The sequence below is a fragment of the Streptomyces sp. MNU76 genome (assembly GCF_020982545.1).
GTDB lineage: Bacteria > Actinomycetota > Actinomycetes > Streptomycetales > Streptomycetaceae > Streptomyces.
In genome coordinates, this window is sequence record NZ_JAJKLK010000001.1 from 747280 (window position 1) to 804950 (window position 57671).

40 protein-coding genes, 3 tRNA genes and 13 pseudogenes (2 of these 56 only partly in view) are annotated in these 57671 nt (G+C 68.4%); 30 read left to right on the forward strand and 26 right to left on the reverse strand.

What is annotated here, in order from left to right:
• Window positions 1–461 (reverse strand): annotated as a pseudogene (locus tag E4N62_RS03215) (molybdopterin oxidoreductase family protein) (it extends 1868 nt beyond the left edge of the window).
• A 295-nt stretch (window positions 462–756) separates the two neighbouring features.
• Between E4N62_RS03215 and E4N62_RS03220 the strand changes: the two are divergent.
• Window positions 757–1242 carry a hypothetical protein gene (locus tag E4N62_RS03220; RefSeq protein ID WP_230212415.1) on the forward strand — a complete coding sequence of 162 codons (486 nt, stop codon included), beginning with the start codon at window positions 757–759 and terminating at the stop codon, window positions 1240–1242.
• Between the two features lie 52 nt (window positions 1243–1294).
• Here E4N62_RS03220 and E4N62_RS03225 read toward each other — a convergent pair whose 3' ends face one another.
• A complete protein-coding gene (locus E4N62_RS03225) occupies window positions 1295–1927 on the reverse strand; it encodes an ElyC/SanA/YdcF family protein (RefSeq protein ID WP_268269037.1) in 633 nt (210 codons plus the stop codon).
• Window positions 1928–2275: 348 nt separating this feature from the next.
• Between E4N62_RS03225 and E4N62_RS03230 the strand changes: the two are divergent.
• The 5 genes and pseudogenes from E4N62_RS03230 to E4N62_RS03250 all read left to right on the forward strand — a co-directional run bounded on the left by E4N62_RS03230 (window position 2276) and on the right by E4N62_RS03250 (window position 9597).
• Window positions 2276–3135, forward strand: a pseudogene (locus E4N62_RS03230) (sirohydrochlorin chelatase).
• A gap of 167 nt (window positions 3136–3302) precedes the next feature.
• Window positions 3303–4637: a deoxyguanosinetriphosphate triphosphohydrolase gene (locus E4N62_RS03235; RefSeq protein ID WP_308184849.1), complete on the forward strand. Its 1335-nt coding sequence runs from the start codon at window positions 3303–3305 to the stop codon at window positions 4635–4637.
• A 104-nt stretch (window positions 4638–4741) separates the two neighbouring features.
• Window positions 4742–6007 carry an FAD-dependent oxidoreductase gene (locus E4N62_RS03240; RefSeq protein WP_230211834.1) on the forward strand — a complete coding sequence of 422 codons (1266 nt, stop codon included), beginning with the start codon at window positions 4742–4744 and terminating at the stop codon, window positions 6005–6007.
• A gap of 139 nt (window positions 6008–6146) precedes the next feature.
• A complete protein-coding gene (gene dnaG / locus E4N62_RS03245; protein ID WP_230211835.1) occupies window positions 6147–8048 on the forward strand; it encodes a DNA primase in 1902 nt (633 codons plus the stop codon).
• Window positions 8049–8262: 214 nt separating this feature from the next.
• Entirely contained in the window at window positions 8263–9597 is a 1335-nt protein-coding gene (locus E4N62_RS03250) for an RNA polymerase sigma factor (protein WP_230211836.1), read from the forward strand.
• Window positions 9598–9710: 113 nt separating this feature from the next.
• Here the strand turns inward: E4N62_RS03250 and E4N62_RS03255 are convergent.
• The 4 genes and pseudogenes from E4N62_RS03255 to E4N62_RS03270 form a co-directional block, all read right to left on the reverse strand.
• Window positions 9711–11644 (reverse strand): annotated as a pseudogene (locus E4N62_RS03255) (ABC transporter ATP-binding protein).
• Window positions 11644–13377 (reverse strand): ABC transporter ATP-binding protein, encoded by a 1734-nt coding sequence (locus E4N62_RS03260; protein WP_230211837.1) that lies wholly within the window; start codon window positions 13375–13377, stop codon window positions 11644–11646. Before E4N62_RS03260 ends, E4N62_RS03255 begins: the two are co-directional and overlap by 1 nt.
• A 116-nt stretch (window positions 13378–13493) precedes the next feature.
• Window positions 13494–14948, reverse strand: coding sequence for an FGGY family carbohydrate kinase (locus tag E4N62_RS03265; protein WP_230211838.1), 1455 nt, complete (start codon window positions 14946–14948; stop codon window positions 13494–13496).
• Between the two features lie 69 nt (window positions 14949–15017).
• The gene (locus E4N62_RS03270) at window positions 15018–15323 is read right to left on the reverse strand and encodes a hypothetical protein (protein WP_045557412.1); all 306 of its coding nucleotides are present in this window, start codon (window positions 15321–15323) and stop codon (window positions 15018–15020) included.
• 174 nt (window positions 15324–15497) lie between these two features.
• On the opposite strand from E4N62_RS03270, the gene E4N62_RS03275 reads away from it, so the two are divergent.
• The 3 genes from E4N62_RS03275 (at window position 15498) to E4N62_RS03285 (ending at window position 15898) form a co-directional block, all read left to right on the forward strand.
• Window positions 15498–15570, forward strand: a tRNA-Asn gene (locus E4N62_RS03275).
• 6 nt (window positions 15571–15576) lie between these two features.
• Window positions 15577–15649: transfer RNA gene (locus E4N62_RS03280), tRNA-Asn, on the forward strand.
• Window positions 15650–15824: 175 nt separating this feature from the next.
• Window positions 15825–15898: transfer RNA gene (locus E4N62_RS03285), tRNA-Ile, on the forward strand.
• A gap of 578 nt (window positions 15899–16476) precedes the next feature.
• On the opposite strand, the gene E4N62_RS03290 is transcribed toward E4N62_RS03285, so the two are convergent.
• Together E4N62_RS03290 and E4N62_RS03295 are read right to left on the reverse strand one after the other, a co-directional pair.
• Window positions 16477–17724, reverse strand: a complete 1248-nt coding sequence (locus E4N62_RS03290) for a glycoside hydrolase family 3 C-terminal domain-containing protein (protein WP_230212417.1) — start codon at window positions 17722–17724, stop codon at window positions 16477–16479.
• Window positions 17724–18368 carry a glycoside hydrolase family 3 C-terminal domain-containing protein gene (locus E4N62_RS03295; RefSeq protein WP_230211839.1) on the reverse strand — a complete coding sequence of 215 codons (645 nt, stop codon included), beginning with the start codon at window positions 18366–18368 and terminating at the stop codon, window positions 17724–17726. Before E4N62_RS03295 ends, E4N62_RS03290 begins: the two co-directional genes overlap by 1 nt.
• Before the next feature lie 62 nt (window positions 18369–18430).
• Here E4N62_RS03295 and E4N62_RS03300 point away from each other — a divergent pair, with 62 nt between their 5' ends.
• From E4N62_RS03300 to E4N62_RS03310, 3 genes are all read left to right on the forward strand, one after another.
• Complete coding sequence (locus E4N62_RS03300) at window positions 18431–19486, forward strand: branched-chain amino acid ABC transporter permease (protein ID WP_230211840.1); 1056 nt, start codon at window positions 18431–18433, stop codon at window positions 19484–19486.
• A gap of 680 nt (window positions 19487–20166) precedes the next feature.
• Window positions 20167–22434 carry an RNA polymerase sigma factor gene (locus E4N62_RS03305; protein WP_230211841.1) on the forward strand — a complete coding sequence of 756 codons (2268 nt, stop codon included), beginning with the start codon at window positions 20167–20169 and terminating at the stop codon, window positions 22432–22434.
• Between the two features lie 272 nt (window positions 22435–22706).
• Window positions 22707–23129, forward strand: a complete 423-nt coding sequence (locus E4N62_RS03310; RefSeq protein WP_230211842.1) for a hypothetical protein — start codon at window positions 22707–22709, stop codon at window positions 23127–23129.
• A gap of 300 nt (window positions 23130–23429) precedes the next feature.
• On the opposite strand, the pseudogene E4N62_RS03315 reads toward E4N62_RS03310, so the two are convergent.
• Window positions 23430–23817: pseudogene (locus tag E4N62_RS03315) on the reverse strand (hypothetical protein).
• A gap of 653 nt (window positions 23818–24470) precedes the next feature.
• Between E4N62_RS03315 and E4N62_RS03325 the strand changes: the two are divergent.
• The 7 genes from E4N62_RS03325 to E4N62_RS03355 all read left to right on the forward strand — a co-directional run bounded on the left by E4N62_RS03325 (window position 24471) and on the right by E4N62_RS03355 (window position 32308).
• Window positions 24471–25448 carry an ABC transporter substrate-binding protein gene (locus E4N62_RS03325; RefSeq protein WP_230211843.1) on the forward strand — a complete coding sequence of 326 codons (978 nt, stop codon included), beginning with the start codon at window positions 24471–24473 and terminating at the stop codon, window positions 25446–25448.
• Window positions 25445–26317 (forward strand): ABC transporter permease, encoded by an 873-nt coding sequence (locus E4N62_RS03330; protein WP_230211844.1) that lies wholly within the window; start codon window positions 25445–25447, stop codon window positions 26315–26317. Before E4N62_RS03325 ends, E4N62_RS03330 begins: the two co-directional genes overlap by 4 nt.
• A 4-nt stretch (window positions 26318–26321) precedes the next feature.
• On the forward strand, window positions 26322–27113 hold the full coding sequence (locus E4N62_RS03335) for an ABC transporter permease (RefSeq protein ID WP_230211845.1): 792 nt from the start codon (window positions 26322–26324) through the stop codon (window positions 27111–27113).
• A gap of 13 nt (window positions 27114–27126) precedes the next feature.
• Window positions 27127–27960, forward strand: a complete 834-nt coding sequence (locus E4N62_RS03340; RefSeq protein WP_230211846.1) for an ABC transporter ATP-binding protein — start codon at window positions 27127–27129, stop codon at window positions 27958–27960.
• A gap of 141 nt (window positions 27961–28101) precedes the next feature.
• Complete coding sequence (locus E4N62_RS03345; protein WP_230211847.1) at window positions 28102–28995, forward strand: alpha/beta hydrolase; 894 nt, start codon at window positions 28102–28104, stop codon at window positions 28993–28995.
• Window positions 28996–29261: 266 nt separating this feature from the next.
• Window positions 29262–30902: an IclR family transcriptional regulator C-terminal domain-containing protein gene (locus E4N62_RS03350; protein ID WP_230211848.1), complete on the forward strand. Its 1641-nt coding sequence runs from the start codon at window positions 29262–29264 to the stop codon at window positions 30900–30902.
• Between the two features lie 335 nt (window positions 30903–31237).
• A complete protein-coding gene (locus E4N62_RS03355; RefSeq protein WP_230211849.1) occupies window positions 31238–32308 on the forward strand; it encodes an alpha/beta hydrolase in 1071 nt (356 codons plus the stop codon).
• A gap of 57 nt (window positions 32309–32365) precedes the next feature.
• On the opposite strand, the pseudogene E4N62_RS03360 reads toward E4N62_RS03355, so the two are convergent.
• From E4N62_RS03360 to E4N62_RS03375, 4 genes and pseudogenes are all read right to left on the reverse strand, one after another.
• A pseudogene (locus E4N62_RS03360) lies at window positions 32366–32566 on the reverse strand (transposase); the annotation flags it as partial.
• Window positions 32567–32800: 234 nt separating this feature from the next.
• Window positions 32801–33139: a hypothetical protein gene (locus E4N62_RS03365; RefSeq protein WP_230211851.1), complete on the reverse strand. Its 339-nt coding sequence runs from the start codon at window positions 33137–33139 to the stop codon at window positions 32801–32803.
• A gap of 727 nt (window positions 33140–33866) precedes the next feature.
• A complete protein-coding gene (locus tag E4N62_RS03370) occupies window positions 33867–34031 on the reverse strand; it encodes a hypothetical protein (RefSeq protein ID WP_230211852.1) in 165 nt (54 codons plus the stop codon).
• Between the two features lie 425 nt (window positions 34032–34456).
• Window positions 34457–34642: pseudogene (locus E4N62_RS03375) on the reverse strand (twin-arginine translocase TatA/TatE family subunit); the annotation flags it as partial.
• Window positions 34643–34834: 192 nt separating this feature from the next.
• On the opposite strand from E4N62_RS03375, the pseudogene E4N62_RS03380 reads away from it, so the two are divergent.
• Window positions 34835–35698: pseudogene (locus E4N62_RS03380) on the forward strand (transporter associated domain-containing protein); the annotation flags it as partial.
• Between the two features lie 60 nt (window positions 35699–35758).
• Here E4N62_RS03380 and E4N62_RS03385 read toward each other — a convergent pair.
• Together E4N62_RS03385 and E4N62_RS03390 are read right to left on the reverse strand one after the other, a co-directional pair.
• Complete coding sequence (locus E4N62_RS03385; protein ID WP_230211853.1) at window positions 35759–36343, reverse strand: class F sortase; 585 nt, start codon at window positions 36341–36343, stop codon at window positions 35759–35761.
• Window positions 36344–36506: 163 nt separating this feature from the next.
• On the reverse strand, window positions 36507–37013 hold the full coding sequence (locus E4N62_RS03390) for a sortase (RefSeq protein ID WP_230211854.1): 507 nt from the start codon (window positions 37011–37013) through the stop codon (window positions 36507–36509).
• A 452-nt stretch (window positions 37014–37465) separates the two neighbouring features.
• Here E4N62_RS03390 and E4N62_RS03395 point away from each other — a divergent pair.
• The 5 genes and pseudogenes from E4N62_RS03395 to E4N62_RS03415 form a co-directional block, all read left to right on the forward strand.
• Window positions 37466–37776, forward strand: a pseudogene (locus tag E4N62_RS03395) (transposase); the annotation flags it as partial.
• Between the two features lie 779 nt (window positions 37777–38555).
• A pseudogene (locus tag E4N62_RS03400) lies at window positions 38556–39243 on the forward strand (IS5 family transposase); the annotation flags it as partial.
• Window positions 39244–39837: 594 nt separating this feature from the next.
• Entirely contained in the window at window positions 39838–41289 is a 1452-nt protein-coding gene (gene ltrA / locus E4N62_RS03405; protein WP_230211855.1) for a group II intron reverse transcriptase/maturase, read from the forward strand.
• A gap of 665 nt (window positions 41290–41954) precedes the next feature.
• Window positions 41955–43736: a reverse transcriptase/maturase family protein gene (locus E4N62_RS03410; RefSeq protein WP_268269040.1), complete on the forward strand. Its 1782-nt coding sequence runs from the start codon at window positions 41955–41957 to the stop codon at window positions 43734–43736.
• 220 nt (window positions 43737–43956) lie between these two features.
• Window positions 43957–45232: pseudogene (locus tag E4N62_RS03415) on the forward strand (IS701 family transposase).
• Window positions 45233–45348: 116 nt separating this feature from the next.
• On the opposite strand, the gene E4N62_RS03420 reads toward E4N62_RS03415, so the two are convergent.
• From E4N62_RS03420 to E4N62_RS49225, 5 genes and pseudogenes are all read right to left on the reverse strand, one after another.
• Window positions 45349–46035, reverse strand: a complete 687-nt coding sequence (locus E4N62_RS03420; RefSeq protein ID WP_268269041.1) for an IS630 family transposase — start codon at window positions 46033–46035, stop codon at window positions 45349–45351.
• A gap of 73 nt (window positions 46036–46108) precedes the next feature.
• Window positions 46109–46492, reverse strand: a pseudogene (locus E4N62_RS03425) (helix-turn-helix domain-containing protein); the annotation flags it as partial.
• A gap of 314 nt (window positions 46493–46806) precedes the next feature.
• A pseudogene (locus tag E4N62_RS03430) lies at window positions 46807–47463 on the reverse strand (transposase); the annotation flags it as partial.
• 27 nt (window positions 47464–47490) lie between these two features.
• Window positions 47491–48093: a transposase gene (locus E4N62_RS03435; protein ID WP_308184830.1), complete on the reverse strand. Its 603-nt coding sequence runs from the start codon at window positions 48091–48093 to the stop codon at window positions 47491–47493.
• Window positions 48018–48488, reverse strand: coding sequence for a winged helix-turn-helix domain-containing protein (locus tag E4N62_RS49225; protein ID WP_374116916.1), 471 nt, complete (start codon window positions 48486–48488; stop codon window positions 48018–48020). The genes E4N62_RS03435 and E4N62_RS49225 overlap by 76 nt, the downstream gene beginning before the upstream one ends.
• Between E4N62_RS49225 and E4N62_RS03440 the strand changes: the two genes are divergently transcribed.
• Window positions 48379–48678 carry a transposase gene (locus E4N62_RS03440; protein ID WP_230211858.1) on the forward strand — a complete coding sequence of 100 codons (300 nt, stop codon included), beginning with the start codon at window positions 48379–48381 and terminating at the stop codon, window positions 48676–48678. The genes E4N62_RS49225 and E4N62_RS03440 overlap by 110 nt on opposite strands.
• Complete coding sequence (locus tag E4N62_RS03445; protein WP_230211859.1) at window positions 48675–49562, forward strand: IS3 family transposase; 888 nt, start codon at window positions 48675–48677, stop codon at window positions 49560–49562. The genes E4N62_RS03440 and E4N62_RS03445 overlap by 4 nt, the downstream gene beginning before the upstream one ends.
• Here E4N62_RS03445 and E4N62_RS03450 read toward each other — a convergent pair.
• The 6 genes and pseudogenes from E4N62_RS03450 to E4N62_RS03475 all read right to left on the reverse strand — a co-directional run bounded on the left by E4N62_RS03450 (window position 49513) and on the right by E4N62_RS03475 (window position 54948).
• Entirely contained in the window at window positions 49513–49848 is a 336-nt protein-coding gene (locus E4N62_RS03450) for a helix-turn-helix domain-containing protein (protein WP_230211860.1), read from the reverse strand. The genes E4N62_RS03445 and E4N62_RS03450 overlap by 50 nt on opposite strands.
• Before the next feature lie 66 nt (window positions 49849–49914).
• A pseudogene (locus E4N62_RS03455) lies at window positions 49915–50400 on the reverse strand (helix-turn-helix domain-containing protein); the annotation flags it as partial.
• A gap of 16 nt (window positions 50401–50416) precedes the next feature.
• The gene (locus E4N62_RS03460) at window positions 50417–50971 is read right to left on the reverse strand and encodes a hypothetical protein (protein ID WP_230211862.1); all 555 of its coding nucleotides are present in this window, start codon (window positions 50969–50971) and stop codon (window positions 50417–50419) included.
• Window positions 50972–51894: 923 nt separating this feature from the next.
• Entirely contained in the window at window positions 51895–52218 is a 324-nt protein-coding gene (locus E4N62_RS03465; RefSeq protein WP_230211863.1) for a hypothetical protein, read from the reverse strand.
• Between the two features lie 211 nt (window positions 52219–52429).
• Window positions 52430–53416: a GDP-L-fucose synthase gene (locus E4N62_RS03470; RefSeq protein ID WP_230211864.1), complete on the reverse strand. Its 987-nt coding sequence runs from the start codon at window positions 53414–53416 to the stop codon at window positions 52430–52432.
• The gene (locus E4N62_RS03475; protein WP_230211865.1) at window positions 53413–54948 is read right to left on the reverse strand and encodes a polysaccharide biosynthesis tyrosine autokinase; all 1536 of its coding nucleotides are present in this window, start codon (window positions 54946–54948) and stop codon (window positions 53413–53415) included. The genes E4N62_RS03470 and E4N62_RS03475 overlap by 4 nt, the downstream gene beginning before the upstream one ends.
• 188 nt (window positions 54949–55136) lie before the next feature.
• Here E4N62_RS03475 and gmd point away from each other — a divergent pair, with 188 nt between their 5' ends.
• From gmd to E4N62_RS03490, 3 genes are all read left to right on the forward strand, one after another.
• A complete protein-coding gene (gene gmd / locus E4N62_RS03480) occupies window positions 55137–56228 on the forward strand; it encodes a GDP-mannose 4,6-dehydratase (RefSeq protein WP_230211866.1) in 1092 nt (363 codons plus the stop codon).
• A 41-nt stretch (window positions 56229–56269) separates the two neighbouring features.
• A complete protein-coding gene (locus E4N62_RS03485; protein WP_230211867.1) occupies window positions 56270–56950 on the forward strand; it encodes a cyclopropane-fatty-acyl-phospholipid synthase family protein in 681 nt (226 codons plus the stop codon).
• A gap of 69 nt (window positions 56951–57019) precedes the next feature.
• Window positions 57020–57671, forward strand: partial view of a hypothetical protein gene (locus E4N62_RS03490; protein ID WP_220649043.1) — the 5' portion only. It continues 104 nt past the right edge of the window; only the first 652 of its 756 coding nucleotides appear in the window; its start codon is at window positions 57020–57022; its stop codon lies beyond the right edge, outside the window.

Genomic DNA, 57671 nt, shown 5'->3' on the forward strand with positions numbered 1-57671 from the left:
TCCAGGCCGAAAGCCTTCGTCCCGGCGGCCGCGGCCGAGGACATGCAGAAGCGGCCGTTGTAGTCGATCTGCGAGGTGCCGAGGACGATCCGCGCGAACTTGCCGAGCAGATAAGCCTTCTCGTTCGTCAGCCCGCCGCCGCCGAACACTCCGCACGCGTCCGGGCCATGTTCCGCACGCGTGCGGGTGAGTCCCTCGGCGATCCGGTCGAGTGCCTCGTCCCAGGAGGCGGGTTCCAGGTTGCCCGCCCTTCTGACCAAGGGACTGGTCAGCCTGACCCGGGACGAGAGCACAGCCGGGGCCGTACGACCCTTGCCGCACAGTGCTCCCCGGTTCACCGGGAAGTCCGCGCGCTCCGTGACCACTACGACCCCTTCGGTCCCGTCCGCACCGGGCGTCAGGTTCATCCCGCACTGCAGGGCGCAGTACGGGCAGTGGGTGGGCGTCGCGGAGTTCGGCATACCGCTCAGCGTGCGTCGCACGTGTTACGCGCCGGGACGCCCCTCGTTACGCGACCGGCACGGGGACCTCCCGGCGGCATCGGGCCCGGCGTGAGGAAGGGCGCCGCCGGATGCCGCGATTCCGTCACTGTATGTGGTCGCCTCGCCGCTTTCCGTCCATCTGTTCGGGCCCCGCGTGCTAAGAACTACGGGCGCCACAGACACGGGGGTCGTGCCGCGAGCCCCGTGTGGCGCACGACCTGTCACCCGGCCCGCGCGCGGGCCACAGGGGGAAGAGGACAACCACGTGAACCGTATGCGCACCACCGCCGCCGTCCTGGGTACCGTCGGTGCCCTGACCGCCACTCAGCTCGGCCTCGCCGGAGCCGCCTCCGCCGCGCCCCGGGCCGCCGGCTGCCCGATCGAACTCCGTTCGCCCAAGAGCTTCACCCTGGACGCGAAGAACCGGGTGCAGGGCGGCCTCTACTTCGCTCTCAGGAACAAGAGCAAGACCGCGAGCTTCAAGGACGTCAGCCTGACCGTCAGCAAGCCCGTCAACCTGACCTTCACCTACGCCACGCCCACCAAGGGCAGCAAGATCACCAAGCGCACCTCGAAGGTCGCCACCGTCCACACCAGGACACTGAAGAAGAAGGACACCACCGGTCTGCGCATCAGCGCCTACATGACCAACAGCAAGAAGCCCTACGAGGTTCGCTTCACCGTTCGCGGCAAGACCGCCGCCGGCAAGCAGTGGGGCTGCGCGGTGGATCAGGGCTGGTGGGGCAGTATCAAGCACTGAGGGTGCGCCAGGGGAGGCTTCGACGGCCCGCACACGGCCCTCTTCGCACCCTCTACTGCCCCGCCGAGGGCCCCCGCCCCGCCGACGCGAGCGCCTTCTCGACCCCCGTTTCCTCCGGTCCGAGGAAGCGGGGGTCCGGCTCGAACAGGGCGTCCAGGGAGGCCTTGCCCGCCGCGAACAGCTCCCGGGTGGCCCCGTAGTACCAGGTTCCGTCGTGCCGGTCCTGCACGCCGACGCCGTACGACTCGACGCCCGCCTCCTCGCACAGCGCGACCGCCCGGCGTATGTGGAAGCCCTGGCTGACGAGCACCGCCCGGTCCACACCGAAGATCTTCTTGGCGCGGACGCAGGAGTCCCAGGTGTCGAACCCGGCGTAGTCGCTGACGATCCGGTCGTCCGGCACGCCGTGCTCGGTGAGATAGCCGCGCATCGCGTCCGGCTCGTCGTACTCCACGCGGCTGTTGTCCCCGGTGACCAGGACCACCTTGATCCGGCCCGACCGGTACAGCTCGGCCGCCGCGTCCAGCCGGCGCGCGAGGTACGGGGACGGCTCGCCCTGCCAGAGCCCGGCGCCGAAGACCACCGCGACCTCGGTGCGCGGCGCGTCGGCCGTGGTCCGCAGCCGGTCGGCGGCCGCCGTGTACATCCAGGTCGAGGGCAGCAGTGCCAGCACGCACAGCAGCATCACCGCCTGCACGGCCCGCCGCCGCCCCGCCCGCGTACGCGGCAGCCGAACGGCGCGCACGATCCGCCCGATACGCCTCACTGCGCCCCCGTCCCCTCGGACCCGCTCATGTGTCCTGCTTGTTTCCGGCGAGCCCGTCCGGGCCCGTCCGATCCCGCCCCACTCGACCAACGAAGACGTCAGTCACGGAGATCCGGTTCACCGCTCAGCGTGACAAGCTTCACCCGGACGTGTGAAAAGGGCAGGTCGCGGAGGTTCACACGCCCGTGCCGCGCGCGGTGAAGTGCCGGAAAACACCCGTCACCACCGCGCAACGGGGAGGCAACGTCCTCCCGACACCATCGGTGCATGACGGCGACGACGAGCAAGTCGAACGCGGACCTCGACAGTACGGCGCACATCATGAACCTGATCAGTGACCAGTTGGCCACCCAGCTCAGCCGCGTCTCCCGCGACGGCACCCGGCGCCCCGCCCCACCGGCGCTCGTCCTGGTCGCGCACGGCAGCCGTGACCCGCGCGCCCTGGCGACCGTTCGCACCCTCATGGAGCGCGTCCGCGAGCAGCGCCCCGGCCTCGCCGTGCACCTCGGCCACATCGAGCTGAACGAGCCCCTGCTCCCCGACACCCTCGCCGCCCTCGGCGACCGGGAAGCCGTCCTCGTCCCCCTCCTCCTCAGCCGCGGCTACCACGTCAAGCAGGACATCCCGGAGATGGCCGCGGCCGCCGAGGCCCGCACCCGCCTGGCCACCCCCTCGGCCCGCACCCCCTCGTCGACGCCCTGCACGCCCGCCTCGTCGAGGCCGGCTGGCGCACCCGTATGAGCGCGGCCCGGAGCCGGGGAAGCGCGGTCGTCCTCGCCGCCGCCGGCTCCCGCGACCCCGAGGCCGCCCTGGACGCCGGCCGCACGGCCCGCCTCCTCGCCGACCGCCTGGGCGTCCCGGTCCTCCCCGCCTACGCCTCCGCGGCGTCCCCCACCGTCCCCGAGGCCGTCCGCACCCTCACCGCCGCGGGCCACACCCACGTGGCGGTGGCGTCCTACTTCACGGCCCCGGGCCGCTTCGCGACGGAATGCGCGGCGGCGGCCCCGTGGATCGCCGCGGCCCCCCTGGGAGTCCACCCGTCCATGGCCACCCTGGTCCTGCACCGCTACGACGAGGCACTGAGCACCCCCGGCACAACGGTGGAACGAGCCCTGGCGTCGGCATAGGGGCCTCGCGAAACTCCCGACCCGCGACAGCGCCCCTCCAGGGGCGCGGGGCTGTGTCGAATGTGCGGCTCCGCCGCGTGGGCGCGACCAGCCACGACCGACCCGTACCCGCCAAACGGCAGGACCCGGCAGACGAGTAGGCACCCTTTTGTCACACCCGCCCCGTACTGTCGAATCATGGAAGGCACAACACCCCCACCCACGACACCCCCGCGAGCCACGACACCCCGGCCGACTACGACCCGCCCTCCGTGGAGCGCTACGCCCCGGAGCCCGACAAACGCCCCGGCCGCACCGCCTTCCAGCGCGACCGCGCCCGCGTGCTGCACTCCGCGGCCCTGCGCAGACTCGCCGGCAAGACCCAGGTCGTCACCCCCGGCACCCGCACCCACGTCTGGGACGCCAGCCCCCGCACCCGCCTCACCCACTCCCTGGAGTGCGCCCAGGTGGGTCGCGAGCTGGGCGCCGCCCTCGGCTGCGACCCCGACCTCGTGGAGGCCGCCTGCCTCTCGCACGACCTCGGCCACCCCCCCTTCGGTCACAACGGAGAACAGGCACTCAACGAATTCGCCGAGGACTGCGGCGGTTTCGAGGGCAACGCCCAGTCCCTGCGCCTGCTGACCCGCATCGAGCCCAAGCGCTTCGTAGGGTCCTCCGACTCCGGTGACCTCGTCAGTGTCGGCCTCAACCTCACCCGCGCCGCCCTGGACGCCGCCACCAAGTACCCCTGGCCGCGCGGCGGTCACCCCACCGACCCCAGGTCGCCCAAGTTCGGCGTGTACGACGACGACCGGCCCGTCTTCGACTGGGTCCGCAAGGACGCCCCCGGCACGAGCACGACCTTCGAGGCCCAGGTCATGGACTGGTCCGACGACGTGGCGTATTCCGTGCACGACGTCGAGGACGGCCTGCACGCGGGCCACATCGATCCGGCCTGTCTGCACGCGGAGCCCGAACGCCGAGCGGTCTTCGAGGTCGCCCGCGGCCGGTACGTCCCCGCGGACACCGACCCGGCCGAACTCGCCGCCGCCCTCGACCGCCTCCTCGACCAGGAGTGGTGGCCCCACGGCTACGACGGGACGGCCGTCGCCCAGGCCCGGTTGAAGGACGCCACCAGCCAGCTCATCGGCCGGTTCTGCCTCGCCGCCGAGGGCGCCACCCGGCGGGCGTACGGAGGCGGCCCTCTCACCCGGTACGCCGCCGAACTGGTCGTCCCGCGCGAGACGCGGCTGGAGTGCGCCGTGCTGAAGGCGGTCGCCGACCGCTATGTGATGCAGCGGGCCGAGCAGGAACGGCTCCGCGCCGACCAGCGGATCGTCGTGGCCGAACTCGCCGAGGCGCTCACCGCCCGGGCGCCGGAGGGGCTCGAACCGCAGTTCCGCGCGCTGTTCGACTCGGCCCCGGACGACCGCGCCCGCAAGCGGGTGATCGTCGACCAGATCGCTTCCCTCACCGACACCTCCGCCCGCGCGCTGCACGCGAGACTGACGGGGCGGAAGTGACGAAAACGTGACCCTGCGTGGCCTGATCGGGTCACTACCCCTTCCCGCATCACGCTCCGTGCGGGACGCTCGCATGTGGACGCACCCTTAAGAGGAGGCATCAAGTGGTCGACGCGGATCAGACATTCGTCATCGTCGGAGGCGGTCTCGCCGGCGCGAAAGCGGCCGAGACGCTCCGAGCGGAGGGCTTCACCGGCCGCGTGATACTGATCTGCGACGAACGCGACCACCCCTACGAGCGTCCGCCGCTGTCCAAGGGCTATCTGCTCGGCAAGGAGGAGCGCGACAGCGTCTTCGTCCACGAGCCGTCCTGGTACGCGCGCAACGACATCGAACTCCACCTCGGCCAGACCGTCGACGCGATCGACCGTACGGCGAGGACCGTTCGCTTCGGTGACGACGGCACCCTTGTCCACTACGACAAACTGCTGCTCGCGACCGGCGCCGAGCCCCGCCGCCTGGACATCCCGGGCACCGATCTCGCGGGTGTCCACCATCTGCGCCGTCTCGCCCACGCCGAGCGCCTCAAGGGCGTCCTCGCCGCCCTCGGCCGGGACAACGGCCACCTCGTGGTCGCGGGCGCCGGCTGGATCGGCCTGGAGGTGGCGGCGGCGGCCCGCGAGTACGGCGCGGAGGTCACCGTCGTCGAGCCGGAACCGACGCCCCTGCACGGCGTCCTCGGCCCCGAGCTGGGCAACCTCTTCGCCGAGCTGCACCGCGAGCACGGCGTCCGCTTCCACTTCGGCGCGAGGCTCACGGAGATCGTCGGCCAGGACGGCATGGTCCTGGCGGCCCGCACGGACACGGGGGAGGAGCACCCGGCGCACGACGTCCTCGCGGCCATCGGCGCGGGTCCGCGCGTGGGTCTCGCCGAGGCGGCGGGGCTGGAGATCGCCGACCGCGCGCACGGCGGGGGCATCGCCGTCGACGCGGGGCTGCGTACCTCCGACCCCTCCATCTACGCCGCCGGTGACGTCGTCTCCTTCCCACATGCCCTGTTCGACACCCGGCTGCGGGTGGAGCACTGGGCCAACGCGCTCAACGGCGGGCCGGCCGCAGCCCGCTCGATGCTCGGCAAGGACGTCACCTACGACCGGGTGCCCTATTTCTTCTCCGACCAGTACGACCTGGGCATGGAGTACTCGGGGTGGGCGCCGCCCGGATCGTACGACCAGGTGCTGATCCGGGGGGACGCGGGCAAGCGGGAGTTCATCGCGTTCTGGGTGAAGGAGGGGCGGGTGCTGGCCGGGATGAACGTGAACGTGTGGGATGTCACTGAGCCGATCCAGAAGCTGATCCGGTCCCGGGCGCGGGTGGATGTGGACGCGCTGTCGAATCCCCAGGTGCCGTTGGAGAGTTTGCCCGCCTAGCCGTTCGCGGGGTGGGGCGCGCGGGCGACCGCGGGTGGTTCGTGGTTGCTCGCGCCCACGCGGCGGAGCCGCATGTCGAAATCGCCCCGCGCCCCTTCCGCAGCGCAGCCATGTCAGTGGGTGACCGTAGAATCTCCGCGTGGCAGGACGGATCAACGACGAGGACGTGAAGGCGGTACGGGACGCGGTCCCGATCGACGCCGTGGTGTCCGAGTACCTCCAGCTGCGCAACGCGGGCGGCGGGAACCTCAAGGGCCTCTGCCCGTTCCACGACGAGAAGTCGCCGTCCTTCCAGGTCAGCCCGAGCAAGGGCCTCTTCCACTGCTTCGGCTGCCAGGAGGGCGGCGACACCATCACCTTCGTGATGAAGGTCGACCACCTGTCCTTCTCGGAGGCCGTCGAGCGCCTGGCCGGCCAGGCCGGCATCACCCTCAGGTACGAGGAGGGCGGGTACAACCCCTCCCACCAGCGCGGCGAGCGGATCCGCCTGGTCGAGGCCCACAAGATCGCCGCCGAGTGGTACGCGGAACAGCTCGCCACCAGCCCCGAGGCCGACACCGGCCGGATCTTCCTCGCCGAGCGCGGCTTCGACCAGGCCGCCGCCCTCCACTTCGGCGTCGGCTACAGCCCCCAGGGCTGGGACCACCTCACCCGCTTCCTGCGCGGCAAGGGCTTCACCGACAAGGAACTGTTCCTGTCCGGCCTTTCCCAGGAGGGCCGCCGGGGCCCGATCGACCGCTTCCGGGGCCGCCTGATGTGGCCCATCCGCGACATCGGCGGAGACGTGGTCGGCTTCGGCGCCCGCAAGCTCTACGAGGCGGACAACGGGCCGAAGTACCTCAACACCCCCGACACCGCGATCTACCGCAAGTCCCAGGTCCTCTACGGCATCGACCTCGCCAAGAAGGACATCGCCAAGGCCAGCCGGGCCGTCGTCGTCGAGGGCTACACCGACGTCATGGCCTGCCACCTCGCCGGGGTCACCACGGCCATCGCCACCTGCGGCACGGCCTTCGGCGGTGACCACATCAAGATCCTCCGTCGGCTGCTGATGGACAACGGCTCGGCCCGTGTGATCTTCACGTTCGACGGCGACGCGGCCGGCCAGAAGGCGGCCCTGCGCGCCTTCGAGGACGACCAGAAGTTCGCCGCCGAGACCTACATCGCGATCGCCCCCGACGGCATGGACCCCTGCGAACTGCGCCTCGCGAAGGGCGATGACGCGGTGGTCGAGCTGACCGAACCCCGTACCCCGCTCTTCGAGTTCGCCCTCCGCCAGATCGTCGCCCGCTACGACCTGGAGACCCCCGCCGGGCGGGCCGCCGCCCTCGACGAGGCCGCGCCGATCGTGGCCCGCATCAAGAACAGCGGTGCCCAGCACGAGGTCGCCGTGGAACTCGCCGGCATGCTCGGCATCCTCGACACCCAGTTCGTCGTCAAGCGCGTCGCCCAGCTGGCCCGCTGGGCCCGCGACCGGGGCGGCCAGGGCCCGGCCCCGGCCGCCCAGCGCACCGCGCAGCCGTACGAGTCCACTTCCCGGCCCCCGTCCGGCCCCGCCCTCACCCTCCGCAACCCGGTCTTCGCCACCGAGCGCGAACTCCTCAAACTCGCCCTCCAGCGCCCCGAGTTGGTTGCCCCCGCGTTCGACGCGTACGGCGTGGACGAGTTCACCGCCGCCCCCTACGCGGCCGTCCGTGAGGCGATCATCGAGGCGGGCGGTGTGGAGTACGGCGTAGAGGACCCGCAGGAGTACCTGGTCCGCGTCCGCGAGGCGGCACCCGACGACACGGTGCGGGCCATGGTGACGGAGCTGGCGGTCGAGGCGATCATGCGCAAGACGGTCGACGACGTCTACGCGGGCGCACAACTGGTCACCGTGCGCCGCCGGGCCGTCGAACGCCGGGTGCGCGAGGTCCAGGGCAGCCTGGCGAGGGCGGCCGCCCAGGGCGACCCGGCCCAGCTGGCCGCCGTCCAGAACGAGTTGTGGGTCCTCCAGCAGTACGACCAGGCATTGCGGGAGCGGGGCGCGGAGGCGCTCTGACCTCGTGACGGTTCGCGCCCCCGGCCGCGCACGTCCCCGCAGCACATGCCAATCCGCGCCGGAGCCACCCCGCTCCGTACGGCCTTCAAGCTGTTTGCGGCCCGCCCAGCAGCGCACTCGTGCAGCACGGTAACCGTGCGGTCACGGGCCGGACGCAAAAAGTCACCGCACGCCCCTCGTGGCGGCTGTGTGTCGTACTCCACACTGGGTTGCGGTGCCTGAGTCCTCGGAGCGCGGCCGACCCGTCCCCCATGGGTCCGAGATCCCCGCGGTTCCGCTCGATGAGTACGGGATGGACGGCGGCGAGGCCGCCCGCGCCATCCCAGACGTACCGCTGCCGTACGCCCTGGCAGCGACATTCCTGGAGGCCGCCCCCGTGCAGACCCAGACCCTCATACAGAACGACACCAGTACGGCCAGTACGACCATCGGAACCGACGGCTCGGAGCCGGCCGCGGAGACCGATGTCATCACCGCGGTGCCCGCCCAGAGCCGCGCCGCGCACCACCCCGAGGCGGTCCCGGACGGCCCGCCCGACCTGGACGAACCGCCCGCCGCCGCGGTCGAGGCCCTGGAGAGGGCCGACACCCCGGAGGCCGAGCCCGTGGAACTGCCGCGCGCCCGCGCGGACACCAGCGGCCCGTCCTCCGACCTCTTCCGCCAGTACCTGCGCGAGATCGGTCGCATCCCCCTCCTGACGGCAGCGGAGGAAGTGGAGCTGGCCCGCCGCGTCGAGGCCGGCCTCTTCGCCGAGGAGCGGCTCGGCAACGCCCGCGACCTCGACACCGAGCTGGCCCTCGACCTCGACAAACTGGTCGTCATGGGCCGCATGGCCAAGCGTCGCCTGATCGAGGCGAACCTGCGGCTCGTCGTCTCCGTGGCGAAGCGGTACGTCGGCCGCGGCCTGACCATGCTGGACCTGGTGCAGGAAGGAAACCTGGGCCTCATCCGGGCCGTCGAGAAGTTCGACTACGCGCGCGGCTACAAGTTCTCGACCTACGCGACCTGGTGGATCCGCCAGGCCATGTCCCGCGCGCTGGCCGACCAGGCCCGCACCATCCGGGTCCCGGTCCACGTGGTCGAGCTGATCAACCGGGTCGTCCGAGTCCAGCGCCGCATGCTGCAGGAGCGGGGCTACGAGCCCACGCCGGAGGAGGTGGCCGCACACCTCGACCTCGCCCCCGAACGCGTCAGCGAGGTCCTCCGGCTCGCCCAGGAACCGGTCTCTCTCCACGCCCCGGTCGGCGAGGAGGACGACGTGGCCCTGGGCGACCTCATCGAGGACGGCGACGCGGCGAGCCCCGTGGAGTCGGCCGCGTTCCTGTTGCTGCGCGAACACCTGGAGGCGGTCCTCTCCACCCTCGGCGAACGCGAACGCAAGGTGGTCCAACTCCGCTACGGCCTCGCCGACGGCCGCCCTCGCACGCTGGAGGAGATAGGCCGCATCTTCGGGGTGACCCGGGAACGCATACGGCAGATCGAGTCCAAGACCCTCAACAAACTGAGGGACCACGCCTTCGCGGACCAGCTGCGGGGGTACTTGGACTGAGGGGGAGGTGGTGATGAAAAGCAGGGGGCGCAGCCCCTGCTTTTCAGGGGCGCGGGAACTGCGCGAGAAGCCCCACCCACCCGCACCCGACAACGCACCCCTCAACCCACCCCTCAGTCCACCTCGGCCACCGCCTCCGCGAACTGCGCCTTGTACAACCGCGCATAAGCCCCGTCCGCGGCCAACAACTCCTCGTGCGCCCCCTGCTCCACGATGGAACCGTTCTCCATCACCAGAATCGTGTCCGCGTCCCGAATCGTCGACAGCCGATGCGCGATCACGAACGACGTCCGCCCGTGCGCCAGCTTCGCCATCGCCTTCTGGATCAACACCTCGGTCCGCGTGTCCACCGAGGACGTCGCCTCGTCCAGCACCAGGATCACCGGATCCGACAGGAACGCCCGAGCGATCGTGATGAGCTGCTTCTCACCCGTGCTCACCCCGGTCCCCTCGTCGTCGATCACGGTGTCGTACCCGTCCGGCAGCGTCCGGATGAACCGATCCGCGTGCGCCGCCCGAGCCGCCTCCTCGACCTCACCCCGCGTCACCTTCCGCGACGCGGACGCCCCGTACGCGATGTTCTCCGCGATGGTCCCGCCGAACAGCCAGGTGTCCTGGAGCACCATTCCTATCCCGTCGCGCAGTTCGTCCCGCGACATGGACGCGACATCGACCCCGTCGAGCGTGATCCGCCCGCCCGTGACCTCGTAGAACCGCATCAACAGGTTCACCAGCGTGGTCTTGCCCGCGCCCGTCGGCCCCACGATCGCCACCGTGTGCCCCGGCTCGACGACCAGCGACAGATCCTCGATCAGCGGCTTGTCGGCCTCGTACCGGAAGGACACCCCCTCCAGCGCCACCCGCCCCGCAGCTCCTCGGGCCGCACCCCGGGTACCGCGTCGGCCTCCTGCTCCTCCGCGTCGAGCAGTTCGAAGATCCGCTCGGCGGAGGCGACCCCCGACTGCACGAGGTTGGCCATGGACGCCACCTGCGTCAGCGGCATCGAGAACTGCCGCGAGTACTGGATGAAGGCCTGCACGTCACCGATCGACAGCGCACCGGTCGCGACGCGCAGCCCGCCCACCACGGCGACGAGCACATAGTTGATGTTCGACACGAACAACATCAGCGGCTGCATGATGCCGCTGTTGAACTGGGCCTTGAACCCGGCCTCGTACAGCCGCTCGTTCTCCTCGGCGAACTGCTGCGCCGACTCCTCCTGACGCCCGAACACCTTCACCAGCGTGTGCCCGGTGTACATCTCCTCGATGTGGGCGTTGAGCCTGCCCGTCACCCGCCACTGCGCGACGAAGTGCGGCTGCGACCGCTTGCCGACCCGCGTGGCCACCAGGAACGACACCGGCACGGTCACCAGCGCGACCAGCGCCAGCAGCGGCGACACCCAGAACATCATCGCCAGCACGCCGATGATGGTGAGCAGCGAGTTGATCAGCTGACCCATCGACTGCTGCAGCGTCTGCCCGATGTTGTCGATGTCGTTGGTCGCCCGGCTCAGCACCTCACCGCGCTGCCGCTTGTCGAAGTAGGACAGCGGCAGCCGCGACAGCTTCGCCTGGAGCTGTTCGCGCATGTGGTAGACGGTCCGGTTGATGGCCCGGTTGGAGAGCCGCGTGGCCACCGCCATCAGCAGCCCCGCGACCAGGAAGATGCCGAGGGCAACCAGAAGAACCGTGCCGACGGCCTCGAAATCGATGCCCTTGCCCGGGGTGAAGTCCGTGCCCGACAGCATGTCGGCGATCGCGCCGTCCCCGCGCTCCCGCATGGACTCCAGCACCTCGGCCTTGGTCGCGCCCGCCGGCATCTCCCGCCCGACGACACCCGCGAACACCAGGTCGGTCGCCTTGCCGAGGATCCACGGCCCCAGCACGGACAGCCCGACGCTGATCACCGCGCACAGGACCATCGCGTACATCGTGAACCGCTCGGGCCTGAACTGCGCGAGCAGCCGTTTCCCGGACCCCTTGAAGTCCATGGAGTGCTGATCGGGGGCCCCGGCCCCCGCCATCCGTGCCAACGGCCCGGCCATCAGGCTGCCTCCGCTTCCGTGAGCTGGGAGAGGACGATCTCCCGGTAGGTCTCGTTCTCCGCCATCAGCTCGTGGTGGCGTCCGGCTCCGACCACGCGGCCCTCGTCGAGGACGACGATCCGGTCGGCGTCCCGGATGGTCGCCACCCGCTGGGCCACGATCACCACGGTCGCGTCGGCGGTCTCCCGCGCCAGCGCGGCCCGCAGCGCGGCGTCGGTCGCGTAGTCGAGCGCGGAGAAGGAGTCGTCGAACAGATAGATCTCCGGCCGCTGCACCAGCGTCCGCGCGATCGCGAGCCGCTGCCGCTGACCGCCGGACACATTGGTCCCGCCCTGCGCGATGGGGGAGTCCAGCCCGTTCTCCAGCCCCTCGACGAACTCCTTGGCCTGCGCCACCTCCAGCGCGTGCCACAACTCCTCGTCGGTGGCGTCCGGATTGCCGTACCGCAGATTCGTCGCCACGGTCCCGGAGAACAGATACGGCTTCTGCGGCACCAGACTCACCGTCCTGGCCAGCAGTTTCGGGTCGAGCGCCCGTACGTCGACGCCATCCACCAGGACCTCGCCCTCGGTGACGTCGAACAGCCGGGGCACCAGCCCGAGCAGCGTGGACTTGCCGCTGCCGGTGGACCCGATGACCGCGGTCGTCTCCCCCGGCCGGGCCACGACCTCGATCGACCTGAGCACCGGCTCCTCGGCACCCGGATAGCGGAACCCCGCACCCCGGACCTCCAGGAACCCGTGACGCCGCAGCTCCCGAACGGGCTCGACCGGCGGCACCACGCTCGTGTCGGTCTCCAGCACCTCCTGGATGCGCTCGGCGCACACCTCGGCGCGCGGCATCATCATGAACATGAAGGTGGCCATCATCACAGCCATGACGATCTGCATCAGGTAGGCGAGGAAGGCCGTGAGCGCGCCGATCTCCATGCCCCCGCTGTCGATCCGGTGGGCTCCGAACCACACCACCGCGATCGACGAGAAGTTGATGACCGTCATGACGATGGGGAACATCAGCGCGAGCATCCGCCCGGTGCCCAGCGACACGTCCGTCAGCTCGACGTTCGCCTTCCGGAACCGCTCCTTCTCGTAGTCGTCCCGCACGAAGGCCCGGATCACCCGGTTGCCGGTGATCTGCTCCCGCAGCACCCGGTTCACGGTGTCCAACCGCTCCTGCATGGTGCGGAACAGGGGGCGCAGTCGGCGCACGATCAGGCTGACGGAGATCCCGAGCACCGGTACGACCGCCAGGAGCACCCCCGACAACGGCACGTCCAGCCCGAGCGCCAGCACGATGCCGCCGACACACATGATCGGCGCCGACACCACCAGCGTGAACGTCATGAGCACCAGCATCTGCACCTGCTGGACGTCGTTCGTCGTCCGCGTGATCAGCGACGGGGCCCCGAAGTGACCGACCTCACGCGCCGAGAACGACTGCACCCGGTCGAACACGGCGGCCCGGATGTCCCGGCCGACCGCCGACGCGGTGCGGGCGCCGTAGTACACGGCCCCGATGTTGCAGACGACCTGCACCAGCGAGATACCGACCATCAGCGCGCCGAAGGACAGGATGTAACCCGTGTCCCCCTTCACCACGCCCTCGTCGATGATGTCCGCGTTCAGAGTGGGCAGGTAGAGCGTGGCGCACGTCTGCACGAACTGCAGCAGCACCAGCAGGGTGATCGGTGTCCGGTAGGGACGGAGCTGACTTCTCAGCAATCGTATGAGCACGCGAGATCTCTCGGAGTCGAAGACGGGGTTCGGGACGCACCACCCCCCATCGTCGAACACTCCACCCGCGTTACCTCAACCGAATTAACCCGACGGTGCGTGGGCCCCGTGCACCCTCAGGCGCGAAATGCCCCCGGATGGGTCTGCTCCCGAACCGCCACGTACTGCTGCCGAACCGCCTGCCCCACCGCCAACTCGTCGCCCGGCTCCAGCACCTGCGCCGCCGCCCCCGGCCACATCGGAGGCGTACGCGGATCGAGCGTCCCCTGCGAGACCCCGAGCGCCCACGCGGCCTGCCGGGCCGCGCCCACCGCCGCGTAGTCCGCCGGCTGCGGCACCACCACCGGCACCCCGAAGAGCGCCGGCGCCGCCGTCTGCACGGCCGACAGCTCCGCCGCCGCACCCAGCAGGAAGATCCGCCGTACGTCCACGCCCCGTCCCCGCAGCACGTCCAGCGCGTCCGCGAGCCCGCACAGCATGCCCTCGAACGCGGCCCGCGCGAAGTGCTCCGGCTTCATCGACTCCCGCCGCAGCCCGGCCAGCGTCCCCGCAGTGTGCGGCAGGTTGGGCGTCCGCTCGCCCTCCAGGTAGGGCAGCATGACCAGCCCGTGCGACCCGGGGGTGGACTTCATCGCCAGGTCGGACAGCGCCTCCAGATCGGCCACGCCCAGCAGCTCGGTGGCCCCGCGCAGGGTCCGTACGGCGTTGAGCGTGGTGACGACCGGCAGATGCATCCCGGTGGCGTCGGCCAGCGAGGTGATCATCCCGGAGGAGTCGACGAGCGCCTGGGTGTGTACGGCCATGACGGACCCGGAGGCCCCCAGCGACACCACCGCGTCACCGAGGCCGATACCCAGCCCGAACGCGGCGGCCATGGTCTCGCCGGTGCCGGCGGAGATGAGGAGTCCCTCCGGCGTCGTACCGGCGGCGTCCGAAGGGCCCAGCACCTCGGGAAGCATCACCTGATGCCCGAGCGCCATCTCCACGAGGTCCGTGCGGTACTGCCCGGTCGCCGCGTTCCAGTACCCGGTCCCGGACGCCCCGCCCCGGTCCGTGGTCCTCCTGACCGGCCGCCCGAGCAACTGCCAGACCAGCCAGTCGTGCGCCTGGAGCAGTACGGCCGTCCGCATCGCGGCGTCCGGTTCCGTACGGCTCATCCAGCGCAGCTTGGTCACCGGCTGCGCGGCCCCCGGCACACAGCCGACGGCCTCCGCCCACGCGCCTCGCCCGCCGAGCGCGTCGACGAGGTCGGCCGCCGCGACCTGGGTCCGCCTGTCGCCGCCGACCATCGCCGGACGCACGGTGTTGCCCTGTGCGTCCAGCGCGATCAGCCCGTTCTGCTGGGACGAGACCCCGATCGCCTGCACGCCCTCCAGCAGCCCGCCGCCGGCCGCCTCTCCCAGGGACAGCAGCCAGGCCTGCGGATCGACGTCGGCGGGGCGCCCCCCGCTCTCCGCCGGCTCCAACGGGTGCGGGGCATACCCCTGCCTGAGCACGGCCCCTGTGTCCGAGTCACAGACGACAATGCGCGTAAAATCGGGCGAACTGTCCAGCCCGGCGACTATCCCCATGGCAGAAATTCTGCCGCACGGGAAGGGGTGGGGGCGCCGCACGTTGCTCCGGGCGGCGCGATGTGGTCCCTAGGTATTGCTGGTGCCCCAGTCGTCTCCGGCCGAGCCGTTGGCGTTGCGCTCCCGCAGGGAGCGGACCCGCTCGGCGACCAGATCGGGCATGCGGTCGCCGACCTTCTCGCTGACCACGTGGTACGCCTTGCCCGCGTAGACCCGCCCCTGCTGGGCGGCCGACTCGGCGGTGTTCCGCACGGCGGGGTTCTGTGCGACCTGCCGGGCGGACTTCTTCAACTGTTCGTAGCGTTCGCGACCGGCCTTCGTGCCGAGCACGTACCCCAGGGCCAGTCCGGCAAAGAACGTGAGCCGATAGCGCATGGCGACCACCCTTCCCTTACGTCTGCGTCGGTCCCTTGCGTGCCCTGCGCGGGCGACGGGCGCGGGGGATACCGATTGGCGGAGCACCCCCCTGCTTGCGCTAATGTATGTGTCGCAGCGAGCGCACGCCCTCTGGCGAATACCCAGGGAGGTACGTTCGATGCAGCGAGGCGATCCTCCGTAGCTCAATTGGCAGAGCAGCCGGCTGTTAACCGGCAGGTTACTGGTTCGAGTCCAGTCGGGGGAGCTTCGATCTTCCGTAGCTCAATTGGCAGAGCAGCCGGCTGTTAACCGGCAGGTTACTGGTTCGAGTCCAGTCGGGAGAGCGCTGAGGAAGGACCCCTTGGGGGTCCTTTTTCATGTTCGGGGGAACCGCGTGCGCCGCGCCGAGGTCTTCAAGGTCAAGAAGCGCATGCGAAGGCCGACCATCCGAAGCAGGAGATCGTATGAGCGGCTATGCTGCGGCAGACGGCGCGCACACATGTACGCGACACGCCGTACGGGGCGGTAGCTCAGCCGGTTAGAGCAGCGGACTCATAATCCGTCGGCCGTGGGTTCGAGTCCCACCCGCCCCACCTGCGCAAGCCTCTGAACTGCGGAAACGTTCATTTTGTCCTGTCGGATCGTCAACTTTGTTTGAACGGACTCAATCCGCTGCTCGTGACTTCGCGAGCCGGTGTGGCCTCCGTCGACCGTTGCTTCCCTGACCTGCATAGATGTGCGCCAACGCGCCTCTGGTGAGCTCTGTTCTGGGCGGTTGCGCGGCGACAGAACCGTGAGTTGAGGCCGTCCTGAGGCCGACGGGTATCGAAAAAGCGTCAGTGGAGCCTCCCCTGTATCCCGCCAGCCGTCTCGCCGAGTTCGAGACTGCGATGTGATGATTTTCCGGATCTGGGCCTTGTGGTGAGCGCGTCCGGCGAGGGGTGTGAGCGCAGGGAAACTGCCCCAAGAGGAAACGGCCCCGATGGGCTGCCCGAGCCTCTCGGTTGTAGTGCCGCCGACCTGGCCGCGACGGCACACGCGGGCCGCTCAGCGTCGGGGCCGGTCGGGCTCTTTGCTCAGGGCTGCCGCATCTGGCCCACGGCTTGCGCGGCCGGAAGGCAACGGCAGCGGGTCGGTGAATGTCGTGCCGAGGATGGCCAGGCTGTAGGGGCTACTTCGCGATACCCACCTGACCGTCGGGTTTTCCGGTCAGGTCGACTTCCGCTTCCAACCGCAGATCCGCGAACGAGCGTCCGGCGCGCAGCCGGTAACGGCCCGCGAGGGTGCACCAGTCTCCGAGGTCGGTGTCCCAGATCCGCGTAGCCCTCCGGGGCACGGGGATCTCGGCCGTCACCGCGCGGCCGGGGCCGGCCTCGACGGTGGCAAGGCCGACGAGGCGGCGGGCCGGGCCCGGCCGCTCGGCTACCGCGACCGCTTCTCCTCCTTCGGGGCAGGCCCGCGCTTCCAGGTACACCTGGACCACCTCACGGCCCGCCCGCTCCCTCGTGTTCCGCACATGGACGCGGAGGATGCCCAGGATGTCGCCGTCGCCGGGGGTGAACTCGGCTTGCTCGTACGACCACGACGTGTAGCCGAGGCCGTGGCCGAACCAGTATGCGGGCGGGGTCTCCTGGCGGGCCCAGGCCCGGTAGCCGATGAAGACACCCTCGTCGTAGGAGAGCACTCCGTCGACCGGCTTGGTGTCCAGGACGGGGCAGTCCGCGGTGGCTGCGGGCCAGGTTGTGGGCAACCGCCCGCCGGGCTCCTCCGCGCCGAGCAGCACGTCGGCGAGGGCGTGCCCGGCCTCCTGGCCCGGGAACCAGCAGAGCATGACGGCGGCGACCTCGTCGCGCCACGGCATCTCGACCGGGGATCCGGCGTTGACGATCACGACGGTACGCGGATTGGCCGCGGCCACGCGGGAGACCAGTTCGTCCTGGTGGCCCGGCAGCTTCAGGTCGGTACGGTCGAAACCTTCGCTCTCGACCTCCTCGGTGGTGGCCACCACGACGATCGCGACATCGGCCGCAGCGGCGAGGGCGGCGGCCTCCTCGATGAGTTCGGCACCGCTCGCGGTCGGCGGGCGGTGTCCCAGGCCGAAGGAGAGAGCGGCGATGTTGTCGTCGAAGCCCTTGGCGAAGGGCACGTACAGCAGGCTGACGGTCACCGTCACGCCTGCGGTCAGATCGAGGGTGTGGCGCTGTTCCGCCGGGTCGGTGAAGGCGAGGAACGGGTCCTCGGAGTCGGGAATCCTGGTCAGGGAACAGATGGTGCGGCCCGCGACGAGCAGTGTGGCCTCCCCGTATCCGGTGACACCGAAGGTGTGGGCACCGGTGCGGTCGGGGGTGAGGGTTCCGGTGATCTCCACCGAGTGGAGCCGCGCGGCGTCCACTCCGGCCGGCAGGCTGCCGACGGTCATCACCCGGCCGTCAGGCTGCGGCAGGTCGGCCACCACGGTGCCGTCCGCGTCCCGGTAGACCGAGCGCAGAGTGAAGCCCTCGGCCGCTGGAGCGAGCCGGGTGCGCGGGTCGGCGCCCTGGGCGTGCACCAGTTCGACGGCGGCGACAGCGCGCGGCGCAGTCCGGCCAGCGGGGTGACCACCCGCTCGGGGAACACGGTGGCACTGCCGCCGCCCATGACCCGTGCATGCCGGGCGGTGTCGCCGATGAGGGCGACCCTGCGCAGCTCCCGCGGCCGCAGCGGAAGCACCGCGCCCTCGTTTCTGAGCAGTACGAAGGAACGGCGGGCGATCTCGCGGGCCAGGGCCCTGCCGTCGGCTTCGACGGGCGGTTCACAGACGGCCGGCGGAGCACCGTCCAGCGCACCCACGCGAGCGGCGAGCCGCAGCACGCGCCGCACGGCCTCGTCGACGGTCTCCTCCGCGACCCGGCCCTCGCGTACGGCGGTGGCGAGCGCCTCGCCGTAGACCGTTCTCGGTCCCGGCATCGCGATATCGAGGCCGCCCTCAATGGCCCTGACGGTGTCGCGGGCGGCATGGTGCTCGGCGTCGCGCAGTCCGTCGGCGCCCAGATGTCCCCCGACCTGCCGCTGCTCGCCGGGCACGTGGTCTTCCTCGTGATTCTGGTGTTCCGGCCGCAGGGCCTGTTCGGCAGGAGTGTGCTCGCATGACCACCCGGACAACCACCTCCGCCGTCGAGTCCCCGTCGGCCCCGTCCGTACGCCCCGTCATCAGACGCGGTGGCCGCGCCGCCGTCCTCGGCCTGGCCGGGACGGCCCTCGTCCTTCTGGTCATGGCGAGCCTGCCGTACGTCGTCGACACCGGCGTCACCGCTCAGCTGGTGAAGCTCTGCTACCTCGTCGCCCTGGCCTCGATGTGGAACCTGCTCGCCGGATACGCGGGCATGGTCTCCATGGGGCAGCAGGCCTTCATCGGCCTGGGCGCGTACACGCTGTTCGTCGTCAACGACCACGGGATCAACGTCTACGCGGGCACGCTCGTCGTCTCGGCGGTCGTCGCGCTGATCGCCTGGCCGGTCTCCTACGTCGCCTTCCGGCTGCGGGGCGGCTACTTCGCCGTCGGCACCTGGGTCATCGCAGAAGTCGTACGCCTGATCGTGGTCCGCTTCGACTCCCTCGGTGCCGCGAGCGGACGCAACCTGACCACCATCACCGCCGACCCGATCCTGCGGCGGGCCTACACCTACTGGCTGGCCCTCGCCGTCATGGCAGCCGCGGTCCTCGGCACGTACCTGGTACTGCGCAGCCGCCTCGGCCTGGACCTCCAGGCCATCCGCGACGACGAGACGGCGGCCGGGGCACTGGGAGTGAACGTCACACGTGGCAAGCGGCTCATCTACATCGCGGCGGCGGCCGGATGCGCGGCCGCCGGAGCCGTGATCTGCGTCAGCAGCCTGGGGGTGGCCTCCCCTTCGCAGATCTTCGGCGTGCAGTACACAGCCCTGATGATCTTCATGGTCGTCATCGGCGGCATCGGCACGGTCGAAGGTCCCGTCATCGGCGCCCTCATCTACTTCCTGCTCGACAAGTACTTCGCCCAGAGCGGCGTCTGGTACCTCGTCGTCATCGGAGCCGCCGCCATCGCCGTCTCCCTCTACCTACCGCGCGGCCTGTGGGGAACCCTGGCCCACCGCACCGGCTTCGCACTCTTCCCGGTGTCCCACAAGGCCTTGCGGGCGTCGCGGCGCGGCCAGGCACGATAACCCCCCGAAAGGAACGCACCTCTCCGCGCAAGCGAAGGTGAACCGTTGTACATGGTGGTCAGCTTGTGGGTGCCCGACTGGCCACGCGAGCGGAGGTGAATTGCACGGCGGCAACTGTTCCGCGAGCCGGCAGGAGAGCTCACTGTCGAGAGCGACCTCCCAGCAGCACGGTGTACCCCTGAAGAACGGTCAGCTCGAAGGCTGGCTGTGCTCAGTTCAGACGCCTTGGCCAACGACACCGGTCATAGAGGCTCCCCCGCAACCACCGGGGTGAAGCCTTTATGCGTTGGAAGGGGAATCCGCTGCGGGCGAGTTCGAGGCGCACTTCTGAGCTGGGGCGATCGTCTCGGAATCCGGTTGGGCTTGTCCTCCAGGACGCGTTCTGGACGCAGGTTGGACACAAGGATCGGAAAGACTGAGAGCGTTGTGGTGAACCGCGCTGCTGATCGATGACCTGTGCGTTTCTCCATTCGGTGGTTCTGCCGGGCAGCCAGCTGACGCATGGTGTTTCGTCTACTGGTTGGTTTACTTGGTGTTGGGTCGCCGCCGCCCGCGGGTAGTGCGCGGTCCGGCGAAACAATGCGGCCGGAAGTGTTACCCGGCCGCCGCGCAGCCGTCACCTATACATCGAGGCGGACCGGGCGCGCGCGGGCGCCCGGCCGGTGAGCGAAGGAGTGCGGATGCGGGTTACAGAGCGGGACGGGCGTGCAGATCAGGACTTGGTGGTGGCGGCGCAGGGCGGGGACCGCCAAGCCCTGGACGAGTTGATGGCCGCGTATCTGCCGCTGGTCTACAACATCGTCGGGCGGGCGCTGGACGGACACGTCGATGTGGACGACGTGGTCCAGGAGACGCTGATGCGCGCGGTGGACCGGATCGGGGATTTGCGCGACCCTACGGCGTTCCGAGCCTGGGTGGTGGCGATCGCGGTGCGCCAGGTGCGCGACCGGTGGCGGCGCCACCAGACTCAGCCCTCGGCGGCGCACGGCTGGGGCTTCGAGCTCGCGCCGGACGCGGCCGATCCCGGCGCGGACTTCGTGGACCTGACGATCCTTCAACTGGAGCTGTCGGGCCAGAGGCGCGAGACGGCTCTGGCGACGCGCTGGCTGGAGGAGGGTGACCGCGAACTGCTGGCGCTGTGGTGGCTGGAGGCGGCGGGCGAGCTGGACCGGGCGGAGCTGGCCGGGGCGCTGGGCATCGAGCCGGGACACGCGGCGGTGCGGGTGCAGCGGCTCAAGGCCCGGCTGGACGCCGCCCGCACGGTGGTGCGGGCGCTGGACGCCGCGCCCCGGTGCGCTGAGCTCTCCCAGATAGCGACCCGGTGGGACGGGTGGGCGGCCCCGTCGTGGCGCAAGCAGTTCGCGCGGCACGTACGCGAATGCGTAGCCTGCGTCGCGTCCTGGCAGGACCTGGTGCCCGCCGAGCGGCTGCTGGCGGGCTCGGCCCTGGTACCGGTACCCGCACTGCTCGCGGCCACATGGCTGCGGCACGCCCTGCCCCCGTCCGCGCCGAGCGCGCAGGCCGCCGCGGCGAAAGGGGTCGCGGGGAAAGGCAAGGCCGCGAAGCGGTTGCGCCACGGCAGCCACGGCAGCCACGGCAGCAGATCGGGCGGGCTGGCCGCGCACGTGTCCGCGAAACTCGTCGCGGCCGCGGTAGCTGCCGCCGTAGCCGTCGGCGCGGGCGTCGTCTACGTGGCCACCAGCCACCAGCCACAGGGTTCCCCTTCCGCCACGGCGGGGGCGCCGGGCGCTGCGGATGTCGCGGCGGCCGTGGCTAGCGCTTCGGCCTCAGCCTCGGTGAGCGCCTCAGCCTCGGTGAGTGCGTCGGCGTCGGCGAGCGCCAAGGCAGCAGCGCCGTCGGCGTCGTCTCCTGCGGCCGATGGCGCCAGCTCGACGATACGTTTCATGGGCAAGAGCACGGTGATGATCGGAAGAATATCGAACGATAAACCTTCGATTGCCGCACCATTCGACGCTCAGTACCAATACGTCGTCAGTCCGCCTGCACCGTCGAGCAACGTGTACACGGCGAAGTCCTGCCCGAATGGGACGAACTGGTGGGGATGCGTGTGGGGTGGGCGCGGGGGGCTCGTCCCCCATATGCAAGCCCGCGCTGCGCAGGCCACCTATAAGGGTCAACCGCATCCGCAGACGATGATGTGGTCGTGGTTTGTACTCCCCCACCTCACCCCCAATGCGACGTGGCAGGACGAGGTGAAGGCGGTCAACCGGGTCGACCTCCTCACCAGGTACCTGAACGACTACCGTTTCTTCCTCCAGAAGATCGGCACCTCGCGCGACATGATCGATCTCGAAGCTGATTTTTGGGGATTCGCCCGAGGGACGGGCGATGTGAACAAGGTCCCGGCGCAGGTGACTGCTGCGGCTCCGAACGACTGCGGAAACCAGGCGAACACTGTGGCGGGTCTGGCCCGCTGCCTGATCTCGATGACCCGCAAGTACGCTCCTAACGCGACCGTCGGCCTGCACCTCACCTGCTGGGACTGGCCGGGCAACGAGAAGAAGTGCGCCAGGGATTACGTGGCCCTCGGGGCAAAGGGTGCGGACTTCCTGGTCGGGGAGGTCGAAGCCGCGGACGCCGGCCTCAATGCCTTGCCGGAGAATGGCGGACACAACTCATTCTGGAGCGAAAAGAAGTGGTCCGCGCAGCTCGGGTATTGGAAGACGATGGCGGAGGCATCCGGCAAGCCGATCGTGGTCTGGCAGATCCCGGTCGGCAACATGCGACAGAACAACACCCCGTACCACTACAAGGACGACAAGGTGGACTGGCTGTTCTCGAACATGGACCGGGTCGCGAACGCCCATGTCGCGGCTCTGATGTTCGGCCAAGGAACGGACAAGTCGACCACGATTGAAACCGACGGCGGCAACCTGTTCCGGAAGACGATCGCCTACCGAAACTCGGGTGGCACGCCGCTCAAATAGCGTGAGAAGGCTGCTGCCTTCGCGGTCGGCACGTCGTTCAGCACGATCGGCCCGGTCCTGCGCGGCGTGATCCTGGCCGCCTGCGGGACGTCGGTGACGTCCGCGAGCTGCTGCCGTCGATGATGTCGGGTAGCCGGAGCACATTGCTGTGCCCCGGCTACTCGACCGTGGGCAATGTGAACAAGGTCCCGGCGCAGGTGACTGCTGCGGCCCCGAACGACTGCGCAAATCAGGCGAACAGTGTGGCGGGTCTGGCCCACTGCCTGATCGCAATGACCCGCAAGTACGCTCCTCACGCGACCGTCGGTATGCACCTCACCTGCTGGGACTGGCAGGGCAACACGCAGGCGTGCGCCAAGGATTACGCGATCCTCGGGGCGCAGAACGCCGACTTCCTGGTCGCCGACGTGTCGGACCGCGACGCGGGCTGGTACGCCGAGCCGGCGCACGGGAGCCGCGACATGTTCTGGACGGACCAGAAGGCCGCCGCCGAGCTGGGGGTCTGGAAGACGATGGCCGAGTCCGTGGGCAAGCCGGTGGTCCTGTGGCAGATCCCTGTGGGCAACATGGCGCAGAACAACACCCTCAACCACTACCAGGACGACAAGGTGGACTGCCTCTTCGCGCACATGGACCAGGTGGCGAACGCGCACATCGCCGACCTGCTGTTCGGCGCGGGGCAGCAGGAACTGTGAGCGGTCGCGCAGTTCGGCTCTGTCGACGATCTTGTTTGCGCCGTGAGGCGCTGTTGGTTCGAGTGGAGGTGAAAGACCTGCACCAACGCCCTGTCGCAGCAGGGCTGTTGAAGCTGAGGGCAGTCTGATCCGGGTGGTGCCGGGGAGGACGGAAAGCGGCCCTGACAAAGCCGGGACGTGCCAGTACTGGCAGATGGTGCGGGTCCGGCGAGCGTGATGGAGAGGAGTACGCGAGGAACCGGCGTTTTACGTCTCTTACGGCTCATAACAAAATGTCGTAGCAGTAGGGCCCGCGCAGCCTCACATCCGGGATCGCAGCATGTCGACCTCACAGCCCGGCGCGAAGGGATCGAAGCCGTGCTCGCTCAGCCAGCGAACTATCAGCAGGCTTCGCAACGACCACCATGCGCGGATCACGTCGAGGTCGGTGTCGGTGCCATAGCCGGCGGTGACGTCGTCGAGTTCCGTCGCCAGCGCGGCGATGCTCCGGCCGGCCTGTACCGGCCGGGGCGGTAGCGGCGCGTCGTGCGGCTTCCGGATGGCGGCGCCCGCCGTACCCCCACGCCGCCGGCGACCCGGTCGACGGTCCGCCGAGGCGCCCAAGCGTCGTCCCCGGGAGTGCGGCGACCGCGAGCACGTGCGGCTTGTGCCACAGGACCTCCGGGGGCGGGACCGGCGCGAGGGACATCGCCTCGACCTCGACGTCGATGCGCGCCTGGTCGGCGTCGATGGCCCCGCGGTCCGGGTCCGCGACCACGGCACCGGCCTCGGCCTGACCATCGCGACAGGCCAGACCCGCCTGCTCGGCGCCCGCCTGACCTTCCGTAACCGTCCGGAGGGGCGGTGCGGCCTCCCCGAGACCCGGCGAACGGCGGGGGAGGGTACGGGAACCGACAGACGTGGCCGAGTCGGCGGATCAGCGGGCACGGCACCAGCGATGCGGTCCCGCTCGATCTCCGCACGGACCTGCGCCTGGCCGTCACCCGCACTGCTCGCACCTCCGTAGAGGTCGAAAGGTGAAAGGTGCCGCTCGGTGGCACCTCGCGGCTGGACGAGACGTCCGGCACGGTCGCCCGCCGCTCGGGTCAGGCCGCTGACGGAACGGCCAACGGCACAGGCATGCAACGGACCGAGCGATGATCTCGGCACATCAGCAACGCACCGGCAGAGGAGTGCACTTCGGGCGGTGGCGGGGCTCCGGCCCGCCGCGCGCCTGCCTGACCGAGCACTACCGGTGTCACCCCACCTATTGACGCACCGCGAACCCGGCCATAGCCTCCCGCTATCGTTCGGGATACGGACAATATTTCGCACAGCGCACACACTCGTCAGGAGAGGCCCATGCGAAGAGGCATCATCGGGCTTGCCATAGCAGCGGTCACGTTCACGGCCGCGACCGGATGCGGATCCTCGTCTTCTGCGACAGGCGGTTCCTCGCCCTCGGACGGGGGCAAGACGACGCAGGTCAAGGTAGGGGTCATTCCCATCGTCGATGTGGCGCCGCTGTATCTGGGAGAGAAGAAGGGCTTCTTCAGCAGTCGCGGCATCGAGCTGGAGTTGGTGACCGCCCAGGGGGGTGCCGCGATCATCCCCGGTGTCGTCAGCGGCGAGTTCCAGTTCGGGTTCAGCAATGTCACCTCGCTGATGATCGCGCAGTCCAGGGGCGTGCCGGTCAAGTCCGTGGTCAACGGTGTCGCCTCCACCGGCGTCACCGGGAAGGACGTCACGGGAGTCGCGGTCAAGAAGGACAGCAAGGTCAAGTCCGCGAAGGACCTCGCCGGGAAGACCGTGGCTGTCAACACCCTCAAGAACATCGGGGACACCACCGTCCACGAGTCGGTGCGCAAGGACGGAGGAGACCCCTCGAAGGTCAAGTTCGTCGAGTTGCCGTTCGACCAGATGCCGGCCGCGCTGGACAGCGGACGGGTCGACGCCGCCTGGATGGCCGAGCCGGCGCTGACCATCGCCAAGGGCCAGGGCGCCCGCGTCGTGGCGTCCCCGTTCGCGGACACCGACCCGAAGCTCACCGTCGCGACGTACTTCGCCTCCACCAAGCTGGCGCAGGAGAACCCCGGGCTGGTGAAGAAGTTCACCGAGGCGATGACCGAGTCCCTGGAGTACGCCGCCGGACACCCCGACGAAGCGCGCCAGATCCTCACCACCTACACCAAGATCAGCGGTGAGGTGCTGAAGAACCTGACGCTGCCGAGCTGGACCGCGGAGTACGACATGAAGTCCCTGGAGAAGCTCGCCTCCCTCGGCGAGAAGGACGGCATCTTCGGCGGCAAGAAGCCCGACCTGGACGCCCTGTTCTCATGAGCGGTTCTGAGAGCACCTCTGTGCTGACGAAGAGCGTCGGCGCCGTCGGGACCGTCAGCGGTCCCGACAGGCCGGAGACGTGGCGTGCCCGGCGCTTCCCGGGGAAGGCCACCACGTTGTTGCGTGGGGCAGCGGGCCTGGGGGGCCTGGTGGTCCTGCTTCAAGTGCTGCCCCACACCGGTCTGGTCTCCGCCGACTACCTTCCGCCCGCGTCGGAGATGGGCCGGGCCCTGTGGCAGGTGCTCGCCGAGGACGCGTTCTGGACCGCGCTCGGCGACACCCTGACCGGGTGGGGTATCGGACTGGCCATCGCCGTCGTGGCGGGCGTGACGGCGGGCATCGTGATCGGATCGGTGCCCCTGCTGCGGGCGGCCACCGCCTCGACCATCGAGTTCCTGCGGCCCATCCCGTCGGTGGCTCTGATCCCGGTGGCCGTCCTGCTCTACGGCACGGACCTGAGATCGAAACTGCTGCTGGTGGTGTACGCCTCCTTCTGGCAGGTCCTCGTCCAGGTGCTGGCCGGGATGCAGGACGTCGACCCGGTCGCCGACGACACCGCCCGCAGCTACCAGCTGGGCACGTGGGGACGGGTGCGCCACGTCATGTGGCCCACCGCGCTGCCGTATGTGATGACGGGCGTACGGCTGGCCGCCACCGTGGCGCTGGTCCTGGCGATCACCGCCGAACTCGTCATCGGCTCGCCGGGGCTGGGCAACCAGATCGCCGTCGCCCAGACCTCCGGCGCGGTACCCGACGTCTACGCCCTGGTCCTGGTCACCGGGCTGCTGGGCATCGCGATCAACCTGGTGGCCCGGACCGTCGAGCGGCGGGCACTGCACTGGCATCAGTCCATCCGCAGGGAAGGGTAGCCGGATGATCCGGACGACTGTCCTCAACGTGGCCCGTGGTGCCTCGCTGGTCCTGGGCCTGCCCCTGGTCCTGTTCGGAGTGTGGTGGTCCCTCAGCGCCGGCAGCACCGACTTCTACAGCCCTCCGCTCTCCACCATCCTGGGGAAGTTCGCGGACGTCTGGACGGGCGAGCGGCTGACATCCGACGTGGTGCCCAGCGTGATTCGGCTGACCGCCGGCTATCTGCTGGCCATCGTCGCCGGAGTCGGGCTGGGGCTGGTGATCGGCATGAGCCGCCTCGTGCGCGACTTCCTGGAGCCGGTCATGGAACTCTTCAGGGCCATACCGCCCCCGGTGCTGGTACCGATCATCATGCTCTTCGCGGGCATCGGCGACACCATGAAGGTGCTCGTCATCGTCAGCGGGTGCATGTGGCCGATTCTGCTCAACACGGTCGAGGGTGTCCGTGCCGTCGACGAGGTGCTCAGCGACACCTGCCGCTCGTACGGCATCACCGGCACTCGACGCCTGTGGCACCTGGTACTGCGCTCGGCGAGCCCGCAGATCGTCACCGGCATGCGTCAGTCCCTGTCGATCGGCATCATCCTCATGGTCATCAGCGAGATGTTCGCCGCCAGCAACGGCCTCGGGTTCGCCGTCGTGCAGTTCCAGCGGTCCTTCGCCATCCCCGAGATGTGGAGCGGCGTCCTGCTGCTCGGCCTGCTCGGTTTCGTCCTGTCGCTGCTCTTCCGGTTCACGGAGAACCGGGTCCTGGCCTGGTACCACGGCTTGCGCCGGGCTCAGCGCAATCCCTGACAAGGAGACGTCGATGCTCGACGTACGCAATCTGCAGAAGATCTACACCGGACGCAACCGCAGCGTCGAAGCTCTGCGGAACCTGACCTTTCATATCGCTGCCGGAGAACTGGTGTGTCTGGTCGGACCGTCGGGGTGCGGCAAGACGACTCTGCTGAAATGCATGGCGGGGCTGCTCGACCCCACCAGCGGCGAAGTCCGTCTGGAAGGTCGTCCCATCGCGGGACCGCCACCCGCCATGGCCGTCGTGTTCCAGGAGTACGGCCGGTCCCTGTTCGCCTGGATGAACGTGCGCGACAACGTGGCCCTGCCGCTTCGCCGCAAGAAGCTGGGCAAGGCCAGGGAGAAGGAACTGGTCGACCACGCGCTGGAGGTGGTCGGTCTCGCCGATGCCCACCATGCCTACCCCTGGCAACTCTCGGGAGGAATGCAGCAGCGCGTCGCGATCGCCCGCGCCGTCGCGTTCGAACCGAAGGTGCTGCTGATGGACGAGCCGTTCGCGGCCGTCGACGCACAGACGCGCGCGGAGCTGGAGGACCTCATCAGGCACCTGTGGCACGAGCTGGGCGTCACCGTCCTGTTCGTCACCCATGACATCGACGAAGCGGTCTACCTCGGCCAGCGCACCATCATCCTGTCCAAGTCGCCGACCGTCGTGCAGGAGGATCTGACCATCGATCTTCCCGACGAGCGCGACCAGTTGCACACCCGCTCCAGCACGCGATTCGCCGAACTGCGCGCTCACGTCTACGAACAGATCCAACGCGCGAAGCACCTCAGCGGCGACACGGACACACAGGCGCCCGACCGCAGCAAGGACTTCGCCTCACAGGAGGCCGAGGCCTGACACACCACACGACACGGGGCCCGTGATACTGCACGCACCCCTCGTGACGCGCCATGAGGTACGGCGGCGCACGCGGTGGTCGGCTCGGTGCTCTCCACCCCTCCAACCTGTCATTCAAGCCGTGAAGAAGTGGGCAACGCCATGGCGTTCAGTTCAAGAGTCCAGGCCAGAGGCATCCAACTGCTGCTCGGCCGCATGATGTCCCGCGTGCACAAGGACCTGCGCTTCACCGATGTCCCGAAGCGCACCGAAACCCTCCGGGTGGAGACCGGGGCCGGACCGGTGACCTGCACCGTCTACCGCCCGCCGGCCACGACCGGAGCCTCCGCTCCCGTGTACGTCAACTTCCACGGCGGTGGTTTCGTGGTCGGCCGCCCGGAACAGGACGACCACATCTGCCGCTACATCGCCGCCACGGCCGGCTGTGTAGTGATCAACGTGGACTATGCCGTCGCCCCGCAACGGCAGTTCCCCGTCCCCGTCACCCAGGCATACGACGCCACCGCGTGGGTCGCCGAGAACGGCCCCGAGGGCGGCTGGGACGGCTCACGCCTTGCCGTGGGCGGGCACAGTGCCGGAGCCAACCTGACCGCCGCGGTCTGCCGCCTGGCCCGGGACCGCGGAACCTTCTCGCCACGCCTCCAGATCATCGACTCCGCACCGCTCGACCAGCTCGCCGACCCGGCCACCAAGCAGTCCCTCGCAGCCAAGCCGCTGCTCAGCCCTCAGCTCATGCGGATCTTCACCGCCGCCTACGTCCCGGATCCCGCCGACCGTGCGCATCCTCTCGTCTCTCCCGCACTCTCCGACGACCTCGCCGGACTTCCTCCCGCCCTGGTCATCACCGCGGAGAACGACCGCCTGCGCGACGAGGGCGACGCCTACGCCAAGGCTCTGGAGGCCGCCGGCGTCCCGGTCACCCACCGTGTCTTCGAGGGGGTCGACCACTACTTCACCCACACCGGCCCGGTACCGGCGGCGAAACAGGCCATCGATCTGATGGCCACCACCTTGCGCACCGCACTCGACGACTGACACCGGCGCTCCGGTCGGCGGCGCATTCAGGGATGAGCGGGCGGGGACGGGCTCCCGCCCGTCGACGGTCCAGGCCAGGTCGATCTCGTCGAACCGGTGGATCACCTCCCGGAACACACACTCGTATCAGGGATTCCTGCTTCGCCGGTTTCCGATCTAGACAACCGCGCTCCGTCACCCGTTCCTGGCGGAGCGGCGCGGACTTCCCAGGCCCGCTGGAGGACTGATCGGCTACTGTTGCCTGCACCGAAGCAAGGAGTGACGGCATGACGGCCGAGGTCGCGGCCAGTGAGGTGGACGGCGCCGCAACGGAGCAGGTGCCCACCGAGGCGGTCGGCCCTGTGATACGTGGGATCGCCGTCCTCAAGGCTCTTGCGGACGCCGGCGGGCAGGAGGACCTGCAAGAGCTCGCGAACCGCACAAGCCTCGCACGGGCCACCCTCGACCGCATCACCGTCACCCTCGGCGCCATGGGCTACGTCCACATCGAGGGACGTAGAGCCGTGCTGGCCCCGCCACTGATGGAGCTGGGCAACGCTTACCTGACTGCCGTCAGGATTCCCGAACTCCTGGGACCACGGGCCGACGCGCTGGCCGAGGAACTGGACGAGGGGGTCACCCTGACCGTGCCGGACCAGCACGGCGCCCATTTCGTCCACTCGGCGGTCCGCGACCGGCGGATGGGAATCGTCTGCAGCATCGGCGACAGGCTGCCACTCGACGCCTCGGCGCCGGGTGCGCTGCTGGCCGCCACCTGGAGCCCCGCCGAATGGGAACACCACCGGGCGCACCACCCCTGCGTGCGCGGCGCGAACCTCATCGAGGCGTGTACGGACGATCTCCGCGAACGCGCCGCCGCCGCGAAAGCCAACGGCTGGTCCCTCGACGACCAGTGGCTGGAAGCCGGCCTGATCGCCCTCGGCCACCCCGTCCATGCCCCGGACGGGGACCTGGTGTGCGTGGTGAACGTGGTCAGCCTCATCGGACGCTACCCGAGCGCGGAAGCGCTGGCACGGGCCGCGCTGCCCGCAGTGCGGAGCGCCGTGGCAGACATGGAACAACAACTGCGCACACCACCGCCGGAACCACCGGCCGCGGCGGTCAGACGACCGCTCGATACCGAAGTCTCCAAGCCCGGGCGCGGAATCATCGAGTCCCTCGCCCGCGGCCTGAGCGTGCTGACCGCCTTCGGCCCGGGCCGCGACGCCCTCAGAAATGCCGAGATAGCCCGTCTCACCGGCCTGCCACGGGCAACCGTACGGCGCGCGCTGATCACGCTGGACCACCTCGGGTATGTCACTGGTCAGGACGGGCTGTACCGGCCCAGCGCCGCGATCCTCTCGCTGGGCTACGCCCCGTTGTCGCGTCTGTCGCCGGCGCAATTGGCCCAACCTCATCTCACGGCCCTGTCCCACCGGCTCTCCGACTCCGCGTCCATGACGGTGCTCTCCGGTTCGGAGATTCTTTACGTCGCCCGCGCTGCCCCCGCCCGCCTGATGACGGTCCACGCCACAGTGGGCACACGACTGCCCGCGTACGCCACCGCGATGGGCCGCGTACTGCTCGCCGGCCTGCCCAGGAACGAATGCGCCGCGATCCTCGCCTCCTCAGCTCCGACGTCCCTCACCGCGCAGACGGTGACGGATGTCGATGAACTGATCCGGCTTGTCGCACAGGCCGACGACGACGGATACGCCCTGGTCGACGGGGAACTCGAAGTCGGTCTGCGCTCGATGGCCGTGCCGGTCCGCAGCCGGGACGGCAAGGTGCGCGCCGCGATCAACGTCGCCATGCACTCCAGTCGGCGTTCGGTCACCGAATGCCTCGAGGAGGTCCTGCCCGCGCTCCGCGCCGCGGCGGCGGGTATCGAACGTGACCTGGGGCCGCTTTCCTCGATCAAGACCTGACGGCGCCACCACCGCGCGACGGCCGGGGTGTTCGGCGCGGGATCGCGTGAGCGCCGGGGCGCACCCTCGCCCGCGGCGTGCGCCCGTCACTGGCCGGGCGAGGGCAGCCGAAGCCCTCGCCGTGGCGCTGTCGCCGACTCGCAGCCGGTGGGTCGTGAGCCCATGCATCTTCACCACCATTGACACCCGCTCGGTGTCGGACCCAGACTCATGCCAGCCGTCCAACGAACTTAATTTCGTCAGGCGAACGCGGTTTATCTGCTCCAAGTAATCCGGCCATCCCGGCGGTTCGGCACCCGAACCACCGACCGCTTCCCACTCGAAGAGGAGTGAGCATGAGGATCCGGCATCGACGACCTACGCGGTTGCGTATCGGTCGCGTTCTCACGGCGCTGGCGGCATCTGCCATCGCCTTGGGGGTCGCCATGGCCCCCGGTTACGCGGCCCCCGCCCCGGGACCCGACGAGGTGAGAGTGACCAGGGACATCGCCTACGCGCCGGCCCAGCCGGCCGACAGCCAGGGCCACCTGTTGGACCTGTACATCCCCCGGTCGCAGCGGCCGGTGCCGTTGGTGATCTTCACGGGAGGCTCGGCGTGGCTGGCCGACAATGGCCGACAGGGCGCTGACCAGGTCGCCGCCCAGCTCAACCCGCGCGGGTTCGCGGTGGCGGGTGTGTCGGTCCGGTCCAGCTCACAGGCCCAGTTCCCGGCCCAGCTCCACGACATCAAGGGCGCCATACGCTGGCTCCGGGCGCATGCCGAGGTCTACCACCTCGACCCTCGACGCTTCGCGATCATGGGTGACTCCTCGGGGGGCTGGACCTCGGCGATGGCCGCGGTCACCGGAGACATCCCGCGACTGGAGGGAGACGTGGGTGTGCGCGGTCCGTCCAGCGCGGTGCAGGCAGCGGTACCGTTCTACCCGCCGACTGATTTTTCCCAGATGGATGCGCACATGCTGGACAACTGCAAGGTGTTCAACCAGCTCCTGGGGACGACCGACTGCCACTCGGACGCACGCTCGCCCGAGTCGCGGCTGCTCGGCTGTCCCATCAAGGACTGCCCGGACAAGGTCGCGGCCGCGAACCCTCTCACCTACGTCACCGACCGGCCCCTGCCTCCGACGCTGATCTTCCACGGCGAGCAGGACCCCTTGGTGCCTTACCACCAGGGCCGCCTGCTGCGCGACGCCCTGGCCTCCGCCAACACCGATGTGCGCATGATCTCCCTCCCGCACGCCGGCCACGGTCCGATTTCCAGCATGCTGGGCGACCCCGACACCCGCCGGGACGCCTACGAGGAATACGCACGGCACGGTCACACCACGCCGCCTGTTCCCGTGACACCGTCGTGGCAGACCATCGTCTCCTTCCTGTCGTCCGAGTTGCGTCCCGCGGCGAGGTAGGCCCACCGCAAGGCGACCTCACGATGCACACCGCATTCCGCTGTCCAAAGCCGCCTACAGCGCACCGTGCCCGCGCCGGTGCTCGACTGCCAGCGACAGCTCGACCAGGGTCTTCACCGACCCGTCCGCGCACAGCACCTCGTCAGTGAGCTCGAAGAGCGCATCCGCGCGAGCGTAGAGGCATTGGTAGAAATCGACCCGAAAGCGGGACGACACGTCCAATGCCGGGCCCGCGGGTGCGTCGACAGACAGACTCATACACAGCGGCCGTTCTCTCGTGCTTTGTGACTCGACATCTCGAAGCGTGGGAGAACGGCCGTCTCCGCTGTCCCGGAAAGAACCACAGATCAGCAGGTCGAGTGACCTACGACGCTAAACGCCAAGCTCAGAGGGCGTTAAAGAAGCGACGTTGGGCGTACGCCAGACATCACCCGCCGCGGCCCCGCAAAAGGGGGGTGCCGCTGTCAGTGCGATCAAGGCAGGTAGATCGTTCTATCTCTGTGCCGGGATCGTTTGACCGTTGTGTCGGAGGTCGGGGGGCTTGTTGATCCAGGCGGCCCCGGGGGGTTTCGGTGGTTCGGGTGCCCCGCGGACGAATCGTTCGGGGTGCTGGCGGTAGACGCTCGTGAGGACGTCGGCGTGCATCTCGCGGAGCTGGTCGGCGAGGCCGAAGTGCACGTCGAAGGGGGTATGCATGGCTATTCCGGAGTGCCGGTGGGCGACGTTGTACCAGTCAGCCGCAGCCTGCCCGTTCCCATCAACCCGCTCTGGAAGAAGGTAACTGAGCCGGATAAGCTCACGAGGCGACGTCTGGCCTATGAAAACAGCCACAGAGGCTCTGCCCCGAGCAGAGGGCGGAGCCTCTCCGTGTTGGAAGGAGAATCCGCTGCGCGCGGGTTCGATCCCCGTCCTTGAGCTGGCGCGATCGTCTCCTGTGTCTTCAGCGCGTTCCTGTCGGGCCTCATTGAGGCCGAGTTGAGGCCGCAAGGACAGGAACAGACTGACAAGGGCTGACTAGCCTCAACACGGATTACCACATCTGACCTGCGAAAACGTCAAAGATGAGCGTTGATCGGCAAGGACCGCCAAGATCCTCAAAGGACTCATAATCCGTCGGCCGTGGGTTCGAGTCCCACCCGCCCCACCGTGCAGGTCCCTGACCTGCGGAAACGTCTCAGCGGGCTGGCGGATTCAGGACTTTGGGCGAACGGACTGAATCCGCTGCTCGCGAGCTCAACGGCGATGTGGTGTCCGCACTTGGGTGCTTCATTGACCTGCGGGTATGCCCCGTGCGCTTGCTCTCGAGGACTGGAGCCGACGGTCTGATCGGTGGGCGAGGGCGGATGTCGGGACGCTGATGGGACGCAGGGAATCGGAAGTAGCTGCCTTGTACCTGTCCTGCAAACGCTGGCCAATGTCGACCAAGGCTGACAGAGAGGGGGCCTCCTCTGTGCTGAGAGGTGGTCGCTGTCTGCTTGCGTAGTTCACCGAGCCTGGCCATCAGCGCGATGTGGAAGTTGGGTGGCAGGGGAAGCCCGCCGCGGTGTACACCGTCCTGTCAGTCGGCCACCACCACGGTTTCCCGCGACACCATGTCCGTCACCACGACCTGGGTACCGATGGTTGTGGTGACACATGTGATGGCGTCCGCACGGATCAGCCTGGCTGTCCTCTCGCCTTTGCGTACCTTCTCGCCCTGCCTCAGGAACCAGACGTCAGCCACGCTTCCCTCCGGTGGCCTCGCGATCGTTGTGTCTTCGGACGGCAGGCCCTTTGGTCAGCTGGTTTTCTGGTGCCGGAGCGGCAAGAAGAATGCGCCGAGTGGCCTTCCGCGACCCGGGCCGGTCCGGACCGAGGCCGTCAGGAGCCTGCGGGCCGGACCGGCGCGGTTGCCGGCGGTTCTACTTCTTCCACACCGCGATCACGGACGGTCGCGGCAGGTTCCCCGGCCCGCCCGGTCAGGCCGAGCCCGGGTTCTCCGCGGTGGCCTCGCTGGTCTCGCCCGGATGCTGCGCGCGACCAGAGCAGCCCGCCGTCGGTCTCCGGCCTGCTGCCTTGCTCGGGTGTTCCCGCCGTGCCACCGGGGCGTTCGGAAGCCCTGGTGGTCCGTTGGTCCGTGCCGGAGGCAGTGCCGCCGGCTGCGTTGGTGGTCTCGCCCTGGACGACCTGGGATGCCGCGTCTGCCTGGGTCTCGTCGTTCTTCACGGCACGGGCCTCGGCTTTGAGGATGCGGGCGGACTTGCCTGCGGAGCGGGCGAGGTCGGGGAGCTCCTTGGCGGCGAGGACGGCTATGACGACGATGAGGATGACGGCGACTTCGCTCAGTCCGAACATGCGGATCCCTGTCTTCTGCGTACGACCCGGACCGGTACGGCCCGAGCCTGGGGCTGCCGGGTGGGGCTGCCGGGTGGCGGGATGCCCTGGTCTACAGGCGGGTGGAGATGGACGGCAGCAGGTCCTGGAAGGTGCGGCCGGTGGCGGGTTCGCCGATGTGGCCTTCATCTGCCGGCCGCCGCCGGTGCGGTGGTCTTCGGCGGCGCGGCCAACAAGCTTCTGCGCAAGGTGGGCATCGAGCCCGTCGAGGAGTTGCACCACGGCGCCACCCTGGAGGAGCTCGGGCACCTGATCGGTGAGTCGCACGAGCAGGGGCAGTACCCAAGGACACGGCCGACCTGCTCGACCACGTCCTGGAGTTCTCCGATCGGACGCTGGACGAGGTGATGGTCCCGCGTGCGGACGCCGTCTTCGTCCGTAGGGACGCCTCGGCCGCCGAGGCGGTCGAGCTGATCGCCAAGCACGGCCACTCCAACGACCCGGTCCTCGGTGACCACCCCGACGACGTCGCGGGCGTCCTGGGCGTGCGCGAGCTGACCCATCTGCCCGCCGACGGCTTCGCCGCCGCCACGGCGGGTGCGCTCGCCCGGCGCCCACTGCTGCTGCCGGACACTCTGCCCCTGCCCGACGCGGTCGACCGGATGCGCGAGCGGGACGACGAGTTCGGGGTCGTCCTCGACGAGCACAGCGGCGTCGCGGGAATTGTGACCTACGAGGACATCGCCGAGGAACTGGTGGGCGACATCGCCGATGAAACCGACACCGTGACCGAGATCGCCGTCGCTGACGGTGGCGGCTGGCTGGTGGACGCCGGGCGCCGGGCGCCGCCTGGACGAGGTGGCCGAAGCCACCGGCATCGAGCTGCCCGGGGACGACGACTACGACACGATGGCCGGCCTGATCGTGGACCGTCTCGGCCGCTTCCCGGCCATGGGCGACCGGCTGACCCTGGACATGCCCGACGGCGGCCGCGCGGTCATCGACGCACGCACCCTCGACCGGCATGTACCGGACCGGGTCCGCCTTGAGCGGCTGCCCGTGCGTGAGCGCGAGGAGGAACGGAGTCGGAGGCAGGCGAGGACGAACCTCGGCCTGCTCAGCGGCACTGCCATCGTTCTACGCCGCGGTCAGCGTCGCAAAGACCACGACATTTCCCTGGTAGCCGGTTTCTTCGGCGTATGGACCCCCACAGGTGATGACGCGCAGTTCGGGCCGGTGGGAACTGCCGTAGACCTTCTCGTCCGGAAACGCCTTCTTGTCGTAGAGCTCCACAGCGTCGACCGAGAAGACGGCTGTCCGCCGGTCTGACCTGATGATCTCGATGGTGTCGCCCTTGGCTAGTTCTCCGAGGCGGTGGAAGACTCCGGGGCCTTGCGGCGTGTCCACGTGTCCCGCAGTGACGGCTGTGCCGACTGAGCCAGGAGGTGTACCGGCTCCATACCACCCGGCAAAGCCGGGCATATTGGCCGATGGTGGGCGCAGTGCTCCTGTGTCGTTGAGGCTCAGTTCCGTCATTGGGGCATTCACGCCGATGGCGGGAATTCGCAGCCGGACTGGAGCCGACGGGGGCAGGGGCGGCACAGAGGGATACCGGGTCGAGGCGGTGCTGCTGTTCCCGGGGGGCGCGGAGGAGGAGAAGGACTGCGCGGCCGAAGGTTGCGGAGGCCGTTCGCCTCGGAGCGCCGTGATCACCAGCACCATGCCCGCCAGTAGAGCGTAGGCGAGAAGTTTGGCGGACGGGGTGGACGAGGGGGAAGGGCCGCAGGGCTCGTACCTCGATTCCATCGCTGTGGAGCCTCCGCTTCGCGATGATCCCCCCAGCCCCCGGACACGGGCATGGGAGCTGGGCCGGCAGGGCAGAGCGTCAAACGCGGGCACCGGTCGGGGAGCGGCGCATCTTGATCACGCCGCCGGCGGCGGCTCCGGCGAGCAGCACCGCGCCGAGGGCAAGTTGCGTGCCCTTGTCGTTCGCCGCCCCGAAACCAGCGTCGATCGCGCCGCTGGGGTTGCCGGCGCCGACCCAGTATGTGCCCGTGATCTTGACGCGCGGCGGGCACTTCAGGGTGACGGTGTAACCGCCGGCCTCGGTGCCGCCCGGGACCTTGAATTCGCCGGTCAGTACACCCTCCCGGTCGCCTGGAAGGAGGTGAAACTTGCCTCCTGCCTCAGACTCGCCCTTCCCATAGGTCTCCGAGCCACAGGCTCTGGTGCTGACTGTGACGGTGGAGCCTGGGGCGGCGTGGCGCGGGCTGATGTGCATATTCGGATCACCGGTGGGGCCGTTCGCGGCTGCCGCGGCCGGGCTCGAGAGGCCGACAATACCGAGAACGAAACCGATGCCGATGCCGGCGCCTGCCCACTTGATACGCATGAAGTTCCTCCGAGAAGCAGTGGCCGGCCGGAGTGCGCGGCGTCTTGTTGTGCTCCGCTCATGAGGAAACCGACGGACCGTCAGGGCTGCAACCCACATACGGACAGATGGGCCATCCGGCCAGGCCCAGCGGCCGCACTCCTTTGATCATTTATGCAGGTGAGCGCTCCTGAGGGCGATTTCGGAAGAAAGCACCGCACGGGCGACGAAGGGGCTGGTGTCCCTTCGGGGTGATCTTGGAAAAGCGCAGGACGCCCTGTGGCTGCCTCTGCCGTCATACATCCTCCTGCGCGGCGCGTGACCGTGAAGCCCCCTGGGACGCTGATATGACCTCATCCCGCGAGGCCAAGGTCTCGCCCGTTTCCTCGGCCGACGAGAAGCTTGCGCGGCGGGAGGAGCAGAACGCGTCGTCGCCGAGGATGTCGTCGGCTGGGTCCCGGGGCGACCGATGTGAGTGGACCGCCGCCCGTGTCTGGGCGAAGCTGCACCGCCTCGTCCTCGACGAGCTGGGTTCGCGCGGAGATCTGGACTGGCCGCGCTGCGCGATCGACTCCGTGAACATGCGGGCCCTGAAAGGGGGGGCCTGACAGGTCCGAATCCTGTCGACCGGGGCAAGAAGGGCTCGAAGATCCACTTGATCACCGAGCGGACCGGTTTACCCCTCTCGATCGGGATCTCCGGCGCGAACCTGCACGACAGCCAGGCACTTGAGTCGCTCGTACGCGGCATCCCGCCGATCCGATCGCGGCGCGGCCCACGCAGATGACGGCCCGCCAAGCTGCACGCGGACAAGGGCTACGACTACGTGAGGAGAAGACTCATGACGACGAGTGAGGTTGTCATAGCAGCGAGGCTGAGGTGGCCAAGGAGCGCGGCCACAGCCTGCACCTCGCGCCGCGACCTCCTTCAAGGAGGAACGGAAGCCAAGTTGTTGGCCGAAGCCTGAGCTGCCGGAGCCCCAGCCCTCCAACTGATCCTGCGATGAGGAGGCTTGGCTTGATAGAGCGACGGAATGATGTGTGACCTGCGAAAACAGCCGGTGAAACTCTGTTCCCGGCGCCAGGGGCGTGAGCCTCTTCGCACTGGAATGGAAATCCGCTGCGGACGGGTTCGAAACCCACCTCCGAGCTGGCGTAATCGCCCGACAGGGTGGTGTGCTTGGCCCGTCCGGGACGGTGTCGGGACGCAGTTGGGACGCAAGGATAGGAACAGAACGGCAAAGGCTGAGTAGCGGAGACATAGTGCACCCCGTCTGACCAGTAAAAACGTCACGAACAGGCACTGATCGTCAAGGACCGCCAAGATCCTCAAAGGACTCAGAGGGCGTTTACGTAGTTCTATTCCGAAAAACGGCTTTCGTCGCTGCCCTGGTTCATGCTGGTTGCAGCCGTATGTGCAGTTCGTCTTCCCTTGGCACACGAACCCTGCGGTCCGTTTCACGCACTTCTGCTGCCGGAAGTCCGTCTGGTTTGAAGATGCGGGAGAACCGCCCGATGTTCATCGGAACAACCCCTTCCGCACTATCCATGGCAACGGTACGGCGTGAGCCAGCGCAAGCCGTACCCCAGCGACCTGTCCGACGCCCGATGGGCCCTGATCGAGCCGACGTTGACGGCCTGGCGGAAAGCCCGGCTCGACCGCCGACCCACCGGCCAGCCGGTGAAAGTCGAACTCCGCGACGTGTTCAACGCAATTCTCTATCTGAACCGCACCGGAATCCCCTGGAAATACCTCCCGCACGACTTCCCCGGCCACGGCACCGTCTACTTCTACTACGCCGCCTGGCGCGATGAGGGAATCTTTGTCCAGCTCAATTACGACCTCACCCGCCCTGGCCCGAGTAAAGGAAGGACGCAAGCCCGAACCGACGGCCTCCGTCATCGACACCCAGAGCATCAAGACCTCCACCAACGTGCCCGTGACCAGCCAGGGAACCGATGCGGCGAAGAAGATCGTGGGCCGGAAACGAGGGATCCTCACCGACACGATCGGCCTGATCCTCGCCGTGACCGTCACCGCCGCCAGCCTCTCCGAGAACGTCCTGGGAATACGCCTCCTCGACCAAGCCAAAAGCGCCTACCCCACCATCGCCAAGAGCTGGGTCGACACCGGCTTCAAGAAGGCCGTCGTGGAGCACGGCGCGAACCTCGGAATCGACGTCGAAGTCGTCGACAAGAACCCTGGGACCCGCGGCTTTCACGTCCTGAAAAGGCGCTGGGTAGTGGAACGAGTGCGCCGTGAGGCGCTTGTTGATCGAGTGGAGGTGAAAGACCTGCACCAACCTGCTGTCGCAGCAGTGGGGTTGAAGCTGAGGGCAGCCTGATCCGGGAGGTGCCGGGGAGGGCGGGAAGCAGCCCTGACAAAGCCGGGGCGGGGCCAGGACCGTCAGATGGCCGTGTGCCCGGCGAGCATGACGGAGAGGTGTACGAGAGGAACCGGTGTGTGAAGCCTCGTAACGAATTCCCACCAGCTCGAACCTGACGGATCTGGGCTGGGTGCGGTGCGCGTCTGCCATCTGCTCGGGCAGGCGACTTGCGCGGAGGTCTCGTTCGCCGCCGCGCAAGGCCACGGTGAAGGACTGCGGCGTAGCCGTGGCGATGCCGCCGGGGTATAGCCGGGCGCCTCCTCCGACAAGCGATCACAAGTGAACACGGGAACCGTCCCGGTCCCGCCGCGGGCCGCGCATCCGGCGCGGACATCCGGGCTGGGTCCACCGTCGGCCGAACGGTCCGGGATGGGGCGGAGCCGCCGTAGTAGTCCGAGCGCGGGAAAGCCGCGTACATGGCGAAGGGCGGCAGCAGGTAACGAGTGGAAGGGGACTGCAATGCCCGAAGACGCCGGAGTGGAGACTCCGGCCGTGCAGCGCGACGTGCCGGTGGTGCGGCCGCTGCAGGTACGGGAGATGCAGACCAAGCTGCACCGCTGGGCGGCGGCCGATCCCGGCTGCCGCTTCGATGATCTGTACCACCTGGTATGCGACCGCAGGTTCCTCGCACGTGCGTGGGACCGGGTCGCCGGCAACACCGGTGCCCGCACCGCCGGCGTGGACCGGGCCACGGCCCGCACCATCGCCGAGCAGGTGGGCGTGGAGGTGTTCCTGGACCAGCTGCGCGAGCAGCTTCGGCAGCGGACGTTCCGCCCGCTGCCGGTACGCGAGCGGATGATCCCCAAGCACGGCGGGAAACTGAGGAGTCTCGGCATCCCGACCGTGGCCGACCGCGTAGTCCAGGCGACGCTGAAACTGGTGCTGGAACCCATCTTTGAGGCTGACTTCACGCCGGTCTCCTACGGGTTCCGCCCCAACCGGAGGGCGCACGACGCGATCGCCGAGATCCACTTCTGGGGCACCCAAGGCTACCGCCAGGTCCTGGACGCGGACATCGAGGCGTGCTTCGACTCGATCGACCACACGGCCCTCATGGACCGGGTGCGTTCCCGAGTCAAGGACAAGCGCGTGCTCGCCCTGGTCAAGGCGTTCCTGAAGGCCGGAATCCTGCGGGAGACCGGGACAATGGAGCCATCCGAGACCGGCACCCCGCAAGGCGGGATCCTCTCTCCGCTGCTGGCCAACATCGCGCTGTCCGCGCTCGATGAGCACGTGATGGGGCCGTGGAAGCCAGGCGGGACGATGTCCAGCGACTCGCGACGCTTCACGCGGGTGGCCAAGAACCTGCCGAACTGGCGGATCGTGCGCTACGCGGACGACTTCGTCGTGCTCGTCAGGGGCGAACGCCACCACGTCGAGGCGCTGAGAACGGAGATCGGCGAGGTCCTGGCCCCGCTCGGACTGCACCTGTCGAAGTCCAAGACGCGCGTGGTGCACATGGCCGACGGGTTCGACTTCCTCGGCTTCCACATCAAGTGGATGCGCAAACGGGGAACGGACAAGCACTACGTCTACACCTTCATCGCGGACAAGCCAGTCCGTGAACTGAGGCGGAAGATCCGGGCGCTGACCCACCGGAGGTCACAGGTCCCCTTCGCCGCCGTGCTGTCGAGGATCAACCAGATCCTTCGCGGCTGGGCCAACTACTTCAAGCACGCCGTCGCCAAGCACACGTTCAACACCTTGCGGTCGTTCGTGTGGTGGCGGGTGGTCAACATGATCACGTATCGGCGGCGCATGACGTGGTCGGCCCTGCGCCGACAGTTCAAGGGCCCCTCGGGCTGGCGGCAGATTGCCCTGGACGGAGTCATGTTGTTCAACATCGCCGCGGTGACGGTCACCCGCTACCGCTGGCGCGGCTTGAACATCCCGACACCGTGGACCGCATAGATCATCGAGCCAACGGCAGGAACCTGTGGAGAGCCGGATGCGGTGAGAGTCGCACGTCCGGTTCGGTGAGCGGCCCGGGGAAACGGAGTCGGAGAAATCCGACCACCGCGTCCCGGGCCGACTCTCCAGTATGTGCGCCACGAGGCGCCCTGTTTGTATCCCCGGCTCAGCCGGGAGGAACTCGGAAGGAGGTTCCTGGGCCGAATGACTCACCTGGATCCGAAAGGCGAAGGGGACAAGAGCATGTCAGCAAACCGGTGACTGGGCCCAATTGTCAGGGACGGTGTGCCGGGCGGCCCGCGCGATATGGCGAAGACTGCATTGTTTGAAGCCCAATCTCCAGAAGATGCAAGTTCCCATCCGTCGGAAAGACAGTTGAAACCGACGCCACGCCTGCACTGGCTTCTATTGTTGGCCGGTGCAACTTCCGGGCGGTGGAGCGATGTCCAGCGAGGACATTCAAGGAGATGAGTGGGACGCCTGTGTCGCGCTAGCACGTACAGACAGGGACGAACGTGGGATCGCCTACGGGACGCGAGTCCTATGGCGACGGAGGCCCCGTAGTAGTCGCCGGAGTGACGCCCGGCCGGGGAGGACGGGAAAGCCGCCCGCAGGGCGAAGGGGGCCAGGTGATTCGGACACCCGGATATGGGGAGGTATGCGAAATGCAGAGCGCCGCAACGGTGCTGGGTGTCCTGCGTGAGCGCGGCAGGCGCCATCTGCCGTGCAATGAGCTGTATCGACAGTTGTTCAACCCGCAGTTGTATCTGCTGGCCTACGGTCGTATCTATGCCAACCACGGCGCGATGACGCCCGGGGCCACGCCGGAATCCGTGGACGGCATGTCCCAGCGGAAGATCGACCGGATCATCGAGGCGATGCGCCATGAGCGCTACCGCTTCCGGCCGGTTCGACGCGTGCACATCCCGAAGAAGAACGGAAGCACGCGCCCTCTTGGGCTGCCGACCTGGTCGGACAAGCTCGTCGGGGAGGTGGTCCGCTTGCTCTTGGAGGCGTACTACGAGCCGACGTTCTCCGACCGATCGCATGGATTTCGTCCCCGAAGGGGCTGCCACACCGCGCTGCGGGAGGTGGCCCACACCTGGACCGGGACGTCCTGGTTCATCGAAGGGGACATCGCCGACTGCTTCGGCAGCCTGGATCACCAGGTCCTGCTGTCGATCCTCGGCGAGAAGATCCATGACCAGCGGTTCCTGCGGCTGGTGCGCAACATGCTGACAGCCGGATACCTGGAGGACTGGAAATGGGGAGCCACGCTCTCCGGAGCGCCGCAAGGCGGAGTGGCCTCCCCGATCCTGTCCAACATCTATCTGCACAAGTTGGACGAGTTCGTCGAGAAGGTTCTGATCCCGGAGTGCACCCGTGGAGAGCGCCGGGCTCGTAACCCGGCGTATTTGGAGTTGCAAAATCTGCTGGCGAAAGCCCGCCGGCGCGGTGACCGGCCTGAGGCCCGGACATTGCGTCAGCGGATGGTGAGCCTGCCGAGCGCGGATCCCAACGATCCGTCATATCGCAGGCTTCGCTATGTCCGCTACGCAGACGACCACCTCCTCGGATTTACCGGACCGAAAGCCGAGGCCGAGCAGATCAAGCATCGCCTGGCCGAGTTCCTGCGTGACGAACTCAAGCTGGAACTCTCCCAGGAGAAGACGCTGGTAACCCACGCCCGTACCCGGGCGGCACGGTTTCTCGGTTACGAGATCACGACCCAGCACAACGACACGAAGAAGACCGGCCGCTACCGCAGGGTGAATGGCCAGATCGCCCTTCGTGTCCCCAGGGACGTGATCAAAGCCAAATGCGATCCCTACCTCGCCCGCGGAAAGCCCGCGAAGCGAACGGAACTGACCAACGGCAGCGATCACGCGATCGTCGCCACGTTCGGAGCCGTCTACCGGGGCATCGTCCAGTACTACCTGCTTGCCGGAGACGTCTTCCGGCTGCACCGGCTGCAATGGGTGATGGAGACCTCCATGCTCAAGACCCTTGCGGGCAAGCACCGTTCGACCGTGACGAAGATGGCCGCCAGGCACAAGGCCAGAATCGACACGCCCAACGGGCCCCGAGTCTGCTTCGAGGCCCGCATCGAGCGGGAGAACAGGAAGCCGCTGGTGGCGCGGTTCGGTGGCATCCCTCTCCAGCAGCAGCGGTCGGCGAAGGTCGTCGACCGTCGGCCTGTCTGGGTGGACTATCCGCAGAAGGAGCTGATCACCCGGCTCCTGGCGGACACGTGCGAGGTCTGCGGGGCCACCGGTGATGTCCAGGTGCATCACGTCCGAGCCCTTGCCGATCTCGCCCGTGCCGGATGGCCGCCGTCCGACTGGGCGCGCGTCATGCTCGACCGGCGGCGCAAGACCCTTGTGGCCTGCGCTGCCTGCCATGACCGTATCCACGAGGCACGAACGGCCAGATCACCCACGCCGTGATCACTGGAGAGCCGGATGACAGGGAAACCGTCATGTCCGGTTCGGCGGGAGGCCGCGCGGAAAAGGACCTGCCACGGGCAGGCACCTCGCCGCGCGGCCGACCCAACCTCCTGGCTGTCCGGCTATCGCAGACTCAGCCCACGTTACGAGCGCCATTCCCGCAACTAGTAGGGCTCCGTTACGTCTGTCTGTCGGTCCTGTTTGGGGGAACGCTGAAGGTGTGGACGCACATGAAGTGAACCGGGCTCGGGCGACGTTGGCGTTATTCGTCGCTGACGTGTTCGCGTCGGTGCCGCGCAAGGATCAGCGGGCGAAGGGCGACTGCTACCTGCGGGGACTGATGCTGGACGGACGGCGGAAGTCGATCCAGCCGATGGCGGAACGGCTGCCCGACGGCAACGAGCAGAACCTGCAGCAGTTCGTGAACCAGTCGACGTGGGATCCGGTGCCGGTGCGGCGGCGGATCGCCCAGCGGATGGTGCCGAGAATCGGCCCGGAGGCGTGGGCGGTCGATGACGTGTCGTTCCCCAAGGACGGGAAGATGTCGGTGGCGGTCGCGCGCCAGTACTGCGGGGCGCTGGGCAAGCGGGCCAACTGCCAGGTCGCGGTGAGTGTGCACGCGGTCTCCGACACCGCGTCCTGTCCGCTGCAGTGGCGGCTGTTCGTGCCCGAGGAGTGGGCGGACGATGCGGTGCGGCGGCAGAAGACCGGGATACCGCAGGAGGTCGGGCACCGGGAGAAGTGGCGTCTGGCCCTGGACATCCTCGACGAGCTGGCCGGGTGGGGTCTGGTGCCGCCGGTGCTGGTCGCCGACGCCGGCTACGGGCAGAACGCCGACTTCCGCGACGGTCTGAGCGAGCGGGGCATCGGCTATGTCGTGGCGGTCCGTTCGGACGTGACGGTCCACCCGCACGACGTGCGGCCCACCGCCCCGGCCTGGTCCGGGAACGGTCGCAGGCCGCAGCCCCGCTACCGGGACAAGCCGTCCTCGGTGGCAGCGCTGGCTCAGGAGCACGGACGGCAGGCGTTCACCGAGGTGACCTGGCGTGAAGGCTCCCGCGGGCCGATGCACTCACGCTTTCTGGCGCTGCGGGTGCGGTACCGGGGTGAGGGCCCGCCGTCTGGCCCAAGCCGCCGCCACTGCCGAGCACGGCCACTGGGACGGTGTCCTGCCCGAGGTGACGCTGCTGGTCGAATGGCCCCAGGACGCCGAAGCACCCACCGACTACTGGCTGTCCAACCTGCCCGCCGACACACCGATCACCGAACTGGTCCGCCTGTCCAAGATCCGCTGGCGCATCGAGCACGATTACCGGGAACTCAAGCACGGCCTCGGCCTGGACCACTTCGAGGGCCGCTCCTGGAACGGCTGGCACCACCACGTCACCCTGGTCACCGCCGCCCACGCCTTCCTCACCGAACAGCGCCTGTCCCCAAAAGCCGATACAGCGGACTCACCCTCTACCAGATCCTCGACGCCATCCAGGACCTGCTGAACTGCTGGACCGGCACCTGCACCACCTGCCACCGCCCCCTGCCCAGAACATCCACCACCAGCCCAAGCACAAGAGCCAGAGCAACCTAACGGAGCCCTACTAGTAGACTGTCGCGGCTAGTTTTTGGGATAGAGGTGGCGCAGTTTGATGCGTGCGTCGTGGGTGGTGAACTGCCAGTTCACCTGACGCTGGTCGGTGTTGGTGGCGTTCTGCCAGGCTGAGAGTTCGGTGTTGAGGGTGTCGAGGTCGCTGATCCGGCGGTCGAGGCATTGCCGGGTCAGTGCGGAGAGTTCGATCTCGGCGATGTTGAGCCATGACCCGTGCTTGGGCGTGTGGTGGATCTCGAGGCGTTGGGCCAGGGCGAATGCCTCTTCGGGTTCGAACGCCTCGTACAACGAGGCGATGTTGTGGGTGTTGAGGTTGTCCATCACCAGCACCACGGTCTCGGCGTCGGGGTAGTCCACGCTCAGTAACTGTTTGACCTGGCCGGCCCAGTCGATCCGGGTCCGCCGGGACAGTGCCTGAACGCGACGCCACCCGCGCAGGGGTTCGACCCACACGAAGATCGAGGACGTGCCGCAGCGGATGTACTCGCTGTCCTGGCGGGCGTCGTGACCAGGGCGGGCCGGGAGTGGGTCGCGGGCATCGCCGAGGAGCTGGTAGGGCTTCTCGTCCATGCACACCACCGGACGTGCCGGGTCGTAGGGCCGGGCATAGACGGCCAGCACGTCTTCCATCCGGGCCGCGAACTCCGCGTTCGCCCGGGGTGGGATGGTCCAGCACTTTCTCAGGTGAGGGCGCAGTTCCGTTTTTTTTTAAGACCCGCCCGATGGTGGAGTGGTCCAGATCGGGGATGTCCTCGGCCAGCGCGACATGTTTCTCCAGCAGCCGCAGCGACCACCGGGTATGGCCCTGGGGTGGCTGTGAGCACGCCATCGCGATCAGCCGGGCTTCGACCTCGCCGGTCACCGGCGAGGGCACCGGTGGGAGGTCGCGCTTCTTCCGCGCGATCGTGGCGTGCACATCGCCACCGGTCTCGGCGAAACGCTTGGCGACCAGCCGTAACGTCTCACCGGAGACGCCGAGCCGGGCCGCGATCACCGCCTTGGGATCCACGTCTCCCACCGAGGTGTCCAGTGCTAGCAGTACACGCGCACGCATGATCATCGAGGCCCCACGAACACCCGTGGTGGTCACCCGGACCAACTCCTCACGATCCTGCGGTGTCAACCTGACCGGCCGCTTCTTCTGTGAACCCATGACGACAGTCCTGTCCGGCAAAAGGGAAGGAGGAACCCACCAGACACCAGCCTCCCAACCAGACACGCCACAACTAAGCAGCGACGCACTACTAGGGCGTGTTTCGGAAGTCCCTTCGTCGCCCGAAGGGCGGCTCTGCGGCGTCCGGTGCGTGCTCTCGGCGCGCCGGACGAAAGGCCTCGTACTGGGTGTACTTGGCCTTTCGTCCGGTGCGGCGGTGGGGGTACCTCCCGGTCGAGCGCCAGCCGAGACCGGGGGAGCGTGCCGGGCGTCGCAGAGCAGAAGGGACTTCCGAAACACGCCCTAGTGCCGCGTCAGGCAACGTTTGCCCTGTCGACGACGGCGCGGAGGTGCTGGTCGTTGGCATGCCGGTTTCGCCAGATGATGTAGCGGCGGATCATGCTGCCCTGTTCCTTGTGGTCGGCGTGGTCGGTGCCGTCGAGGGTGAAATACCGCAGGGCGGTGAACTGGGCCTCGATCCGGTTCAGCCAGGAGCTGTTGGTGGGGGTGTAGGCGATCTCGACGTTGTTCGCCGCTGCCCAGGTGCCGACGCGCTGACACTTCTTCGTTGTCAGGTGCGGGGAGAAGTTGTCACAGACGATCGCGATACGGACGTCGGGCGGGTAGAGGCTGCGCAGGTAGCGGCAGAACTCCAGGAACTGCGTGCGTTTCTTGATGGGCTTGATGTGCCCGTAGAGCCTGTTCTTCGTCAGGTCCAGGGCCGCGAACAGGTGACGTATTCCGCCGTAGCGGTTGTAGGTCGCCCGGCGCCGCCGGCGTGGCTCGCGAGCGGGGTTTTTGTGCTTGCCTCCGCGTTCGGCCCATTGCCGTCCGGGGTGGGGCATCAGGTTGAGCGGCCCGAACTCGTCCATGCAGAAGACGGCTTCGGGCTCTCCCTCTTCGGGTATGACCTCGCCGTCGGCGATAGCGTAGAGGTGTTCGACGCGGGCCTTCTTGGCCGAGTACTGAGGTTGAACTCGCAGTGGCGGGCCGGTCGATCATCCGGCACTCATGATCAGTCCGGTCTCGGTGAGGCAGCCGTCGATCAGTTCCGGGCGGTACTGGATCTTCTTGAGCTTGCGCTTCATGACGCGGGCCAGGTGGTCGAGGTTGGCGGCGGCGAAATCGGCCAGGCCGCGCTTGACCAGCGACCAGATGCCCTCCTGCGGATTGAGCTCAGGAGCGTACGACGGCAACTGGAACACCGTCAGCCACTCCTCGTTCTCCACGAAGAACAGCGCGAGCTCGTCGACCAGATGGACGTTGAGATTGTCCCAGACCCAGACCACGGGGGCCTTGAGCTGGTTGTGCGCTACGACGATCAGGTCGCGGTAGTCCTGCCATCCGAAGCTCTTCGCCTCACCCTTCCGTCCCCGGTACACGCGCAACCGGTAGATCAGACGCGATCGTTCACCGCTCTTGAAGCAGACCACGCCCGCCACGGAGACCCGTCCCCGGTTCGAGCCGCGCACCCGTACCACCGGTGTCCGGCCGCGCGGCGCCCACGTGTGCCCCTTCGGCGGCCTCAGCCCCTGCCCGGCCTCGTCCCCGAAGCAGATGTAGGCGTCCCGGGCCGCCGCGGTGGCTTTACGGTCTCCCACACCTCACTCCGCCACCGCTCGACACTCGCGTCGTCCCGCTCCAGCGCCCGCCTCGCCGGCACCTGCGCAGACCAGCCGTGCCGCCGCATCAACTTCCACACCCCCTGCACCGTGTACTCCACCAGGAACAACCGGATGATCAGCGCACGGATCCGCACCAGCGTCCAGCCCTGATCCTCATCCCAGCCGTGCGCCAGCGTCCCGCGCTCCAACTCCCTGAAGCTTCCCCTTGATCGTGGACACCTGGAGACTGGGATCTTGAGGTTCCAGAGGAAGTAGCACCAGGTGGGAAGTAAGTACACGAAGCGGTACACCGAGGAGTTCAAGCGGGACGCGATCGCGCTCGTCGACTCCTCGGGCAAGACGGTCACTGCCGTGGCCCGGGAACTCGGCATCAGCTCGGAGTCCCTGCGCGGTTGGTACCGCAAGGCCAAGGCTGACCGTGGCGAGGGCCAGGGCGGCGAGCTGACCAGCGCCGAGCGTGAGGAACTGCGGCGGCTGCGGCGGGAGAACCGCGAACAGCAGCAGACGATCGAGATCCTGAAAAAAGCGACCGCCTTCTTCGTGAAGGAGAACGACCGGTGAGCGAGCTCTACCGGTTCCTCCACACGGAGAAGGCAAACTACCCGATCACGTTGCTGTGCCGGGTACTGAAGGTCGCTCGCTCCTCCTACTACGCGTGGCGCGAGGGCGAGGCGGCCCGCCAAGCCCGACTGGCCGCCGACGACACGCTCGCCCACGAGATCACCGTGCTGCACATCGCCTCCCGTCGCACCTACGGCGTCCCGCGCATCCATGCCGAGCTGCGGCGTCTGGGGCGGTGGGTGAACCGCAAGCGCATCGCCCGCGTCATGCGCGAGCGCGACATCCGCGGCGTCACCCGCCGCAAGCAGCACTCGCTGACCCGGCCCGATGCGAAGGCGAAGCCGGCCCCGGACCTGATCGGCCGTGACTTCCACGCCGAACGTCCCGGGATCAAGCTGGTCGGCGACATCACCTACCTGCCCACCGCCGAGGGCTGGCTCTACCTCGCTTGCTGGCTCGACCTGGCCACCCGCGAGGTCGTCGGCTACGCCATGGCCGACCACCACCGCGCCGAGCTCGTCGTCGACGCTCTCGACATGGCCCACGGCCGGGGCGGTCTGGAGCCCGGCTGCGTGATCCACAGTGACCGCGGCAGCGAGTACACCTCCGCCCAATTCCGGGCCCGAATACGAGAGTTGGGGATGCGGCAGAGCTGCGGACGCACCGGATCATGCTTCGACAACGCCGCAGCCGAGAGTTTCTGGGCCCTGCTCAAGGAGGAGATCGGCGCCCGGACCTGGCCCGACCGGGCCACCGCCCGCGCCGAGGTCTTCACCTTCATCGAGACCTTCTACAACCGCCGCCGCCTGCGCAAGCACAAGATCTTCGGCTACCTCACCCCGGCCGAGACCAGACAGCGGCATCAACACGCCCTCGCGGCATAACGATCACGTGTCCGAGATCACGGGGAAACTTCACCCGCACCAGACGCTCCCATTGCGCAGGACTCAGCAGCTCCACGCACATCGGCCCCTTCGAGCGCAGCGCCTCCGCCCCGCCCTCGCGCCACGCTCTGCGCCACTTCTCCACCTGGCGCTCCCCGACCCGAAGCTCACGCGCGATGTCCGCGGTCTTCTCGCCGCCCGCGAACCGCTCCGCGGCCTCCAGCCTCAGCTGCTCGCGAGCTGCCTGCCGCCTGGGCGTCAGCCCACCACCCTGCGCATACCTCATCCCTCCGGCATACCGCAACGATCACGAAACGTCAGCTCCCCACCCGCCACTGCGAGTTCAACCTCAGTAGTCGGGATCGCGGGAGGTCTTCCAGGTCTTCAGGCGTTGAAAGGAGACGCCTTCCTCGCGGAGCAGGATGCGCAGGCCCTCGTGGCTGATGTCGTCGACCACCCCCTCGGCGACCAGGAAGTCCGCCAGCTTCGTCAGACTCCAGGCGGAAAACGGCAGGTCGTGCTCGGTCGGCTTGGACTTGGCGATCTTCTTGATCTCGCGGCGCTCGGGCAGCGTGAACGTCTTCGGGCGCCCGCCCTTGTACTTCGGGTAGAGCGAGTTGAAGCCGTCAGTGTTGAAGTTGTGGATCACATCGCGGACCCGGTCGGCGCTGGTGAACGTGACCTCGGCGATCTTCGCCACCGGCATACCCTGAGCGGCCAGCAGGACCACCTGGGCCCGCCGCCAGGTCACCACCGACCCGGTGCCCCTGCGGATGATCCGCAGCAGCCGCCGCCCCTCGTCATCGTCGATCTCACGCACGCGTACTCGCTCTGCCACCAAGACAGGGTGCCAGTCACGCGCCGCCAGAACCCTCATTTCCTGCCCCTTGATCGGCAGCGGATGCCGCCCCTGCGACTGTCCATATCGCCATGCCCCATAGGGAGAGCGCAGAAATAAGGCCCACCACGAGGCGAACGCTCTCGTCCGGGCCGTTCGTGAGCCAGACGGTCATGCCCGTCGCCCCGGAAGCGATCAACAGGGCCGCCGGTATTCGCAGTCGGGGCTGCTCGAACACCGCCGCCAACGGCAGGAAGTGGAGCCCGACGACAACCGCGATCAGCGGGGGAATGAGCACCGGCACCCCGACGTGACGGCAGACTGCGGCGATGGCGATGATCAGCAGCCACTGGAGCCCGTTGATCTGGTTGAACCGCCGACGTCGGTCAACGGGAAACGGTCCCCCTGCCGACGATGGAAGGAAACGGCGTGCGGCGAGCATCAGCCCCACCATGACGGCACAGCCGACTACGGCCAGGACCTGCTGCATCAACCCGTCGAATGCACTCGAGCCCAGCAGCCACCAGCCGAGCCCGAACAACGCGAGGAACCCCACCCCTGACTTGAACATGATCGAGACCCTAGGCGGAAGAGCAGCCCGCCGGTCCAAGGATTCTCAACTTAGCGCGGGCCGTGTTGACCGACGTCCTCAACCGCCGCCGGTGCTGCGGTCGCGCCCCTTCGAGCAAAAGCCGCAGCCGAACAGGGCGAACGTTGCCTGATGCGGCACTAGCTCGCCCGATGCTCGCCCGAAGTGGGAACCCGCCACGTCCACGGTCCAGCCGCCCAGTTCGGGCGCGGCCCGGCGGGCGCAGAAGGCGAGAGGGCCTCCGGCTGTGTGCCAGGGGCCCTCTCGCGTATGGCAGTTACTGTCGCGGTGATGGCGACTGGTCGGCGCTGAGCCGCCGAAGAACGTCCGGCGTATCGACGTCGACTACCTGACCGCCCTAGCTGCGGCACTCGGGTGAACCCGAACGCCCTGCTGTCCCCCACCAGGGTCCGGAGCTACGACCGGTCGCCGGCCAGCTGGGCAGTGCACATCGAGGACTCCGGAGGCCGCGGGTCGCCTGTCGGGTCGCCGTGACGAATCATTTCGGCAGCGGGCCGTCAGGAGCCCCGTGTCAGGGGCGTGCGCCCACCATGCTGGCGCAGAGGTTGATCAGGTCGGGGAGGGGGCAGATTTCCCTGTCGTCGCTGAGGGGCGGCGCGGTGTGCGGCGGCTCGCTGGGCGCGGGCGGCGCCGGTGCGGGCGGTGCGGGCGGCTTCGTCGCGCCCGGAGGTGTGGGCGTCGGCGCGGGCGGTTCGCCTGGGGTGCTGGTCCTGGCCGCCGTGTCCGCTGTCGCCCTTGTGGCCATCTTCGTGACGTCGGCCGGGCGGGGAAGCGCGAGATGGGCGCCGGAGGGGGCGCCGTCATTCCCTCGGGCCGCTGTGTCGGGCGTGGCGTCTGTGCGGTGGTCGGCGGGTGTGCTCGGCTCTGGGTCCTGGGCGTTGCCGTCAGTGCCGGGGAGCGTCAACGATGTGCCAGGCTCGGCGAGGAGTGGTGGCGCTGCCTGGCTGCTGTTGGCGTAGTAGGCCGCAGCGCTCCGCGACGAGGACGGACGTCGCGGCGACGGCGAGGACGGCCCGGCGCCCGCGCACGAAGCTACGGAGGCGGTCGCCGACGCCCGCGAAGAAGGCGGCCACCGTCCCGCCTATGTAGAGCGCGAGGTGCCGTCTGCGGCGTACTGGCTCTGGATCCTTCATAGGGGAGGGCGTCAGCGACAACGGTGTCTGTGCGGCGATCTTCGTCGCGGTCAATTCGGCGTGGAGCCGGTTCATGTCGGATCGGGTCTTCCTCAGCCGGTTGTGTCCCTTCCGGCTGGCTGCCGACCTCCCGCTCGCGGTCCACTTGTAGGAACTGGGCGACGGTGTGCTCACCGCGGTCCGACTACGTCGAGTGTGCGCTCGCACTGGTGGATCAGCACCGCATCACGAAAGTCCTCCCGATGCCAGTGCGGTGCCGAGTTCGCGCGCGGAGCGGCGCGGGGTGTCACAGGGCAGCGGACCCTCGGTGTTCCACGTACCAGGCGTACGCTTCGGCGATTCCCTCCCGCAGGCCGATACACGGGGCCCATCCCAGAGTGGTGATCCGGGAGACGTCAAGGACCTTGCGTGGAGTGCCGTCCGGCTGGGCCGCGTCCCACTCGATGGCCCCCTGGTAGCCGACGACCTCTGCCACCAGCTCGGCGGCCTCCCGGATCGTCAGGTCCGTGCCGGTGCCGACATTCACCGATCCGTCCGCGTCGTAGTGCTCCAGCAGGTACAGGCATGCCCGAGCCAGATCATCCACGTGCAGGAACTCCCGGCGAGGTGTTCCGGTACCCCAGTTCACCACTCGCTGTGCCCCTGCCGTTCGGGCCTCGTGGAAGCGCCGGATCAGCGATGCCAGGACATGGGAGTGCTCGGGATGAAAGTTGTCGCCGGGGCCGTAAAGGTTGGTCGGCATGGCGGAAATCCAGGGGAGACCGTGCTGCCGCCGCACCGCCTGCACGTGCAGGAGCCCGGCGATCTTGGCGATGGCGTAGGCGTCGTTGGTCGGCTCCAATGCACCGGTCAGCAGCGCCTCCTCTCGAATGGGCTGGTCGGCGAATTTCGGATAGACGCAGCTGGAGCCCAGGAACAGCAGCTGCTCCACCCCCTGTTCCAGGGCCGCGTCCAGCACGTTGACCTGGATACGCAGGTTGTCGGAGAGGAACTCCGTGGGACGGGTGGCATTTGCTTTGATCCCGCCCACCCGTGCGGCGGCCAGCACCACCACATCCGGCCGGGTGGCCGCGAACCAGTCGAGGACGGCACGGCGCTCGCGCAGGTCCAGTTGGGCGGAGCCGGGTCCGACCACGTCGGTGAAGCCCTCCCGCTCCAGATGCCGGCACACCGCGGAACCGACGAGTCCACGGCTTCCGGCCACGAATACGCGCGCGGAGCGGTCGAGGGGGCGGTGAATGTACCCGCACGGTGCTGAGGCTGGGGAGCTCACCGCTGAGCGCTCCGGTCGGCGGTCATGGAGTGAGGCTCGCCGTCGAGTGCCTCCTGCGTGCCCGTGGCCCGGGCATCCTGCTCTCCGCCTGGAGTCGGCAGGGCCGGAGCGCCACCGGCGGGCGGCATGTGCCCGCTGCCGCGTCGTTTGGAGAATAGGCCGGCTGTCCGGTGCTGCGGCCGGTATTCGTACGCATAGCCATACGTGCTGCCCTCCTCCTTCGACGACGTCATGTTCAGGACCGTACCGAGCACGGAAGCACCGACCTGCTGCAGTGTGCGAAGGGCTGCGCCGACCTGGTCGCGGCTGGTGCGTGAAGCCCGCACCACCACCAGGTAGCCGTCCACGACGGTGGCGATCACGGACGCGTCCGCCACCGGCAGCACCGGCGGGGTGTCCACCACGACATGGTCGAACTTGTCGGCGAGGCTGCGCAGCACGCTCCTCAACTGGTCGCTGCCCAGCAGCTCGGTGGGATTGGGCGGCACCGAGCCGCTGGTCAGCACCGAGAAGGAGCCCACGGACTGCAGCACTTGGTGCACCTCGGCTTGGCCGATCAGCACGGTGGTCAACCCGGCGTCCCGCACCAGCCCCAGGACGCGGGCAGTGGAAGGCCGACGCAGGTCGGCGTCGACCAGGCACACCGAGGCACCGGTCTCGGCCAGCGCCGCGGCCAGGTTGATCGCGACACTGGTCTTCCCCTCACGAGGCAGCGGGCTGGTTACCGCGATCACCTTCGGCGGCTGGTCCACGTCCACGAACCGCAGACTGGTGCGCAGCCGCCGGAAGCCCTCGGCGCGCAGTCCGTGCAAGTCGTCGAGCAACGCCAGGGGATGGCGGGTGGTCCGCGGGTCGTGCGCGACGCTCCCGAGCACGGGAGGGCCGCCGAACCCGGCCAGGAGCTCGGTGAGACTCTGAAGACTGCGTACCGAGCGATCCATCGACTCCCTGGCCACGGCGAAACCGGCCCCGAGGGCCAGCCCGGCCATCAGCCCGATGGTGAGGTTCACCGCCGGGCGCGGGGAAAAGGGCACGGAGGGCACGGAGGCCGGTTGGGTGATGCTCAGCCGCACCGGGGACGTCCTCGCGTCGTCCGGGCGCTCAAGGCCGCGGACCACCTCGGCGAAGCGCTCGGCCACAGCGTTGCTGATGCGCGCAGCCCGCTCCGGCCGGGTGTCCGTGACGGTGAGCCGGAGCAGCACCGTGTCGGGCTGCGTGGTCGCGCTGATGCGACGGCTCAGTTGATCCGGCGTCATGTCGAGACCCAGGGTCTCCACGACGTGCCGGGACACCAGAGGACTCGCCGCCACCTCCGCGTACGACCGGACCCGAGCCTGGGTGAAGACATTTCCCTGCGCGAGCTGGAGGGTGTCGGACCCCTCCCGCACGGACACGAAGAGCTTCGCAGTGGCCCGGTACTCGGGGTTCGCCGTGTAGGTGATGAGCGCACCGACCGCCGTTCCGAGCAGGGCCAGCACGGTGATGGCACGCCAGCGGCGAGAGAGAACTCGTAGGTAGTCGCGCAGGTCCAAGACATCCGTCCCTGATCGGATCAAGTGAGAGTGCCGCCCTCACCGTACGACACCAATGGTGAAATGAGAGGCATATGCATTAAGTCAAGTAAAGATGGCTGTGGTCGCTATATAGGCGAATTAACCGGTTTGGCTACCGTACGAGGCGTGTTCCGCTCATCTGCGTCACCCTGCAGCAAGGAGTGCATGTGACTGTCAAGAAGGCGCTCATCACCGGCATCACCGGCCAGGACGGCTCCTACCTCGCGGAGCTGCTGCTGCAGAAGGGCTATGTGGTGCACGGAATGGTCCGTCGCGCCTCGACCTTCAACACGCAGCGCATCGACCATCTCTACCGGGATCCGCACGATCCCGAGGCGCGCATGTTCCTCCATTACGGCGATCTCACCGACGGCACCCGGATCGCCGGCCTCCTGGAGCAGGTCCAGCCGGACGAGGTCTACCACCTGGCGGCCCAGTCCCACGTCCGGGTCTCCTTCGACGAACCGGAGTTCACGGGTGACAGCACTGCGCTCGGAACGACGCGGCTGCTGGAGGCCATCAGGACGACGGGCCTTCCCTGCCGCTTCTACCAGGCCTCCAGCTCGGAGATGTTCGGAGCCTCCCCGCCGCCTCAACACGAGGACACGCCCTTCCACCCTCGCTCTCCCTACGGTGTCGCCAAGGTCTACGCCTACTGGGCGACCCGCAACTACCGCGAGGCGTACGGGATGTACGCGGTCAACGGCATTCTGTTCAACCACGAGTCCCCTCGCCGTGGCCCCACCTTCGTCACACGCAAGGTGGCCATGGCCGCCGCACGCATCAAGGCGGGCCTGCAGGACGTCGTCTACCTCGGCAATCTCGACGCCCGACGGGACTGGGGGTACGCGGCCGAGTACGTCGAGGCGATGTGGCTGATGCTGCAACAGGCGGAACCGGATGACTATGTGGTCGCCACCGGCGCCAGCCACAGCGTGCGCGACTTCGTTGAACACTGTTTCGCCCATGTCGGTCTTGACTGGCAGGACCACGTGCGGTTCGACGAGCGTTATCTGAGGCCCACCGAGGTCGACGACCTGGTCGGTGATGCCACGAAAGCCGAGCGGGTCCTCGGATGGCGCCCGACAGTCCGCGCCCCTGAGCTGGCCCGTCTCATGGTCGATGCCGAAATCGCGGCGCATGAACCTGCGCCTTCCGCGCTGGACAGCCTGCCCGCGCCCGCCCCGATGCTGCGGATGGAAAGGCTCTGCCACGATGCGCCCGCCCCCGGTACTGCCGGAGAGAGGAACCCCGTGTGACCGGCATCGCCACATGGAGACGCGGGCAGCGAGGAAGCAGCATGCGGACGAGGATCGCCGACCCCTCAAGGCCCGGATCCCTCGCCCACTCGGCTCGCGCCAAACGCTGGCACGAACTGCTGCGTTGCTTTCCCGACCTGGCCGAGATGCGCGTTCTGGATCTCGGCGGGACCCCAGCTTCATGGCGCAGCGCACCCGTCCGGCTGGCGCATGTGGTGACGGTGAATCTCGACCCGCACACCGCCCGGCAGGCAGAGCCCGGCGTCATCCCGGTCGTGGGAGACGCGTGCGATCTCTTCCTGCCGGCCCACTTGTCGGCCGAGCGATTCGACCTCGTTTACTCGAACTCCGTCCTTGAACACGTCGGCGGCCACTACCGGCGGCAGCGGTTCGCCGAAGCGGTGCACCGCCACGGGACCCACCACTGGGTACAGACTCCCTACCGGTACTTCCCTGTCGAACCGCACTGGCTGTTCCCCGGCCTCCAGTGGTTTCCGGTCCGGGCTCGTATCGCTGTCTCCCAGCACTGGCCGTTCGGACACGTCCCCCGCACCGGACGCGCGCAAGCGCTCCGTCATGTTCAGGAAGTCGAGCTTCTGTCGGTGACTGAGATGCGGTCCTACTTCCCCGCCTCCCGCATCTGGATCGAACGCTTCGCCGGGCTTCCCAAATCGCTGGTTGCGAGGAAGCGACGGTGCCAGCCCTTCTCCGAACCCAGGTGAGTCCCACACCCCAAACCAATCGGTCCGCAGCCCATGACGCAGAGAATGAGCGAGGGAGTAGCGCATCCCATGACAATCCACCAAAGCGAGCAGACGACCCGAACGGCCACCGTCCCTCTGCTGGGATTCATCCGCAAGCCGATTGCGGGAATTCGCAGGATGCACCCATGGCTCTACCCGGCATGGCCGGCCCTGAACGGGCAGCGCTTCCGTCAGGAGATGTTCCGCTCCCTGCTTCAGGAGCTCCAGCCACAGGCCGTCTTCGAATCCGGAACCTACCGCGGTGCCACCACGCAATTCCTGTGGCACGTTTCCGGACGTCCCGTGTACACGGTGGAGAAAGAGCCTGCCTTCGCTCGTCTGGCAGCTCGACGCTTCCGGAACGTCTCGGACATCAGAGTGATCAAGTCGGACTCCAGGAAGGCGCTCCAGGGACTTCGCGAGAACTCCTCGTTCCCGAAGTCCCGCGTTCTCTTCTATCTCGACGCCCACTGGGAAGATGATCTGCCCCTCCGCGAAGAGGTGGCCGTCATCACCGACAGTTGGACGGACTCGTTGATCCTGATCGACGACTTCAAGGTTCCCGATGACCCCGGCTATGGGTTCGACACATACGCGGAGACACAGCTGTCGGTCGAGTACCTGGGCAATGCGGTCGGGGAGTACAAGGTCTTCTGGCCGAACTGTCCATCGGGCGAGGAAACCGGCGCACGTCGCGGCT

Bases quoted from the DNA above. Each gene is read 5' to 3' on its own strand.
- E4N62_RS03385 (WP_230211853.1), bottom strand. From the start codon at position 36,343: ATGGTGCTGGTGATCACGGCGCTCCGAGGCGAACGGCCTCCGCAACCT.
- E4N62_RS03220 (WP_230212415.1), top strand. From the start codon at position 757: ATGCGCACCACCGCCGCCGTCCTGGGTACCGTCGGTGCCCTGACCGCC.
- E4N62_RS03265 (WP_230211838.1), bottom strand. From the start codon at position 14,948: ATGGGGATAGTCGCCGGGCTGGACAGTTCGCCCGATTTTACGCGCATT.
- E4N62_RS03485 (WP_230211867.1), top strand. From the start codon at position 56,270: ATGCGGACGAGGATCGCCGACCCCTCAAGGCCCGGATCCCTCGCCCAC.
- E4N62_RS03300 (WP_230211840.1), top strand. From the start codon at position 18,431: ATGACCACCCGGACAACCACCTCCGCCGTCGAGTCCCCGTCGGCCCCG.
- E4N62_RS03345 (WP_230211847.1), top strand. From the start codon at position 28,102: ATGGCGTTCAGTTCAAGAGTCCAGGCCAGAGGCATCCAACTGCTGCTC.
- E4N62_RS03310 (WP_230211842.1), top strand. From the start codon at position 22,707: ATGACCCGCAAGTACGCTCCTCACGCGACCGTCGGTATGCACCTCACC.
- E4N62_RS03290 (WP_230212417.1), bottom strand. From the start codon at position 17,724: ATGACCGTCGGCAGCCTGCCGGCCGGAGTGGACGCCGCGCGGCTCCAC.
- E4N62_RS03335 (WP_230211845.1), top strand. From the start codon at position 26,322: ATGATCCGGACGACTGTCCTCAACGTGGCCCGTGGTGCCTCGCTGGTC.
- E4N62_RS03350 (WP_230211848.1), top strand. From the start codon at position 29,262: ATGACGGCCGAGGTCGCGGCCAGTGAGGTGGACGGCGCCGCAACGGAG.
- E4N62_RS03305 (WP_230211841.1), top strand. From the start codon at position 20,167: ATGCGGGTTACAGAGCGGGACGGGCGTGCAGATCAGGACTTGGTGGTG.
- E4N62_RS03225 (WP_268269037.1), bottom strand. From the start codon at position 1,927: ATGCTGCTGTGCGTGCTGGCACTGCTGCCCTCGACCTGGATGTACACG.
- E4N62_RS03410 (WP_268269040.1), top strand. From the start codon at position 41,955: ATGCAGAGCGCCGCAACGGTGCTGGGTGTCCTGCGTGAGCGCGGCAGG.
- E4N62_RS03390 (WP_230211854.1), bottom strand. From the start codon at position 37,013: ATGCGTATCAAGTGGGCAGGCGCCGGCATCGGCATCGGTTTCGTTCTC.
- E4N62_RS03325 (WP_230211843.1), top strand. From the start codon at position 24,471: ATGCGAAGAGGCATCATCGGGCTTGCCATAGCAGCGGTCACGTTCACG.
- E4N62_RS03330 (WP_230211844.1), top strand. From the start codon at position 25,445: ATGAGCGGTTCTGAGAGCACCTCTGTGCTGACGAAGAGCGTCGGCGCC.
- ltrA (WP_230211855.1), top strand. From the start codon at position 39,838: ATGCCCGAAGACGCCGGAGTGGAGACTCCGGCCGTGCAGCGCGACGTG.
- E4N62_RS03355 (WP_230211849.1), top strand. From the start codon at position 31,238: ATGAGGATCCGGCATCGACGACCTACGCGGTTGCGTATCGGTCGCGTT.
- E4N62_RS03450 (WP_230211860.1), bottom strand. From the start codon at position 49,848: ATGAGGTATGCGCAGGGTGGTGGGCTGACGCCCAGGCGGCAGGCAGCT.
- E4N62_RS03270 (WP_045557412.1), bottom strand. From the start codon at position 15,323: ATGCGCTATCGGCTCACGTTCTTTGCCGGACTGGCCCTGGGGTACGTG.
- E4N62_RS03340 (WP_230211846.1), top strand. From the start codon at position 27,127: ATGCTCGACGTACGCAATCTGCAGAAGATCTACACCGGACGCAACCGC.
- E4N62_RS03465 (WP_230211863.1), bottom strand. From the start codon at position 52,218: ATGAACCGGCTCCACGCCGAATTGACCGCGACGAAGATCGCCGCACAG.
- E4N62_RS03460 (WP_230211862.1), bottom strand. From the start codon at position 50,971: ATGTTCAAGTCAGGGGTGGGGTTCCTCGCGTTGTTCGGGCTCGGCTGG.
- E4N62_RS49225 (WP_374116916.1), bottom strand. From the start codon at position 48,488: ATGCCGAGTTCCCGGGCCACGGCAGTGACCGTCTTGCCCGAGGAGTCG.